General features: G+C 39.5%; 42 protein-coding genes. 20 read left to right on the forward strand and 22 right to left on the reverse strand.

The annotated features are described in order from the left end of the window. Positions 1 to 35 precede the first annotated feature (35 nt). Positions 36 to 1511: a S8 family peptidase gene (locus tag N477_RS09245; protein WP_063363783.1), complete on the forward strand. Its 1476-nt coding sequence runs from the start codon at positions 36 to 38 to the stop codon at positions 1509 to 1511. A 249-nt stretch (positions 1512 to 1760) separates the two neighbouring features. After that, positions 1761 to 2678: an ABC transporter substrate-binding protein gene (locus tag N477_RS09250; protein ID WP_269200035.1), complete on the forward strand. Its 918-nt coding sequence runs from the start codon at positions 1761 to 1763 to the stop codon at positions 2676 to 2678. Between the two features lie 67 nt (positions 2679 to 2745). Here N477_RS09250 and N477_RS09255 read toward each other — a convergent pair whose 3' ends face one another. Further along, positions 2746 to 2952: a hypothetical protein gene (locus N477_RS09255; RefSeq protein WP_063363785.1), complete on the reverse strand. Its 207-nt coding sequence runs from the start codon at positions 2950 to 2952 to the stop codon at positions 2746 to 2748. Positions 2953 to 3181: 229 nt separating this feature from the next. Then, a complete protein-coding gene (locus N477_RS09260) occupies positions 3182 to 3994 on the reverse strand; it encodes a sulfite exporter TauE/SafE family protein (RefSeq protein WP_063363786.1) in 813 nt (270 codons plus the stop codon). 404 nt (positions 3995 to 4398) lie between these two features. Between N477_RS09260 and N477_RS09265 the strand changes: the two genes are divergently transcribed. After that, entirely contained in the window at positions 4399 to 5373 is a 975-nt protein-coding gene (locus tag N477_RS09265) for a DUF1852 domain-containing protein (protein WP_063363787.1), read from the forward strand. A 377-nt stretch (positions 5374 to 5750) separates the two neighbouring features. Beyond that, on the forward strand, positions 5751 to 7280 hold the full coding sequence (locus tag N477_RS09270) for a serine hydrolase domain-containing protein (RefSeq protein ID WP_063363788.1): 1530 nt from the start codon (positions 5751 to 5753) through the stop codon (positions 7278 to 7280). Positions 7281 to 7328: 48 nt separating this feature from the next. Here the strand turns inward: N477_RS09270 and N477_RS09275 are convergent, their stop codons facing one another. The 8 genes from N477_RS09275 to N477_RS09310 all read right to left on the reverse strand — a co-directional run bounded on the left by N477_RS09275 (position 7329) and on the right by N477_RS09310 (position 15495). Beyond that, positions 7329 to 7802: a peroxiredoxin gene (locus tag N477_RS09275; RefSeq protein ID WP_063363789.1), complete on the reverse strand. Its 474-nt coding sequence runs from the start codon at positions 7800 to 7802 to the stop codon at positions 7329 to 7331. 141 nt (positions 7803 to 7943) lie between these two features. Beyond that, on the reverse strand, positions 7944 to 9617 hold the full coding sequence (asnB, locus tag N477_RS09280) for an asparagine synthase B (protein WP_063363790.1): 1674 nt from the start codon (positions 9615 to 9617) through the stop codon (positions 7944 to 7946). A gap of 202 nt (positions 9618 to 9819) precedes the next feature. Next, positions 9820 to 10482, reverse strand: a complete 663-nt coding sequence (gene pcp, locus N477_RS09285; RefSeq protein ID WP_063363791.1) for a pyroglutamyl-peptidase I — start codon at positions 10480 to 10482, stop codon at positions 9820 to 9822. Then, complete coding sequence (locus tag N477_RS09290) at positions 10475 to 11497, reverse strand: DUF979 domain-containing protein (protein WP_063363792.1); 1023 nt, start codon at positions 11495 to 11497, stop codon at positions 10475 to 10477. Before N477_RS09290 ends, pcp begins: the two co-directional genes overlap by 8 nt. Further along, a complete protein-coding gene (locus tag N477_RS09295; protein ID WP_046355092.1) occupies positions 11494 to 12231 on the reverse strand; it encodes a DUF969 domain-containing protein in 738 nt (245 codons plus the stop codon). Before N477_RS09295 ends, N477_RS09290 begins: the two co-directional genes overlap by 4 nt. Continuing rightward, on the reverse strand, positions 12228 to 13166 hold the full coding sequence (locus N477_RS09300) for a biotin-dependent carboxyltransferase family protein (RefSeq protein ID WP_063363793.1): 939 nt from the start codon (positions 13164 to 13166) through the stop codon (positions 12228 to 12230). The genes N477_RS09295 and N477_RS09300 overlap by 4 nt, the downstream gene beginning before the upstream one ends. Further along, positions 13160 to 13816: a 5-oxoprolinase subunit PxpB gene (gene pxpB / locus N477_RS09305; protein ID WP_063363794.1), complete on the reverse strand. Its 657-nt coding sequence runs from the start codon at positions 13814 to 13816 to the stop codon at positions 13160 to 13162. Before pxpB ends, N477_RS09300 begins: the two co-directional genes overlap by 7 nt. 164 nt (positions 13817 to 13980) lie before the next feature. Then, positions 13981 to 15495 (reverse strand): leucyl aminopeptidase, encoded by a 1515-nt coding sequence (locus tag N477_RS09310; protein WP_063363795.1) that lies wholly within the window; start codon positions 15493 to 15495, stop codon positions 13981 to 13983. Positions 15496 to 15894: 399 nt separating this feature from the next. Here N477_RS09310 and msrA point away from each other — a divergent pair, with 399 nt between their 5' ends. Continuing rightward, the gene (gene msrA / locus N477_RS09315) at positions 15895 to 17106 is read left to right on the forward strand and encodes a peptide-methionine (S)-S-oxide reductase MsrA (protein ID WP_196760605.1); all 1212 of its coding nucleotides are present in this window, start codon (positions 15895 to 15897) and stop codon (positions 17104 to 17106) included. A 104-nt stretch (positions 17107 to 17210) separates the two neighbouring features. On the opposite strand, the gene N477_RS09320 is transcribed toward msrA, so the two are convergent. From N477_RS09320 to N477_RS25995, 8 genes are all read right to left on the reverse strand, one after another. Then, entirely contained in the window at positions 17211 to 17567 is a 357-nt protein-coding gene (locus tag N477_RS09320) for a DUF6559 family protein (RefSeq protein WP_155731853.1), read from the reverse strand. Positions 17568 to 17779: 212 nt separating this feature from the next. Beyond that, the gene (locus N477_RS09325; RefSeq protein WP_063363797.1) at positions 17780 to 18220 is read right to left on the reverse strand and encodes an NUDIX domain-containing protein; all 441 of its coding nucleotides are present in this window, start codon (positions 18218 to 18220) and stop codon (positions 17780 to 17782) included. 171 nt (positions 18221 to 18391) lie between these two features. Then, positions 18392 to 18784, reverse strand: a complete 393-nt coding sequence (locus N477_RS09330; protein WP_063363798.1) for a hypothetical protein — start codon at positions 18782 to 18784, stop codon at positions 18392 to 18394. 79 nt (positions 18785 to 18863) lie between these two features. Next, positions 18864 to 19697, reverse strand: coding sequence for an acyl-CoA thioester hydrolase/BAAT C-terminal domain-containing protein (locus tag N477_RS09335; protein ID WP_063363799.1), 834 nt, complete (start codon positions 19695 to 19697; stop codon positions 18864 to 18866). Between the two features lie 36 nt (positions 19698 to 19733). Beyond that, on the reverse strand, positions 19734 to 20504 hold the full coding sequence (locus N477_RS09340) for an alpha/beta fold hydrolase (RefSeq protein WP_063363800.1): 771 nt from the start codon (positions 20502 to 20504) through the stop codon (positions 19734 to 19736). Positions 20505 to 20512: 8 nt separating this feature from the next. After that, complete coding sequence (locus N477_RS09345) at positions 20513 to 20851, reverse strand: hypothetical protein (protein ID WP_063363801.1); 339 nt, start codon at positions 20849 to 20851, stop codon at positions 20513 to 20515. Positions 20852 to 20862: 11 nt separating this feature from the next. Next, complete coding sequence (locus N477_RS09350) at positions 20863 to 22317, reverse strand: M1 family aminopeptidase (protein ID WP_063363802.1); 1455 nt, start codon at positions 22315 to 22317, stop codon at positions 20863 to 20865. A gap of 328 nt (positions 22318 to 22645) precedes the next feature. After that, positions 22646 to 22819 carry a hypothetical protein gene (locus N477_RS25995; RefSeq protein ID WP_155731854.1) on the reverse strand — a complete coding sequence of 58 codons (174 nt, stop codon included), beginning with the start codon at positions 22817 to 22819 and terminating at the stop codon, positions 22646 to 22648. 602 nt (positions 22820 to 23421) lie between these two features. Between N477_RS25995 and N477_RS09360 the strand changes: the two genes are divergently transcribed. Together N477_RS09360 and N477_RS09365 are read left to right on the forward strand one after the other, a co-directional pair. Next, positions 23422 to 23733 carry a hypothetical protein gene (locus N477_RS09360; RefSeq protein ID WP_063363804.1) on the forward strand — a complete coding sequence of 104 codons (312 nt, stop codon included), beginning with the start codon at positions 23422 to 23424 and terminating at the stop codon, positions 23731 to 23733. Further along, entirely contained in the window at positions 23730 to 25349 is a 1620-nt protein-coding gene (locus N477_RS09365; RefSeq protein ID WP_063363805.1) for a PepSY-associated TM helix domain-containing protein, read from the forward strand. The genes N477_RS09360 and N477_RS09365 overlap by 4 nt, the downstream gene beginning before the upstream one ends. Positions 25350 to 25380: 31 nt before the next feature. Here the strand turns inward: N477_RS09365 and N477_RS09370 are convergent, their stop codons facing one another. Together N477_RS09370 and N477_RS09375 are read right to left on the reverse strand one after the other, a co-directional pair. Continuing rightward, positions 25381 to 27168 carry a sensor domain-containing diguanylate cyclase gene (locus N477_RS09370; RefSeq protein ID WP_063363806.1) on the reverse strand — a complete coding sequence of 596 codons (1788 nt, stop codon included), beginning with the start codon at positions 27166 to 27168 and terminating at the stop codon, positions 25381 to 25383. An 89-nt stretch (positions 27169 to 27257) separates the two neighbouring features. After that, positions 27258 to 27782, reverse strand: a complete 525-nt coding sequence (locus N477_RS09375; RefSeq protein ID WP_063363807.1) for a TetR/AcrR family transcriptional regulator — start codon at positions 27780 to 27782, stop codon at positions 27258 to 27260. Positions 27783 to 27917: 135 nt separating this feature from the next. Here N477_RS09375 and N477_RS09380 point away from each other — a divergent pair, with 135 nt between their 5' ends. From N477_RS09380 to N477_RS09400, 5 genes are all read left to right on the forward strand, one after another. Further along, on the forward strand, positions 27918 to 28133 hold the full coding sequence (locus tag N477_RS09380) for a hypothetical protein (RefSeq protein ID WP_063363808.1): 216 nt from the start codon (positions 27918 to 27920) through the stop codon (positions 28131 to 28133). A gap of 179 nt (positions 28134 to 28312) precedes the next feature. Then, positions 28313 to 28795 carry a 5-(carboxyamino)imidazole ribonucleotide mutase gene (purE, locus tag N477_RS09385; protein ID WP_039610090.1) on the forward strand — a complete coding sequence of 161 codons (483 nt, stop codon included), beginning with the start codon at positions 28313 to 28315 and terminating at the stop codon, positions 28793 to 28795. Position 28796: 1 nt separating this feature from the next. Further along, positions 28797 to 29945, forward strand: a complete 1149-nt coding sequence (locus N477_RS09390) for a 5-(carboxyamino)imidazole ribonucleotide synthase (RefSeq protein WP_063363809.1) — start codon at positions 28797 to 28799, stop codon at positions 29943 to 29945. Positions 29946 to 30002: 57 nt separating this feature from the next. Next, positions 30003 to 30941 carry a YeiH family protein gene (locus N477_RS09395; RefSeq protein ID WP_063363810.1) on the forward strand — a complete coding sequence of 313 codons (939 nt, stop codon included), beginning with the start codon at positions 30003 to 30005 and terminating at the stop codon, positions 30939 to 30941. Positions 30942 to 31220: 279 nt separating this feature from the next. Beyond that, positions 31221 to 33704: a prolyl oligopeptidase family serine peptidase gene (locus N477_RS09400; RefSeq protein WP_063363811.1), complete on the forward strand. Its 2484-nt coding sequence runs from the start codon at positions 31221 to 31223 to the stop codon at positions 33702 to 33704. A gap of 55 nt (positions 33705 to 33759) precedes the next feature. Here N477_RS09400 and rrtA read toward each other — a convergent pair whose 3' ends face one another. Continuing rightward, positions 33760 to 34362 carry a rhombosortase gene (gene rrtA / locus N477_RS09405; RefSeq protein WP_063363812.1) on the reverse strand — a complete coding sequence of 201 codons (603 nt, stop codon included), beginning with the start codon at positions 34360 to 34362 and terminating at the stop codon, positions 33760 to 33762. An 81-nt stretch (positions 34363 to 34443) separates the two neighbouring features. Here rrtA and ggt point away from each other — a divergent pair, with 81 nt between their 5' ends. The 4 genes from ggt to N477_RS09425 all read left to right on the forward strand — a co-directional run bounded on the left by ggt (position 34444) and on the right by N477_RS09425 (position 40355). Beyond that, on the forward strand, positions 34444 to 36216 hold the full coding sequence (gene ggt, locus N477_RS09410) for a gamma-glutamyltransferase (RefSeq protein WP_063363813.1): 1773 nt from the start codon (positions 34444 to 34446) through the stop codon (positions 36214 to 36216). A 171-nt stretch (positions 36217 to 36387) separates the two neighbouring features. Then, entirely contained in the window at positions 36388 to 38082 is a 1695-nt protein-coding gene (locus tag N477_RS09415; RefSeq protein WP_063363814.1) for an NAD-dependent malic enzyme, read from the forward strand. 124 nt (positions 38083 to 38206) lie between these two features. Then, the gene (locus N477_RS09420) at positions 38207 to 39025 is read left to right on the forward strand and encodes a hypothetical protein (protein WP_063363815.1); all 819 of its coding nucleotides are present in this window, start codon (positions 38207 to 38209) and stop codon (positions 39023 to 39025) included. Between the two features lie 523 nt (positions 39026 to 39548). After that, positions 39549 to 40355, forward strand: coding sequence for a hypothetical protein (locus N477_RS09425; RefSeq protein ID WP_063363816.1), 807 nt, complete (start codon positions 39549 to 39551; stop codon positions 40353 to 40355). 46 nt (positions 40356 to 40401) lie between these two features. Here N477_RS09425 and N477_RS09430 read toward each other — a convergent pair whose 3' ends face one another. Next, positions 40402 to 44490, reverse strand: a complete 4089-nt coding sequence (locus N477_RS09430; protein WP_063363822.1) for a hybrid sensor histidine kinase/response regulator — start codon at positions 44488 to 44490, stop codon at positions 40402 to 40404. 319 nt (positions 44491 to 44809) lie between these two features. On the opposite strand from N477_RS09430, the gene N477_RS09435 reads away from it, so the two are divergent. The 4 genes from N477_RS09435 (at position 44810) to N477_RS09450 (ending at position 47222) form a co-directional block, all read left to right on the forward strand. After that, positions 44810 to 45508: an SIMPL domain-containing protein gene (locus N477_RS09435; RefSeq protein ID WP_063363817.1), complete on the forward strand. Its 699-nt coding sequence runs from the start codon at positions 44810 to 44812 to the stop codon at positions 45506 to 45508. A gap of 70 nt (positions 45509 to 45578) precedes the next feature. Then, a complete protein-coding gene (locus tag N477_RS09440) occupies positions 45579 to 45953 on the forward strand; it encodes an MAPEG family protein (protein ID WP_063363818.1) in 375 nt (124 codons plus the stop codon). Then, positions 45893 to 46579, forward strand: coding sequence for a sulfotransferase (locus tag N477_RS09445; protein ID WP_231102115.1), 687 nt, complete (start codon positions 45893 to 45895; stop codon positions 46577 to 46579). Before N477_RS09440 ends, N477_RS09445 begins: the two co-directional genes overlap by 61 nt. 70 nt (positions 46580 to 46649) lie before the next feature. Next, positions 46650 to 47222, forward strand: coding sequence for a tRNA-(ms[2]io[6]A)-hydroxylase (locus tag N477_RS09450; RefSeq protein WP_063363820.1), 573 nt, complete (start codon positions 46650 to 46652; stop codon positions 47220 to 47222). Positions 47223 to 47539 lie beyond the last annotated feature (317 nt).

The raw sequence follows: 47539 nt of genomic DNA on the forward strand, positions 1-47539 counted from the left end.
CTATTTGATCAACAAGGCCCCCTAGATATGAAAATTTGAAATATACCGAGGTCACACCTTATGGTGTGACATTAACAAAGTCTGATTTGGTACCAGAGCCGGAAAATTCAGTTATTGAAGTTTGTATTATAGATTCAGGCATAGCCGGCGAACACAATGAGTTTTCAAAAACAACCTTAGACGGCACCCACAGCAGTTATGCTGGATTTTGGTATAACGATGGTGTAGGTCATGGTACCGCGGTTGCTGGTGTTATTTCTGCAAACAAAAATGAACAAGGTATTGTTGGTGTGGTGCAAAATGGCGCTGTCGACCTTTTTATTCAGAAGCTTTCTTTATCCAGTGATGGTGCAAATCGCGAGATAAGGCGCTCTGACTTAATTCAGTCAATCGAGATTTGTGCCAGTCGAGGGGTAAACATTATCAATCTCTCAATGGCTGACCATTTATATTCTAACGCACTACGAGGTGTGATTGATAGGGTAACTAGTAAAGGTATATTAATTATAGCAGCGGCAGGCAATAATGGCTCAACAAGAAAACCAGGTATTGATTCTCCTCGTTACCCGGCTGCTTATAGAAGTGTGATGTCGGTCGGAGCAGTTGATCAAAATAAGTTACAAATGGGGTTCTCTCCTGTTAATCCTTCTCTTGAAATAACAGCTCCGGGCGGTCAGATTTTGTCCGCCATTGATAGCAATTATAAGAAAATAAACGATTTTTATTATCAAACAAACGACGGTGTTTTTAAACAAGCAAATAGCTCTCGTATTACTAAAGTAAATATTGGGAAGAGCCCTATGCCATATGAAGTTAGACTTACACCAGAGTGTTTTCAAAGCTTGAGCTCGGACACTTTAAGTACGAACTTTGTTAGCGGACTTTCTATGCCTGTAGAGGATGTAGCTAAGCTAGATGCTGCAACAAAAGCTTGTATAGAATCTGGTGGTAATGCGCTTGTCACATATTTCAGTATACCTGAATTTCCGTTTACGGAGGACATATCATTTGGGTACCCTTATCGTACAGAGTTTCCAACGATAAGTGTTGCTGGTAAATTGGCGAAGGAAATGGATAGAGAAGGGAAGTCTTATATTCTGACAAATCAATATGAATACAAATACCATACTGGTACGTCATTTTCTGCACCGTATGTTACTGGAATAGCAGCAAAAATTTGGAGTCACTTCCCCCAATGTAACAGTGAGCAAATCCGGAGCGTATTAACCTTCACAGCAGAAGATTTAGGTGAGCATGGGCGCGATGATGAGTTCGGTTATGGCTTGATTAATGCGAAATCAGCATACGATTATATTAGGGACAATGGCTGTGACATACCTGAGTCTGTTTGTCCAAAGGCATGGTATGATAATTACGCTTATAACAAAGGCGACTTGGTAACTTTTGAAGGACAAACTTACATGGCCAATTTCTGGAGTAAAAATACACCACCGACAACTTCCTCTGGTCAATATGATGCATGGAAATTAGTGGGTGATTGCTCTAAATAATGGTCTATTAGGTAGGCTATATAAATTTGTGGCCTACCTGCTTTACTTTTCTTGAACAATTGACGTAGTTATTAAAGTATTTCACTGCACTGGGCTTTGCTGAGTAAACAATTTTCCCACATAAACATCTAATTAGTCCAAAAATTAAAACTTTAGCTATACTTTACTATTAGTTTTTTTCTAAATCACTTGTGTGAAAGTGTTGGCAACATGTGTATGAGATATATGAAAGTAACACTTTACTTCTGTATGTGTTGGTTGTTTTTGTCAAACTCATACGCTTCAAGTAAATCAAATGTCATCTCTATCCCTCTAAATAATTGGATGAGTCAACGAGTTCTTTCGCATGTAGTTGGCAACATGATAGAGCGATACGGTTTCACAGTGATATATCATGATATGCCTGCCAGCGATCAGTGGGGCGCGATGCAAAAAGGGTTGGTTCATTTTCAACTAGAAATTTGGCAGCAATCCATGTCAGGCCAGTTTAACAGAATGGTTGCGAATAATATGATTGCAGATTTAGGTGTACATAGCGTCGTTGTGCGTGAAGAGTGGTGGTACCCTGAATACGTAGAAGAGTTATGCCCGGGTTTACCTGACTGGCAGGCGCTTAATCAATGTGCAAAATTATTTGCTAAAAAAGAAAATCCTGAAAAAGGAGTTTTTTATACTATTGATTGGGATTATCAAGACGCGGATTTGATAAGAGCACTAAATTTAAATTTCACAATCGAAAGGCTAGAAAATGAAGAAGTGCTTTGGCAAAAGCTGGAAAAGGCATGGTTAAGTAAAGTCCCAATTGTATTGATTAATTGGACTCCGAACTGGACTGATCTGCATATTCCGGGGCGATTTGTTGAGTTTCCTGAGTACACTATGGCATGTGAAACCGACGCGAGTTGGGGGATAAACCCAAACTTAGTTAATGACTGCGGCAATCCAAGAAAAGGATGGTTAAGAAAAGCAGGTTGGCCAAAACTGGAAAAGTCATACCCTTGTGTTTATGAGTTGGTCAAGAAAATTGATTTTACACAAAAGATGATAACGGATGCAGCTTCATTTGCTGTTTTTGATGGAAATAGTGAAGTCAAAGCTGCCAAAAGATGGTCCATAAAGTATCGTAATGAGATAGCCAAGTGGTTTGATACTTCATGTTTACCTTGAACAACTTTGATTTTTGTCTTTTTGAGCAGTAGCGGTATTTAAGAGAGGAAAAGCCGCACCAGAGTTATTAATTCATTACTAGCTGTGGCGTGCCGCCATCACTTACGCATTTGTAATATGCTGATTGCACAGAACGCGGGTTATAATGTTCTTCACTCCATGCTACTTTGTTTTGCTTATAACACAGCACATAAGTTGCAGAACGCGCTTCTGCGTATTTATGGACGGCACTTAGTGTTAAAACGAAGAGCACTAAAAAAATTGACTTTATCATTCTTGTTATCGCTATTTTTATAGTTCTTGTTATTGCTCCGCATTTTATATGTATTTTTCGAATTGTAAATCTTTTGTTTTTAAAATGCGTATTTTAATTTAATTTTTCATAATTGCCTGTGAGTCGTATCTAAAACGGTGTTGTGTATATTTGTGACTAGTGCGAGGTTTGAAACGCCAAAACCCCAGCATGACAGGGGTAACGGAAATAACTTGAAGGCTATGAAGGTTTAACTAAGCGCCATGTTTCCAGCCATGATCACCAGTAACGCAGCAAATATTTTCTTAACAGTTGATACAGGTAGGTAGTTAGTCGCTTTTGCGCCTAATGGTGCGGTAAACCAAGATGTACATACGATACCAAGTAATGCTGGCAGATAGATAAACCCTAAAAAGCCATCTTCAACACGAAAGTGAGTCAGCCCTGAGCTGATATAACCAACAGAACCAAACAAAGCGATTACTATGCCACACGCAGCAGAGCAACCTATTGCTTTTTTCATGTTAACAGAAAAATATGTAAGTAAAGGCACAAGTAAAGCACCTCCGCCAATCCCAATCATGGCAGATAAACCGCCTGTGATGGTTGTTAAAAAGGTTAAGATGCCTTTATTTGGCATTGAGCGCTCTTCGTTTTCTTCGCGTTTGTTACTACTGTAAAGCATTTTAAGAGCAATCAGCGCAACACATAAAGCAAATACCCCTTTCACTATTTCCTCTGGCAGTAGGGAGGCCATAAAGCCACTGAGCAATGCACCAAATGCGACACCAGTCATGATCCAAGGTGCTAATTCCCATGGCACATTTCCATTTTTATGATGCGCAAGTGCTGAGGAAGTTGATGTGAATAATATCGATGCAAGTGAAGTTGCTATGGCCGCTATAACAACTTGGTTTGGTGGCAGTATTTCAAATTGAAGTAAAATAATACTCAAAATTGGTACTATCACTAATCCGCCCCCGATACCAAGCAAGCCTGCGAGGAAGCCAACACCACTGCCAAGCAATGCGCAGTATAGGATCAACAAAAGCAATTCACTCATTCAACTTACCTCTTCTTATCATTGAGGTTGCAATAGTACAGCATTGAAATGGGGTTAGCATCTCGTATTTTTGAAGGTATAAATACGTATTTTGAAATCGAAAATTTTAGAATGTGACTTCTAGAGCTCATTTTAATCATGCATTTATATGGCGAAAGGTATTGGCTTTTATGATGTATTAATTTTTCTCATGTCTAATTTGAATTAATAACATTTTTAATTTTTTAGCTTTAAGAGTATAAATTGCTTATCGCACAGCTCTAGACGTCTAAAAGTCCAAACTATTAATCTTAAATTCACCGTTGGGTCGTATTTAAGGAGGATGAGTCGCAACCTGGAATAAAAGCCCGATAGAGCGAGACATAAATTTAGGGCCACCTAACCAATTTGGATGTAACAACACTATGAGCAATGAATTCACATTTACAATCAAAAGTCTTCGTTTAGATGAAAACTATCACCCTGCAAATAGCACACGTATTACGACTAACTTCGCAAATTTAGCACGAGGTGAAAGCCGCCAAGCTAACTTGCGTAACGCATTAAAGATGATTGATAACAGTTTTAACGCGCTGGCACATTGGGACAATGCGCAAGGCGACCGTTATTCAGTAGAGCTTGAAATTGTCTCTGTCGATATTGATGTTGATGGTGGCGGAGAAACGTTTCCTTCTATCGAGGTATTAAAAACGTATATCCTAGATAATAAGACTGGCGAGCGTATAGAGGGAATTGTCGGTAACAACTTTTCATCCTATGTACGAGATTACGATTTCAGCGTTAGACTGCTTGCTCACAATAAAGATAAGCCACAGTTCAGTATTCCTGAAGATTTCGGTGATTTGCACGGCAAGCTGTTTCAGTATTTCGTAAATTCTGAGGCGTACAAGCAAAACTTTAAAAAGCCACCTGTGATTTGTTTAAGTGTTTCAGATAATAAAACGTATCACAGAACTGAAAATCAACATCCAGTGTTGGGTTTTGAGTACTTGCCAAATGAGTCGTCATTAACTGAGCAGTACTTCAAAAAAATGGGCTTACAAGTGCGTTATTTCATGCCGCCAAACAGCGCCGCACCATTTGCATTTTACTTCTTCGGCGACTTGCTAAATGACTACTCAAACTTAGAGCTTATCAGCACAATCAGTACGATGGGTACATTCCAAAGAATTTATCGCCCAGAAATTTATAATGCCAATGCAATCGCAGGTGCAGTTTATAAGCCAAACTTGAAAAACTTAGATCACTCGATCACACAGATTGTGTATGACCGGGAAGAGCGCAGTCGCCTTGCGATTGAGCAGGGTAAATTTGCTGAAGAGCACTTTATTAAACCGTACCAAGCTATCCTTGAGCAGTGGTCAGCGAGTTACGCTTAGTATTTTATAGCAGTGAGCGTGAGCAACTTTGTTAATCATTGTGCTTACGCACACAAATAAGTGTTATGCAAAAAACTAAATGTGGTTTAGCACCTTTATCACTTGCAGTTGCTATAGGAAAGCTAAGTAGATTAAGTGCGAGGTTGCAGTTATTGCCAAAAATTAACGGCACAAGCTTAGTTTATATCAGTATTTAAACGCACTGTTGTTGGTACAGCATAGCGTTTAAAACTTGTAATACATAACCCATTTAAAATAGTTCATCATAACAACTATTTATCGTTTACCTACAGTTTTTTGTTTCAGCTTTTTGGTATTATTTTTGAACAAAAATAATAGGGTCAGAACCTTTCGACCTGATAACTAAAAGGAGCTTTATGAAACTGGTAAATTTTCAAATGGGTACGCTGGCGCTCATTTTGGTTGCTAGCTATCCAGGTTATGCAACACATACAACTAATTTAAACACACATGATTTAAAAAGAATAAACGCTTTTGAGAATGGCCTAAGGCCGTCTGTTTTGAACAGAGCTCAACCACAAAACTGGTCTTTAGTTGAGCGGATGACCCATTATAACGTACCTGGTGTATCCATTGCTGTGATAAAAGACTATGAGGTGGTTTTTGCAAAAGGTTATGGTGTAAAAGAAGCGGGTTTAAATAATCCAATAAATACGGACACGGTGTTTTCAGTTGGGTCATTGAGTAAGGTAGCGACAGCGGCAACCGCGCTTAATTTGGTTTCAAAGGGAAAACTAGCCCTCGATACTGATGTGAATCAGTACCTTAAAAGGTGGCAGGTGCCGACAAGCAAATATACTCAAAGCCATAAAGTGACATTAAGAGGGATCCTCTCTCATACTGCGGGCTTAACTTTATGGGGGTTTCCGGACTTTAACCCCAATGAACCCTTACCTACGGTGATAAATACGCTCAACGGGACTGGCGCGGCCAAAACAGACGCGGTTCGCAGCTTTTATGAACCCGGTTCAAGTTGGCGTTATTCTGGTGGTGGCACGACAGTTGTCCAATTAATGATAGAGGATGTATTAAATAACTCGTTTGAGTCTGCAACGAATCAGCTGTTATTTAAACCACTTGCTATGTCTCGGTCTACTTTTGAAAACCCATTACCGGTAAGCTTTGGTAATATCGCTAAAGCACATGACAGAGTAGGTAAATTAGAGGCCAAACCAAGGGGATGGCATACTTTTCCTGAAAAAGCTGCATCGGGACTTTGGAGTTCCCCCAGTGATTATGCCAATCTAGCCATTACATTGATGCAAAGTTACCACACAGAGCAAGGTTACTTAGAGCAAAATATTGCACAGCAAATGATGACCAAAGTCGGTTATGGCAATTATGGGTTAGGGCCAGAATTATCAGGTGTAGGGGAACTTAGGCGCTTTCGCCACGGTGGTTCAAATCAATCATATAAAGCTTGGGTCGAAGGGCATCTGAATTTGGGGTCTGGTTTGGTGATTTTCACCAATGGCAGTAATGGCGATAAGTTAATTAGAGAAATAAGGCGTGCCGTTGCTGATGCATTCGACTGGCCTTTTTATAGACCATATTATCAATATCAAGCCTCATTGGATAAATCCTGGTTAACTCAGTTTACTGGAACATACAAAATCCCAAAAGACGTTAACTCATTTTTGGAAAGGGGGTTTGTGAATGCCAATGATAAAAAACCAAAATCAAGACAGGTTAAGTTAAAAGAAAATAAGCTTTATTATAATGACACTGAGCTTTTTGCAATCGGCCCAAACCGGTTTGTGTTTGAAGGAGACGACGAGTTAAATCAAACTTATTTTGAATTTGTACAAAATACGCAAGGTCGTTTTGATACTTTAATTATTCGCGAAGGTGAAAACAGCATGGTCGCATTTAAAGACAAAAAATAAAAATAGGTCAAACGAAAGAATAGCTCTTTCGTTTGACGATATCAGTGATTAAAGTGCTTCTAAAATAACTTCTGCTTTACTGACTTCAAATGTTTTTGGTGCTTCAACATTCAGTTGGGTTACAACACCGTTCTCGACTATCATGGCATAGCGCTGTGAGCGCACGCCGCCAAAAGTCTCAGTATCCATTTCAAGGCCTAATGCTTTGGTAAAGCTTGCATCGCCATCGCCTAACATTGATAACGTTTCAGCATTGTGTGCTTCGCCCCAAGCCTTCATAACAAAAGCATCGTTAACTGATACACAAATAATGCTATCAACGCCCTTTGCTTTAATTTTATCAGCGAGAGCGACAAACCCCGGTAAATGCGCAGCAGAACAGGTTGGTGTGAAAGCACCAGGTACAGCAAAAACAACCACTTTTTTATCTGCAAAAAGCGCATCTGATGTATGGTTTTGCATACCATCAGCAGTAAGTTCTGTTAATACCGACTCAGGAATGCGTTGTCCTTGTTCAATCATTGTTTTTTCTCTATTAGATTAAGATGTTTGCAAGTGTAGTATGTAAAAGCAAAGATAAAAACCGATAATGTGAAGGGTTATTTAAGCAGCCTAGAAATTCATTTTATAGGCTGCTTGAATAGTCAACAAATAGGATAGGGATTACTGCTTTTGCTTATATGCGTCGTTGTGCACGTTTGCGGCACGACCCGACGGATCCGCATTGTTCTCAAAGCTTGCATCCCAAGCAAGTGCTTCAGGCGTAGAACACGCAACAGATTTGCCATGAGGCACACATTTAGCTGCGGCATCTCCCGGGAAATGCTCTTCGAAGATGGTTCTATAGAAGTACGCTTCTTTACTGTCGGGCGTATTAATTGGGAAACGATAATGTGCATTCGCTATATCTTGATCAGACACTTGTGCCTCAGCGTAATCACGTAACGAGTCAATCCAAGAGTACCCAACACCATCTGAGAATTGCTCTTTTTGACGCCAAAGTACATCATCAGGGATATAACCGTCAAAGCCTTCGCGGATCACATGTTTTTCAATACGGCCATCTTTACACATCTTATATTCAGGGTTGGTACGCATGGCGATATCTACAAACTCTTTATCCAAAAATGGCACCCTTGCTTCAACGCCCCAAGCCGCCATAGATTTGTTCGCACGCAGGCAATCAAACATGTGTAATTTTGATACTTTACGATTAAGCTCTTCGTGGAATTCTTTACTGTTTGGGGCTTTATGGAAATATAAATAGCCACCAAATAGCTCGTCCGCACCTTCGCCTGATAACACCATTTTGATCCCCATGGCTTTAATATATCTTGCCATTAAGTACATGGGTGTGGACGCACGAATAGTCGTTACATCGTAGGTTTCTAGATGATATACAACTTCTTTAAGCGCATCTAAACCTTGTTGTACTGTAAAGTGAATAGGATGATGGACGGTACCAATTTGGTCTGCAACTTTTTGTGCTGCCGCTAAATCTGGCGACCCTTCAAGGCCAATGGAGAAAGAGTGCAATTTGGGCCACCAAGCATCACTGGCATCATTGTCTTCTATTCGTTTAGCGGCATATTGTTGAGTAATTGCAGAAATCACAGATGAGTCTAAACCGCCAGATAAAAGCACGCCATAAGGCACATCACACATCAGTTGTCTTTTAACGGCTGCTTCTAAGCCATTTTTAACATCGAGCGCACTGGCTGGGTTATCTTTGACGGCATCATAGTTTTGCCAATCGCGTTGGTAATATTTGTGATACGTGCCTTCTTTTGAATATAAGTAATGGCCAGGAGGAAATTCTTCTATTTGAGTACAAATTGGCGTTAGGGCTTTCATTTCACTGGCAACATAAAAGTTACCGTGTTGGTCGCGGCCGGTATACAGTGGAATTATGCCAATATGATCTCGACCAATAAGGTAAGCATCTTGCTCTTCGTCATACAAACAAAAAGCAAAAATACCGTTCAAGTCATCTAAAAACTCTGGCCCTTTCTGTTTGTACAGTGCCAGAATAACTTCACAGTCAGACTTTGTTTGAAATTCGAATGGGGCTTCTAATTGCTCAGCCAGTGATTTGTGGTTATAGATTTCACCATTGACTGCTAAAACATGGGTTTTCTGTGGGTTGTATAGAGGTTGTGCGCCACTGGCGACACCGACGATAGCAAGTCGTTCGTGTACTAAAATAGCTTTTTCACTTGAATATACTCCTGACCAGTCTGGTCCACGGTGTCTAAGTTTTTTAGACATTTCTATTGCTTGTGCTCTGAGCTTATCAGCCGAGCTTTGGATTTCTAATACACCAAATATTGAACACATATTACCCTCATTCCTGTTATGACACCCAGTCGTTGTACACTGACTTGGTGGCTTATCACTGCGATATATATTGTTATTTTTTATAAAGCTTAAACTATAACTAACAGAAAACTTTGCCTAAGTCACACAGAAAATTTTAAACATAAGAGAAGAAAATAGAGGGAAGTTTTGGTGCATTTCTGCACCAAAATAAGGCAAGGGCTTAGTGGGTTGTGCCCGCAGCAATGGCTAAGTCTTGATCGTGAGTCAAAGCAGACGCAATCATGGCTTTTAGTGCTGCAATGACTGTAGACTCCGCCATACTTGGTGCACCACTGTGGTGCACTGCTTGTTCAGGCAAATATGGGATATGGATAAACCCACCTTTCAAATTTGCCTTGTGTGTTTCGATATAGTGACATAAACCATACATCACATGATTACACACATAGGTGCCAGCAGTATTTGAAATACTTGCAGGAATGTGCGCTTCATGTAAATCCCAGAGCATCTGTTTTATCGGCAGCTTGGCAAATACTGCCGCTGGGCCGTCTTTAATCACAGGTGTATCGATTGGCTGGTGGCCTGCATTGTCTTTGATCCTTGCATCGTTGATATTGATGGCAATACGCTCGATGGTGATGTCACTTCTGCCGCCAGCTTGACCGACACATAAGACGAGACTTGGCTCGTGCAGCGCGATGCTGTTGTAAAGAGACTCAAGGGATGTATCAAATTCACAAGGCAGTTCACGTGTCACCACCATGTGGCCTTCGATGATTAACCCTTCTAGTTTTTGCACGGCTTGCCATGATGGGTTGATCTCTTCGCCACCAAAAGGCTCAAAACCAGTAATTAATACCGTAGGGTGATTCGGTTTAGTCATTAAATATTACCCCGTACATTAAGAAAATATTGATGATGAGTAGGGCGATCGCAGTCGGAATTTGTACTTTGATCACTTGATATTTATCTTTTAAATCAAGAAGTGCTGCAGGCACGATATTAAAATTTGCGGCCATTGGCGTCATAAGCGTACCGCAGTATCCCGAGTACATGCCAATTGCTACCAGCGGTGCTGGGCTTGCATCATGTCCTTGAATTAAAAATGGTACGGCGATACCAGCGGTCATTACCGGAAATGCAGCAAATGCGTTACCCATAACCATGGTAAACAGTGCCATACCAACACAATAAAGCACAACCAGCATAAAGCGATTATCTGGCGAAATAAACATAGTGACAATATCTTGAATCGCGGTGCCGGTGTTCGCCACAATAAATACGCCACCAAGCATGGCAAGCATTTGCGGCAAAATAGCAGCCCAACCGATGGAGTCCACAAGGCGTCTAGACTCGCCAATTGCTTGAATTGGACTGCCAGAGGTGAACTTCCATGCGACTAACAAAGCGCCACCACAAGCGAGTGTTAATGACGCCAAAGTTAGGTGATTTTGGTCAAATAAGTAGGTACCACCTAGGTTAATGCCGCCTAAGAATAAGGTACAAATTACCGTAATGATTGGAATGAGTACTGCTGGAATAAATAACTTGTTGCCGATTGATTTTGCACTTTGGTCGAGTTCTTCATCGCTTGGGGTGTAATAAGTGCCCATAGAGACTTTGCCCATGCCTGCGAGTAGGGCGATGATGATGACACTCACACCAACCCATTGGTATGTTAGTGTTTCGCCAATGAGGGCAATTGACAGATCGCCAAATAAAAAAACGTTACCAAACAACATCCAAAATAGGGCGGTGGTGTAGCGTTTTGGGTGCCCTTTATCTTGAAGTGTTTTGACAACGAGGAATAAAACTAAAAAGCCGATCAGCAAATAAATATTTTCAATGGAAAGTAATGCCGGTGCCTCAGCTTGTGATGAATGATTTACTGCGCTCATGCTGGTTCCTCTGACGTTGCTGATTTGTTTTGTGCTTCTTGTTGTCTGATTTCAGCAATTTTGTTGCAAATCTTGGCTTCAAGTCGAGCAAGGCGGAATAAATGCACGATAAGCGCGAAAATAGCAGTCGGGATCGCCCACAAGCCGATGTGCAGAGGCTCAATACCCGCAATACCATTCTCTTTCAAAAACGCATCCATCAGTAATACTGCGCCAAAGGCGATAAATATATCTTCGCCAAAAAATACCGCGATGTTATCGCAAGCAGCAGAGTGTGCACTGATCATATCTTTCACTTCTTTTGGCAGTTCGCCATGCTGATTTGCAGCTGCACCAAGCGCCATGGGAGCTAGCAGTGGACGTACAGTTTGTGCTTGACCTGCAAGGCTTAATAGCCCAAGCGCTGCGGACGATTCACGTACAACAAAGTACATACCTAATATTCTGGCAGTGGTTGCGCCTTTAATGTTAGCAATCCAATTTTTAGCACGGTTTTGCAAACCATAGCGCTCTAAAATGGCAATCACGGGTAAGATGAGTAGGAAGCTGGCAAGTTGCCTTGAATTCATAAACTTTTCGCCAAAGGTGGCAAGTAATTCAGAAAAATTGAGGTCTACTGCCCACCCTGTAATGAGACCGGCTGCGGTGACCACCAATAATGGGTTGAATCTCAGGGCAAAGCCCAGTACGACAACCAATATCCCCGTTAATGGGAGTAAGTTTAGTTCTGTCATGTGTTTTTCTTATTGTGATGTTGTACAGCAATTTCTAGCTGTGCTAAGTGTTGTAATTGTTGTGTTGTCGCTTCTAAGGCCTTTGCTCTATCCACGACGACAAAATTGCAAGTTTGACCTGCGCTAAGCTGACTTAACAGTCTAAGGTCCGCCTCAATGACTTGGCCAATGATTGGGTAACCTCCGGTCGTTTGACAGTCATTTAAAAGCACAATGGGTTCACCGTTTGGCGGCAATTGTATTGTGCCAGGGCAAACCCCTTGGCTTGCAATACTCAGGTCATGAGCCAGGTCTATTTCGCTTGATAATCTAACCCCCATACGATTGCTTTGCGGTAATACTTGCCAACTCTTTTCGAACACGCTTTGTTGCTTGTCTTTTGCCAGTAGGTCTATGTGCGGTCCAGCAATAACACGTATTGTATCGGTATATTCAGGTAAAGCTGCGCCAATAGAGCTAAGTACAGAGTTGGCTGCATAATCCAGCTCGTCACCATCGCTTAATGCTTTACCGCTTAAACCACCAAATCCTGCTTGTACGTCTGTGGAGCAGGAATTCATGACACAGGCCAGTGAAGAGAAGCCATTTTGAATCGCAAAATATGCTCTTAGCCCTGTTTTGCTCGTCGCAAATGTTAAAATATCGCCTTCATTTGCATGATAGCGCCAGCCAGTGGTTAATGGTTGTCCAGATAGCTTTGCGCAAAGATCTGCACCTGTGATTGCAAAGTTTGTTGGCTTACTAAATTTAAACTGACACAAACCCACAGTTATCTCGATAACAGGAGTGTCTTTTGGGTTACTTAGAAGTATATTGGCACTTTTAGCTGCTAATTGATCTAATACACCGGACTGGGAAACACCTAAGTGTCTAAAGCCCATTCTTCCTAAATCTTGTACACATGTTTGAATACCAGATTTTAAGATTGTTAGCATATGCCCTCCGTGCTTGGTAAAAATTTCACCTCATCTCCAGGTTGTAAAATACTGGGTGAATCTAAATTATGATTGAATAATACGGCGTCTGTGTGACCAATCAATCTCCATCCTCCTGGAGATTCGCTCGGGTACACAGCTGTTAAGTCTTGTGCGATGGCCACAGAGCCTTTCGGTACATGGGTTCTTGGTGACTCTAGCCTTGGCAAGTGCAATTTAGGGTGTAAATCTCCAAGGTAGGCGAAGCCGGGCAAAAACCCCAAAAATTTCACTTGATAGCTGCACTGGCTATGCAGTTCAACAACTTGTGATTGTGACAAACCAGTCAAAGAGGCAACTGATTGGAGATCCGGTCCGTAATGCTTACCATAATGTGTCAAAATTGTATGGACAGTTGGCTCAAATGATTCTGGCTCTATGTTTTCCCAAGCATCTTGCATTTTATCTAACCAGTATTCTGGATCTTGAGAATGCATTAAATAGCCTGTGATTGTGGTTTTTGCTGGGACTATATCAATAAAGACTTTTTGTTCGCGCATCCACGCGTGTAGCGCGAAAAGCTTGTTTTGTTGATATTGAGATAGGTTACTTTGCGTGATCTCTAAAACGAGTGCACGCTCGCCTAGGATGTAGATCTTGTTGTTAGTCATTACGTTGTCTTTATTATATTTTGCAACACGGTTTTCTTATTATTTTAGCGTTGTCATATCAGGTGAATATGCATGTTTAATATACATATTTATGGTGTACGAGGCTACACAATTAGAAAGAACAAAAAAGGCCATGCAATTGCATGGCCTTTTCTCAAAGTCGATTAGTTACCGCTTAATAGCCATTCACTCAGAATTCGAACGCCATAACCTGTACCACCTGCTGGTACTTCATCTTTGGTTTTCTTAGAAATTGCATTACCTGCAATATCAAGGTGTACCCAACGTGTATCGCCAACAAACTGCTGTAGGAAAGTTGCAGCAGTTGTTGCACCTGGACCATATGAGCCAACATTTGTCATATCTGCAATGTCAGACTTAAGCGCGTCTTTATAGCCTAACGGTAAACGCCATACTTGCTCGTTTACCGTTTGACCAGCGATGGTGAACTCTTTTACTAGTTCATCGTCTTCTGAGAAGATAGCTGAGTAGTCATTGCCAACTGCACGGATTTTTGAACCTGTTAATGTCGCTAGGTCAACCATGATTTCTGGCTTATAAAACTCACGTGCGTACCATAAAGCGTCACTTAGAATTAAACGACCTTCAGCGTCTGTGTTCAGTACTTCAACACTTAGGCCTTCAGCTGTGCGAAGTACATCACCTGGAGCGAAAGAGTTTTCTGATACCATGTTTGCAGCCATAGGCATAACAGCAACTACGTTTACGTCTGCTTTTGCTTTAGCCATCGCTTGAACGGTACCAAGCACGGCAGCAGCACCCGCCATGTCTACTTTCATTAGTGCGATAGACTTGCCAGTTTTAACATTATATCCGCCAGAATCAAACGTTATGCCTTTACCAACTAATGCGATAGGGGTGTCGTTGTTACCTTTATAGTGTGCGATAACAAGGCGTGAACCTTGTGCACTACCACGACCGACTGCTTCTAGTGCGCCCATGCCGAGTTCTTTAATTTCAGCAGGCTCTAGTACTTTTACTTCTACCCCATATTGCTCTAGCTCTTTCGCAGCGTTTGCAAAATCAACAGGCGTCATTTCAGACGCAATTTCTGATGTTAAGTCACGCGCTAAGAATACACCTGATTGAATGTGCTCTAGGGTAATGTATTCTTTAGCTGCTTTACGCTTGCTGTCTACATCAATGTTGTAACTTACATTAAAAGTTTTCGGCTCTTTTTTGTACACTTCAAAAGTGTGGTCACGAAGGTTGATACCATGTGCCAATTGAGCTGCAAGTTGTGAATTATTGATTTCACCGTCAAAGTCTTCAAAAGCAACTGCAACACTGGCTGATTTCTTGTTTTCTAACTTGGCATGTAAGTTACCGCCAAGTTTTGTCATTTTGCTTGCGTTTAGTTCGTCTTCTTTACCAAGACCAACCACAATAATGCGTTTATAGTCAGAGGAAACAGGCGCTAGTACTTCAACTGTTTTTCCAAATTTACCTTGGAAGTCTTCACTTTCTAGTGCTCTGTTTAATTGCGCTCTAGTCGGTTTGTCTAGAAATTTGAAAGCAGCTTTTTTGTCTTCAGCTTTGAATACAACTAAAGAATCTGCGTTATCAAGCGTAGAAGTGAATTGGATATCTGCAGCGTTTGCTGAAACTGATGCACCAAGTGCGACTGCGATCGCTGAAAGGCGAGAGATAAAAGACATTTTTATAATCCTCTGGATATTGCGTGGCAACGTTTTACCTTATTTTACAATACATATTAATCTAATGTCGTTGAACCGCTCGTATTGTAGGTTGAGTTGCAATTGCAAAGAACAGATAGTGAGTGTGAAACGGGTGTGGCAATCAGTTTTCACATGTACGCACAGACTTAAAAGTGAGTTAAAAAATATGTTGTTTATTTACAAAATTACTAGATAAGTCAGTTATAGCGCAGTTTTTAGACCCAAGGCTTTATCAATACTATCCAAAAATTTGAAATTGTTTTATTCAAAGCACGGTCTCAATGATCAGACGATTATGATAGGAGCATGTAAGTGAAAAGGCAGATTACCTTTACTTTGTTACTGGGTTTATGTTCGGCATTTAGCTATGGCGCTGATATGCCAAAGCCTGAAATAGAAAATGCGAGTGTGAATATTCAAACGCTTGTTCTTGGCTCTGGGTGCTTTTGGGGACCAGAGAAACGCTATGAAGCCATGAAAGGTGTGATTGATGCAGAGTCAGGTTATGCCGATGGCCGAGGTTTTAAAGCGACTTACAAAAATATTATCAGTCCTCGTAGACGTTTTGATGAGAACAATTATGCAGAAGTGGTGAAAGTTACTTACAACGCTAATTTGATTTCTACGGAGTCATTGATCAAATCATATTTTGAAAGCCATGATCCTACGCAAAAAAACCGTCAAGGGAATGACGTAGGCACGCAATACCGTTCTGTTATTTTGTTTGATACCGATGAACAAGCCAAGCAAGCACACGATTTAAAAGCGCGTTATCAATTGTTATTACAAACAGCGGGTTATGGTGATATTCAGACTAAAATAAAGCCTCTTGAGCGATTTTATTCAGCAGAAGAGTATCATCAAAATTATCTCGCGAAAAACCCCAATGGATACTGTCCAGATCATAGTACGGGGGTAACGTTTGACAAAAAAGAAGCAAAACTTGTTGATAACGATGCTTTAAAAAGTGGTAAACACATTATAGTGTTAGATTCTCGCAGTTATTGTCCGTATTGTGAAAAGTTGAAAAGCACTGTATTAAATGACTATCAAGGGTCAATTCCACTTCACTACAGGTATGCAGATCAGTTACTGGGCATAGATATTATGTCGGCTACGTGGGCAACACCGACTATTTTACTTATTGAAAATGGCAAAGAGGTTGCTGGCTATCAAGGCTTTATGAATAGAGAAACCTTTTACAAAGTGCTCGGCGCTTTTAAGCTAGGTGATACAGAGGCCTATAAAATTGCCTTTCAAAAAGGCACTGAGAGACCATTTTGCAAGCAATATGATATTTTTAAAAATACAGGGGAGGGTGTGTTTGTCGATAAGCTCAGTGGTGCGCCTTTGTTTGATACAAAAGATAGATTTAATTCAGGTACTGGGTGGTTATCATTTAAATATCCGGTAAAAGACAGTGTGACATATCATCAAGATTTAAGTTACGGCATGGTCAGAACTGAAATACGCTCTAAATCTACCGGTATCCATTTAGGTCACGTATTTGAAAAAGAAGGGCCTAATGGTACGGATAGATACTGTATTAATGCAAATGTTTTGGACTTTATTCCAAGTAATAAGAGCTAGAAGTATTGCACCTTAGTCTTGATTAGACTTTTGTTAAAGTAAAAATACGATATAAGCAGTCAAAGCACATTGCTAACGCTTTGACTGCTTATACTTTGTTTATCTTAATCTGAACCACCATCACCAGAGGAGCCGCCTGCACTTCCTTCCATAAAACTACCTGAGTCGATGGGTGATATATCCCCGCCAAAAAATGAATCAGATATTTCTTCTCGCAAGCTGTTATAGTCACATACTTCACCACGATCACTGTGCCATTTATCGAACTGTTTCATGCTGGTATATAAAGCATGAGCGTAGCAAATATGTCTCCAGTTATAACCTTCATCATGAATGGTCTTTTCTACTTGTCCAGTAGTATAGGTTTTACTCTTACCGTATCTGCGAGCAAGATCTTTACCCAGAGTAGATATGTAACTGTTTATTGCTTTTTTCTTTTTATATTTCGCGAAAAACATCATCTTTCCTTTAAAACGATAGAGAATGTAGATTATTTTATGTTACAGGAATACGAGCACATAACCTATTCAGTTCTTAACTCTAATATGGCTTAGAATGCACGGCTTGGAATGACTCGGAGTGAGCAAGTACACTTGAAATTTATGCTTATTGTCTTTAAAGCTGAAAAACAGTGACGTAAAGACTACCAACACACTCTTATGAATACCTCTGACTATAAAAGGTTTTGGCTTGTCTGTGGTTTGCTCTTGATAAAGTTATCTTCTATATGCTTGATATATACATGCGTGTAATGGGGTAAAAACGTGTATGCTTTTTCTACCGCCATCCATTTAAAATCATTATGTTCATAGTTCAACCGAACTGTTTGCTTAGCACTGATAAACGCAACATAACCGATTAGTTTAGAGATGTTATCGATGTGAGATATCTTTTTGCCAAGTGGATAGATTGCGAATGCATTTAAGTTTGTTTCTTCTTTTAGTTCCCTGATTGCACAGTCTAATGGAGACTCTGTTGGATTACAGGTGCCTCCTACTGGCCACCAGTGGCCTTTATATTTACCGCCAGACCTTTTTAGATATAAATATTCGTATGTGTGCTCAGTCTCACGGAGGACATTAACGATGACGCCTTGTACTTGTTCTTTTACCACTGCACATTCCCTTTAGTGTATTGATAAGTTGTTGTTGCGTAATATTATTGCTTTACGATTAATATTTTATAAAATTAAAGGAAGATATAGACCTTGGTTAAACTCTTGTTTACTAGATTTTCTTCAGTCTTAATCTAAAAAACTGTTAAATATCAACTGTATAAAGTTCTTTTATGTATTGTTTTGAGTTGATAGTAGACCTTTATTACGCCACTCAAAATAGGCAAGAAAAGTGACAAAAATCCCTTCTAAACTGATAAATACTAACCCTATCATACTCGCAGTTTGCATGTAATACACAACAAGTGTGCAACATAATGCAGCCCATATAATGTTTGCAAGTATGAGTAAGGTAATTAATCGAATTTGTCTATTCTTAGAAAAAGCGAGCGACAATGCATAAACGCCGTAACAGGCATTCATTGTAGCTAAAAACAGTATCATGGAAGTAGATAAGCTATATAGATGGCTAACCCAATCGTTCAAAAGTAGTAAAAGAATGCCTACAACTAAACCAGCGCTGCCATCCAAGTGTAGAATATTTTCCATTTTAAAATGACTCATCCGTGAAGCATTTCCTTAATATAAGTCGATGTGCGAAGTGCTCAGTAATTAATCAGTTTTTTGCTTGTAAATTTTCCAACTATAATGTACCCAGAAAATGGTTAATTATCGACTTTTTAATTCTAGGTGCTGTTTCTTGGCTAAACCCATGACCAGTTTTATATGAGTTATGCACTACTTTATGTTGGAACTGCCTATTTTTTAAGTACAACTCAATGTCCTTTGCCATTTGGTAGGAAGGCCAGATTTGATCTTTTTCAGCTGAAATCATTAAAATTGGACCGTTGATATTCTCAAACTTAAATAAAGATTTTTTCACTAGATTTTGGTCATCTAACGCTGCGTTAAACCTGTTTAATAATGTTGCATTTGAATCCAAGCCCAGAGCTAATGCCGGGATGTCTTTATCATCCATTGTCCATGCAGACTTAGGCATAGTTAAACCATTCCAAGCAACTTTACTTGGTGTAGTCACGACGACAGATTTAATTCTTGAGTCTAAGGTAGCAAGTAAAAATGCAGCTTCAGAGCCTCTAGAACCGCCAACCACCCCAATTTTTGAGCTATCTATTGATGGGTGAGTGTCTAAATAATTTATTGCATCGATAAAATACTCCATTGGGATCTGATCTAACGTTTGCGGAATGCCTTTGTCTTTAAAATAGGCTAAACCAAGCACCGCTATACCATGGGGGGCAATCATTTCACCATTTGCATTGCCAGTACCTAAGCCACCTTCAGAACCTCCAAAAGCAATCACAGCAGGTACTTTACCTTTGACCTTTGGTAGATATAAATTAGCGACCAAGCCATTATGATCTACCTTATTTATGTCATATTGATGGTCTTGTGCTTTTGATAAAGCGGGTATGAGAGATAATATGAAATATAAAGGGAGTAGTAGTTTGTGCATATTGTTTCCTTGTTATTTTAGACCCTGTAGTACATTTTAATTAGTATGTTTTCGTAAAAACTGCCTTAACATTTCACCAACTAGTTTTGGTGATTCTTGATGAGAGGAATGAGCTGTCAGCGGTATATTGGCAAAACTACAATTTGTTATGCTTGCTTTGAGTGCGACCGCTTCATCTAATGAAAATAAAAAGTCGTTGTCTCCGCGCATGACCAGAGTAGGGCACTTGATTGTTTTGACGGCAATATCTGGGTAACCCGATGCAGTTGTATCAAGCCATACACCTTTCACTGTATGTAAAAGTTTTGAAAAATTCGGTTCTGGATTGTTCTCTTCGTAATATGTAACTTCATCAGCAAATTGCGATAGCCAATCTTCTTCATTTAAACCGCTTAATAACTCTATGGAAGGGTCATTTGGCTTAAGTCGCCATTGTGCTCCAAGTGTCACTAGGCAATTTACCCTTTCAGGTTGGCTTGCTGCCAGCCGATAAGCCACAATACCTCCGTCACTAAAACCAAAAATTGAATACTGACCGACGTCTAGATGATTAAGTAGTGCTTGAATATCTTTTTGATATTGCAGATAGCTAAGAGGCTGTTCACCTAAAAGTGATTTACCATGCCCTCGAAAGTCTACACGGATAACTTGATAGTTAGTTGCGACATAGGGGGAAATACTGTTTAGTTCATCCATTGAACCTAGGCCGCCATGTAACATCACTAATGGTGTACCTTTTGGATTGCCCGACACATCAAAATACAAGTTTGTTCCATTTATGTTTATGTAATCTTTTTTATTTTCCATGAGATGTCTCAATCTGTTTGTTTAATGTTGGGATCATTTTGATACTCAATAATAGAGAATATTTTGATAGAGCTGCATTCATGCTCGTTAGAGGAGTTTTTATTAGCGCAGTATGATGATTCAACCCCTATGACATAGTCTGCAGATAATAGCTTAGGACAAACATCACTTGCTTCACCTTTTACGAAATAGGTTTGACGGTTACTAGGCTGTACTACAGAGAATACGACTCCAAAGTTATCTCTTGCCAATGGACCACACTCATAGGGCTTGAGCCTAACCGTTTGCGTCAAGCTACAAGATGGTAAAAGCAGTGTGACTGCAAGTAAGGTGACTCTTCTTATCATTTTTTTATCTCTTATTTCAATTTCACGATAGAAGCCGATTGTGTTTGATTATTTACTTTGTAAAACTGATATAGCTCCTTGTATGACTCAAATTCGTTTAGGCGCTTTGCGAATACTGGAGAATAGGCCCACTCATCGAAGAAATGGGCCAAGTCTTTTCTTGAATTGCGTTTAACAAATTGAATAAATTGCTCTGTGGTTGACCCAGTTGCATAAAATGTTCGATAAAAGCTACCTATAATGTGATTGAACTCATTTTCGCCAACAAGATCATAGAGTAAGTGGAAAAATATCATTCCTACTGTGTAGGAATTTAACCCTTCTTTTCCGTATTCAATGAATGCGGTTTGATCATATTGTTGGTTGTGTTTAATTGTGTCTTTTACTTTATTTAGGGTTTTTGCTGTTTGTTGGCTTAGGTGTCCGGGTGAGTCTAGCTTATTTAAAGTAAGGGCTTCTAAAAAGGTGGCCAAGCCTTCATTCCATCGAGGAGAGTGAACATCTAGACTTTTTACATTCCATTGATGACTGATCTCATGATAAACCCTGTCGAGCTCTTTAAACCCTTTTGCATCTTGAATGACTGACGTGACGTCTGCTTGCGCACCATAGTTTTCAGGAACTTCGATAAATGTATAGCCCAGTTCTTGTTCTAATGGCCCGAACCATTTGGCATATAAATCAAAAGTATTTGCAATCTTTTCAAGTAAGGCTTGCGAATTTTGCGATGACTCCCAACTAAATATGGAGTACTTTCCTTTGACGTAATACGCATAACGCGCTATCGCAAAGTCCATTCTCCATGCGGGTAATTTGTTTGTATATCGATAAGTATGTTTCGTAGCATGTTCGTTACGTGACATGAGTTGGCCACCATTGGCAACAACGTATTCGTTTGGGACTGTTATGGTGATATCGTAATCATATCGATTGAGCCAAAATTTGGCTTTTCGATTGACTAAATCGTTGGGGTAGGTGACTAGCGGATATGCAAATGCATCCATTCTAATAATGGAGAAATTTTCAGAGATTGTATCTTTGACATAGTTCATGCCGGTTTCTGTATACCCAAGTAAAGTCCCTTTATACTTAATTTCAAATGTGAAAATTTCGTTTGGTTTTATTGCCTTATCTAATTTCAATTCAACATAATTAGTTTGTAAAACCGGCCAGTCTTCGTTGCTTAAAACTTGCTGAGTAAAAGGAATAGACAGGCCTTCGCTATTTGTCACGGAAGTGACTTGTAATAAACGGTATACACGCAACGGAATATGATCAGCGCTGTTTTGAGAGGTATTAATGACGGTAATTTTGCCTGAGGCAGATAAGTTGCGCTGTTTTATATCAATATCGTAATTGAGCTGGTATTTTTTAGCTGCTAATTGCAGCGTACGCTTTGAAAACGCTTTTTCGGCACTGACACAGTTGGCAAAAAACGCGAATAGAACAATGAATATTTTTGGCACAGTTAGTCCTTTATTGTGATTTTATTTGAGGAAATGATGCAAAACATCTGCTCTCATATCATGAGAGCGGGCAATCTAATAACTGATTTTAAAATGTACAATAATTTTATGAATTAAACAGTGATGTGAATCATGTATTTATATCGAGTCGGTCTGTTCTACTTTCTACGATTGAGATAATTTATTGGATAGTGTTGTTTTTGATACGAGATAAAGATTAATGATTATAGATCACGCATAAAGACTATTTGAGGCCAGCAAAGAAATGAGGGCCGGATAAAAATAAGATGCTAAGTTGGTTTGTGTGCCATTTGTATTAAAGCAAATATTAAGAATTTGGTTTTTTACTCAAGCTAATTATCATGCCAGCTACTGCACCAAGAATTAGTCCAAGCCCTACGTTATCAGTAAACTCTCCAAAAATTATCCCTAAACCTGCACCTAAAGCGATGCACAAACCCATATTGTTATTTTTAGTCGTCATTTTTCTTTTGTTTGCCAATATTGTTTACCTTGAGGGCAGTGTTTAAGTTTTAGTTGATACTAAAGCGTAAGTATAGAATATCAACAGGAAACTAAATATAGGGACGGTTGTCAACCTCGCCGATACAAGAAGCGCTATTTTCTGTTTTGGAAGAGGAATGAGCAATGAAGCAAGATCTCTACTTTATTTAACATAATGCTATAGCAACTTGTTCTATATGAACAAATTCATTTATTAGAAAATCTCATATTATTATTGTAATAAAAACCATTCTCATTACATTTAAGCTGTGCAATGATGTTCCTATTATGTTTATAATCTCGCATCCCAAATACTCTTATTACTAAGGACAGGAGCATAGGTTTGTACGCGTTTCTGATGGTGCTATTGATAAGCACTGGTGCAATTTTTTCATATTTGTCTAATAGACATCAAAGGCTCTTAAAAAAGCCACTCTCTAAAACATATCAAAAAATGGGCTATGGATTGTTTGCCATGGCAATTTTGGTAGGGGTATTTAATTTTGTTGGTTCGGCAGGTGTATTCATATGGATCCTCATTCTAATGGCAGCTTTATTTTGCTTTCCGTTTATTGCGCTGTTTATTAAAAGGAATTAAGTATGTCTCACACAGATAAAATCCAACCACATTGGTGGAGTAAAACTTTAGCAGGGGTGTTTGCAGGTTTTTTCTTAGCACTTGGCCTTGTAGGAATTTTTGCGTGGGTTGGCCCGACTGGTCTTACAGAGCATATTACGCCAGAGCAAAGATCCTGGAAAACACAATTTAATATGTGGATGATCACACCTTTGTGGTGTTTGATCTTGAGCTTTGTTTATATGTTTAAAACCGGTAAGCAAGCTTGGTTGTATCTTGGCAGTGGTGCTGTTTTATCAATTGCAATTGTCTATGCATTAAGGAGTTACCTATGAAAATTAGGTCTGATATTTTAAGGACATACCAAAGCTTGCATACTTGGACTGGGATCACAGCCGGTCTATTATTATTCATCGGCTTTTTTGCCGGTGCGCTTACTATGTTTAGCTCTGCAATTAACGACTGGGCAACACCGCCAGAGTATCAATTATCGCAGGTAAAGGCGGGCGATCATGATGTTCTACTACAACAAGTTTTGTCTTCAAGCCCTGAGGCACTCAAAGGAGTCACAATCAGTTTTGAAGAAGGCAGTTCTCCAATTTCATGGTACGGTCACGGTTCAGCACGTGGCTTTTCGATGGATGATCAAGTATGGCATGCAACCCTTAATGAACAGGGCGACATGATCACTGAGCTGCGTCATGTTAACGAACTGTCTATGCTGGTGGACTACTTACATCGTTCAGCAGGTATTATGGGGGAGCTTGGTCATGATCAAGCGGGCGTGTATGTACTTGGCATTGCCGCATTTTTATACTTTATTGCCCTTGTGTCTGGGGTAATTTTTTTACTCCCTAGTTTAGTAAAAAGCTTTTTTGCACTGAGAAAAGAAAAAGGCGCAAACCGATTCTGGTTGGACTCACATAATCTTGTGGGTATTGCGAGCTTACCGTTTCATATTATTATCGCAGTGACTGTCATTGTTTTTTCGTTTCATGACTTGTTTTACGGTGGTTTGAGCCAAGTATATGGTGATAAACCCATGTTTGGTGGCGGTGAAAAACACGAAGAGGTCAGGTATGAACTGAAAGACCTGCCGTCTTTGGATGAAATTAAGCAAGCGACATTAACTTATGCACCAGACTATGAGGTGAAAAGCATTAGTTTAAGCCGATTAACGACCGAGCACCCATCTGCAACTGTGATGATAATCAGTGACCGAACTCTCATGCGCGGTCCACACAATGATTATGTGTTTATGAACCCTTTCACAATGGAGATTAACTCAAGTAGTGTTACGACTGATGCCGGCCAACAAGGTGTTTGGGGTGCCATTGTAACGAGCTTTTTTGGACTTCATTTTGGGAGCTATGGCGGTGAACTCGGTCGCTGGCTTTATTTTGTAATGGGGTTAGGTGGCGCATTTTTATTCTATAGTGGAAACTTAATATGGCTTGAAAAAAGACGTAGAAAGCAAACTGTAGAACAAAGCCGATCAAGTCACTTTATGGCCAATTTAACAATTGGCGTTACGCTTGGCTGTGCGATTGGTCTCGCAGGCGTATTTGCCTCGAGTAAATGGCTGAGTTTAGGTGATTGGAACATTAATATTGCTTACATGTGGGTGTATTACACCTTGTTCCTCAGCACAATGGTGAGTGCGTTTATATTAGGCGCTGCCAGATTTAGTATTCTTGGTTTGAAGTTATTTATAGCTTTATGCGTTGCAGTTCCGCTGAACTCCCTCGTTGCTATTGTAATTCCTTCAATTGGTATTTGGGCGCCTGATTCTATTGCCGATCTAGGTATCGAGTTGGGCTCAATTGGATTTGCATTGGCTGCTTTTTATGCCCTAAGACGTGCTAAGAAACGTGTCTACCAAGGGGAAGAAAACAGTATTTGGTATTGCCCAAACATCAATAAACATCAAAAGACAGTAAGCTTAGCTTAACAAATAATTGGCCGGTATCTTATACCGGCCTTCACATATCAAGTACCGAGCCAAGCGACACCTGGTTCCGACCATGTTGCTTAGCAAAATACAATGCCATGTCGGATTGCTTTACTAGTTGATGTGGCTCTAAATCTACCCCCCAACGCGTTGCTATTCCAATGCTGACCGTTAATTTGATTACTGAGTCTTCAAACCTGACTATAGACGCTTCTGTGTGCTTTCTAACTAGTTCTGCCAGTTCAAATGCATCGCCTTCATTACATTCTGGTAATAAGATACAAAATTCTTCACCGCCATAACGTGCTACAACGTCGCCTGCACGCGTACAGGTCTTTTTTAATACATCCGCAATATGTGCAATGCATTTGTCACCGCATTGATGTCCATAGGTATCATTAACTTTTTTAAAGTGGTCGATATCAATCATTAATAAACTGACTGAGTGGCCAAAGCGTTTTGCTCTTAAACACTCAGTATTTAATGCGTCATTGAGACTACGCCTGTTGAACACTTGAGTCAGCTCATCGATGCGAGAAATATGCTTGAGCTTGTCATAAGCAGTTTGAAGCTCTTTGGTTCTATTCATCACTTCAGTTTCTAGCCTTTGATTCGCTTTGCGAATCTCTGTCATACTGCGAGCCTGTGTGACAAATCGTTTTCTTCGCTCGGAGTTTATTCGTTCGGCCATTGCAAATGATAGACACGCCACTTCTATCGAGGTGCCTATGGTTAACGCATGCTCAGTAAACCAATTATTTGGTAAAAAGTTGAGCTTATTGGCTGCCAAAATAAGGCCACCACATAAAGCGGCGTTCCATGCTAAAGAGTAGTATGTCGAAAAATGCGTACCTTCAAACAATTTAATGGTTCTGGTGATGACGCCCCAAGCACAAGCCACAGACGCGTATAAAATAATAACGCGGATCATTGTGCCATAGTTGAAGTACATAGACGCAAATAATAAGCATATGCCAACAAATGAAATCACTAAGCAACCACGATATAAGATAAGGCTATTTTTTTGTAGCTCTAACAGTTTAATAATAAAGAATGTGCCTGCTAGCACCGCTGCAACTAAGAAAAACAATATAGATTGGTCATTCCACCATAAGCTCCCTTGCCATAAATACCGAAAGGCGAGCCCTGACAGGCTAAAATAGAAGGCAATGATGGCTGAAACATACACAACATAATAAAGAAAAGTTTCATCTTTGAGCGAGATATACATGAAGATGTTATAAACCACCATGATACTCATCAATCCGAAATAAATCCCTAGAAATAGCGTATTTAACTGGTCGTTCTCGTAAAATTCTGGTTGCTCCCAAAGACGAATTGGTAACTGTACTGCACTGGTTGACTCTACTTGGATATAAAGAGTAAGTGGGCCATGGGCCTCTTTTTTTATGGGCAAAATAAAGTTGTGGTGTTTAATAATGCGGTCGTTAAAATGTTGTTTGTCCCCCAGCTTTGCATAGCTCACTACGTCATCTTGCTGCATCAAATAAAGTTTTAGGTTGTCCAATACCGGGTAGGAGATCTCAATGAGGTAGGCCTTGTCATTTTGAGGCAAAACAAAATCTACTCTTATCCAAAAGGTTTGGTCTGTATAACCCAAGTTCAAGTTGTTGACGTGATTAGTTCGCCAGTGATTTTGGGGAAGAGAGAGGACATCGACTATGCCAAAGTTATTATCATTCAAATATTGGCTGCCAACACTTAAATTAAGGTACTTGCCATTTGTGAGCGTAAGATCAGACTCAGCTGCGTTGAGATCTTGTACGTAACAAAACAACAATACAAATAAGATTTTCACAAGCGATAGTTTAATGGTGACTCTAACTAAAGCTTAGAAGCGTATGGCGTATTGAGCAAAGTTACAAAAGAGAACACATCATACAATAATTATGTATGTATCATTTGTAACTTAGCAGTAAGTAATGAGACTAAGTCAACAGGGGATAGGTGCTCATTATTTAATCCATAAATTAGTGTCATAAAATAACAATCCATCATGGCAGTGGCTTTAACCTCATCATACTTATGACCTTCAAAAAGCATGTGCTTAAACTCAGTAAGCTGGTCTTCAAAAAAAGCGCTATGCCACATCAAATCTTGTAAAAGGGCTTTGCTGAAAGGGCGATTTTCACAGTAAAAACGATATAGAAACTTAGCGTAGTGCCTAAGACGTAATCGCGGGCTTGTCTGTTCATTTTCTTGATGAGCCGTTTTCAATACTTCGTCAATGCGTTGGTGCATCGCCAACTTTAATATATCAATTTTGTTTGGAAAGTGGCTAAACACCGTGCCCGTTGCCACAGAGGCATGTGTTGCTATTTGACGAGTTGTCGTTTCCGCGTAGCCATGCTCTTGGAATAAACTCCAGCTGACATCAAGTATTTTTTGAGCTGTGATTTCTCTTTTTTTCATATTAAATCAATATATTGAATGCAAAAGAAAGCATATCATAAATCTCTTAAAATGTAACAAACTTATATTTGCATTGACAAAATTGAGTGCGCTCATTAAATTAATTGAGCGCGCTCAATTATTAGGAGGTGTTTGATGCTAACGCGAATCATTGGTTATATTTTATTTGTCCCATTCATTGCTTTTTATAGCTATATACTTGGTCCAGTACTTAAGTTGGTTCTTATTCCTGGAGGCTTGATGCTGTTTGTGATTATTCTTGGTCCAAAGGAGTTTTCTACATATTGGCATGCTGCCTTTAACACTCAGCCGAACGAGCTAAAGTCAGTTCCAGGCAGCCAGATTGGTTAGTTAGTTTTAAAAACTTATTCTTTGCAATGAGTTATATCGCAATTAAAAAACCGCATACCGCGGTTTTTTAATTATTGGTGCTCGCTTTAACGTATCACTCGGGTATAATACTCACGATTTCGGCGCAACCCCTTTAGCGCTGTAGTAAGTATCGTTTAATTTAGAATTGAGGATTTATTATGACGGTTGGCATTATCATGGGCTCTAAGTCGGATTGGCCTACAATGCAACATGCGGCAGATATGTTAGATAAGTTTGGCATTGAGTATGAAACAAAGGTGGTTTCGGCGCATCGTACTCCTCAATTATTGGCCGATTATGCATCATCGGCAGCTGATCGTGGTATTAAGGTTATCATCGCTGGCGCTGGCGGCGCAGCGCATTTACCGGGTATGGCAGCAGCGTTTACTAGCTTGCCTGTACTTGGTGTTCCAGTTAAATCTAAGACGCTAAACGGCGTTGATTCTTTACTTTCTATCTGTCAGATGCCAAAAGGTGTTGCTGTCGGTACTCTGGCAATTGGTGATGCTGGTGCTGCAAACGCGGGTTTGCTAGCTGCTCAAATTCTAGGTTGTCAACAACCTGAGATTTTTGAAAAAGTAGAAGCGTTCAGAAAAGCACAAACTGAAACAATTTTAGCTAACCCTAATCCTGCTGAGTAACATGAAGGTATTAGTTCTAGGCGCGGGTCAATTGGCCCGCATGATGAGCCTAGCTTCTACACACTTGGGAATCGATGTTTTGGCTTACGATGTAAGTTCAAAGCAGGTGGTTAACCCAGTGACATTTGAAGTAAAACCAACCACGCTCGAACAAGAAGTAGAGCAATCTTACGCTATCACCGCTGAGTTTGAACACATCCCAGAAGATGTTTTGAGTATCTGTCAGCAAAGCGGTAAGTTCTTTCCAGGCGCTGAGTCCATCGCAACAGGTGGTGATCGCAGCAAAGAAAAAGCCTTGCTAGACAACGCACAAGTGCCTTGTGCGCCTTATGCTTTGATAACTGAAAAACAAGCATTTATTGATGCAATCGATGAACTCGGTTTACCGCTTGTGATCAAAACTTGTCAAGCAGGTTATGACGGTAAAGGGCAGTGGCGTTTAAAAACGCCTGATGAAGCTGAGCAAATTTGGTCAGAAATGAAAGGCTTTTTGGACTCGGGCACTGACACAGCACCACATTCTATTATCGCTGAAAAAATGATCCCATTTGATAGAGAAGTCTCTATTATTGGTGTTCGTGCTAGAGACGGCCAGTGCAAGGTTTATCCTTTGACTGAGAATCAGCACACCAATGGCGTCTTAACTCTGTCTATTGCAGGCAAAGAAAAGGCGGCAATACAAGTACAAGCAGAATCGGCCTTCGAGAAGTTAGCTACCGAGCTTGATTATGTTGGTGTATTGGCCATCGAGTTTTTCGATGTAGGCGGTCAACTACTTGTCAATGAGATTGCGCCTCGAGTACATAACTCAGGACATTGGACTCAACAAGGCGCACATACAAGCCAATTTGAAAATCATATGCGTGCAATTACAGGTCTACCAATCGGTTCAACTGAACTTGTTAGGCCAACTGCTATGATTAATGTGCTAGGTCAACCGTCAATACCTCACACTGTGCTCGGTATCGAAGATTGTACAAGCCATTGGTATGGTAAAGAACCTAAGCCAGGTCGAAAAATGGGGCACATTAATGTGTCAGCGGATAATTTGCATAAACTAGGAGAGCGGTTAGCTGAGCTAGCGGAGATACTCCCTGATGACGATTATCCTGGCGTTGGAGCTACAAGCCACGCCTTGATTTTAAACTAAAAAAAGCCGAGCAGTAGCTCGGCTTTTTATTATATTAAGTATTTATTAAGCTCTATGATGGCCCAAATCAGTCCTAACTACTTCAAAGCCATATACGTGATTTGTTTTTTAGCGTGTATCAGCCCAGTTTTTGGTTCCGCTACCGCATTATTTATGGGCATAACTTTTGCGCTTGTGCTTGGTAACCCGTTTGAGATACAAAGTGCGAATTTATCCAAGTTACTGCTCAAAATTTCAGTTATTGGATTAGGTTTTAATGTTGATATTATGCAAGTACTTGAAGTAGGGCGTAGTTCACTTGTTTTAACTATTGTTAGCATTACCGCAATTATTGGGTTGGGTGAAATTCTCACTCAACTTTTTCGATTGAATAAAAATACCGGCACACTTATTTCATTTGGTACCGCGATTTGTGGTGGCAGCGCGATAGCAGCGATGGCACCCGTCATTAAAGCAAAACAAGACGAAATTGCAGTTGCATTGGCAATTGTATTTTCATTGAACGCAGCAGGTTTACTGATATTTCCATGGCTTGGCCATTATTTTGAATTGAGCCAGAGCCAGTTTGCAATCTGGAGCGCACTCGCAATACACGATACAAGCAGTGTTGTAGGGGCTGCTGCGGCTTATGGTCCAGTTGCACTCGCTATGGCAACTACGATTAAGCTGACACGTGCTATGTGGATAGTGCCCTATACTGCACTAGCCGGTGTATTTTGGCGCTCTGAAGAAAGAACAAGTATCCCTCTATTTATTGTTGGCTTCTTATTGGCGGCGGCAATTAACACTTGGCTTCCAGAGTTCAAGTCTTTATGGCAATTGGGCTATGAGGGAGCAAAAGCACTTTTAGTTGGCACTTTGTTTTTGATTGGTTCAGGGATCTCGAAAAAAGTATTACAGCAGTGCGGCTGGCAGCCATTCATTATGGCCTTGATTTTATGGATAATTGTTAGCTCAGTCATACTTGTGTTAATCCTTGATGGATTTATTAAATAAATTTACTAAATTTTTTTGAACCTTTTAAAATTGCGCTAGTCTGAATATGTGAGGCTTGGATATGCCTCATTTCATATTCGTTGTCTATCAACGACTATGTGAGCGCAGAGAGTATTTGGCCAGTAGCTTTACTGGCCTTTTTTTATCCTTCATTGTTGCTGTTTTGTGAACACACCTGCAAACAAGCTAAAAACTTTGTTTGTTGGTCTTAAACCTGTCGAATAATGTTCTATCTTTTGTTTAAATTGCGCCGATTTAAATCTTAAAAGAAGAGCTCTAATGAAAAAATCCCTATTGAGCATTGCCGTTGCAGGTTTACTGCTAACGGGCTGTCAAACAACAAGCCAACAATCTGACCTTGAAGGTGCTAGCAGCACAGCAAAAACAGTCGTTGAAAACGTACAAACACCACTTGATTTTGGTAGTGAAAACATCACGCTTGAGCAAGCTATGGCAGATCCAGATTGGATTAGTCGCTCTCCAGAAGATGCTTATTGGGGCGCTGATAGCAATACTATTTACTTTAATCAAAAACAGGTTGGAAATCAGCTTAGGGATACTTTTTCGATAGATAGCAAAGGTACTCAGCCTGTTACTTTGTCAAACTTACATAATATTGGCAGCGACGAAGCGATATACTCTTCAGACGGTAAGCTACAAGCTTATACATTCCAAAATAATATTTTTGTTAGAAATGTAACAACACAAGAAGTTAAGCAACTAACGCGTACAAGTGCAAAAGAAAAAATTCTGCAGTTTATGGTGTCTGGTGAACTAGCTTTTAAAGTAGGAAAAACAATCTTTTCAGTTGATGTAAAAACAGGTTTGACTAAAGAGTTAGTTAAAATCAACAAAGGTAATAAGCCTGTTGGCACACAAGAGCCAAATACCTACATTGCAAAAGAGCAACACAAACTTATCGATTATGTTGCGCTTACACACAAGAACGCATTAGACAAAGAAGCACGCCAAGCAACTATTGAGTCTGAAAATAACTCTATTGCTAGTCAGCAAATTTATATCGGTGAAGGTTACGAACTGGTAGATTCAAGCATTTCGCCAAAAGGTGACAAGCTAATTGTTGCTGTCAGCAAATCGCACATGATCTCTCAAGAAACAAAAAAAGACATCATGCCAAATTATATTGGCCAAGATGGTAATATCGATCCAGTTCAAGCGCGCAGCCGTGTAGCGGACAACAAACCAGTTGAAGTTGAAGTGAGGTACTTTGACTTGAAAACAGGTGAGCAAAAGAACATCGGTTTTGAGACCTTACCTGGCTTTGACGAAGATGTTTTAGCGGATGTGAAAAGAGAAAATGCACAAGCAAAAGGTGAGACATATAAGTCTGAGAAATCACCACGTGCAATTAAGCTAATGCGTGATTGGTACTGGTCACAATCTCCTATTCAGTGGAATAGCAAAGGTGATCAAGTCGCATTGATGTTCAAAGCTTGGGATAACAAAGACCGCTGGATCGCGACGCTGGACTTTGATAAAGGCGAACTTGAGCCGCAGCATAGGCTACATGACAAAGCTTGGGTAAACTATGCGTATAATGACTTTGGCTGGTTGAATAACGAAGATACGTTATTTTTCTTATCTGAAGAGTCAGGGTATAGCCATTTATACGTTAAACCGATCGATGGCAAGGCCAAGCAACTTACATCTGGTAAGTTTGTAGTATCAGAGCCAAAGCTAACACGTGACAACAGCAAGTTTTTCTTCAAAGCAAACGTTGATCACCCTGGTATTTATGAGATTTACACCGTCGATGTAAAGACAAAAGAAAAATCAGCAATTACTGACTTAAATGGCTTAACTGATTACTCCCTAAGCCCAGACGAGTCAAAGGTTTTACTTAAGCATTCAAAAATCATGATGCCTACAGAGCTTTATGTTGCTGATGCTAAGCCTAATGCTCAACCAAAGCGCCTAACCAATACGGTTTCTGACGAATTCTTAAACAAGAAATTGATTGCACCTAAGATTGTTGCGGTGCCATCTAGCCATACTGACGCGCCAATTTATGCAAAAGTCTATTACCCAGCTGACTACAAGCCGGGCGAAACTGGTAAAAAGCGCAAAGCTGTTATTTTTAACCATGGTGCAGGTTACCTTCAAAACTCGCATATGGGTTGGTCAGTCTACTTCCGCGAGTTTATGTTTCATTCACTACTAGCAAGTGAAGGCTATGTGGTAATGGATATGGATTATCGTGCATCGAAAGGCTATGGTCGTGACTGGAGAACAGCCATTTATCGTCAAATGGGTACTCCAGAGATCCAAGATTTGGCCGATGGTGTTAAGTGGATGAGCGAGCATGCAAACGTAGATGTTGATTCTGTCGGTACATACGGCGGTTCATATGGCGGATTCATGACGTTTATGGCACTGTTCACACAGCCTGAGTTGTTCCAAGCAGGTGCGGCGCTTCGTCCAGTTACTGATTGGGCATACTACAATGACCCATACACGTCTAATATTTTGAACAGACCTGATGTAGATCCAATTGCATATAAGCGAAGCTCACCAATCTATTTTGCAGAAGGTTTAAATAAACCTCTTTTAATCAATGCGCCAATGATTGATGACAATGTGTTTTTCCAAGATGTTGTTAGATTAGTGCAGCGTTTCATTGAACTTGAAAAAGAAAACTTTGAAACTGCTATCTACCCAGTAGAGCCACATGGTTTCGTTCAGCCGTCAAGCTGGTTAGATGAATACCGTCGTATATATAAGTTATTCAAAGAAAACCTTTAATAACGACGAAAAAGGCCAGCATTATGCTGGCCTTTCCATTTAATAGTGCGTGCTGTTAATTATTTTCAGATTTATTACGACCTAAATTTTGTGTAAATAAAGGGATGGCTAAAACAAGCCCACCTAACGCACCAATAAGGTGTGATTCAATTGCCACGCGAGAGTCAATTAAGTTACCTACGTCAGCACTCGGTCCTGCATATTGTTCCCAAGCTAATTTACCCACAATACCCAAGAATAAAAGAATACCAGTAGGTTCTTTTACGTGAATATCTTTTAGCGCACCCCAAACAATAATTCCATGTAGTAATCCGCTTAATCCAGTGTATACTCTGATGTCTGGACAAAATAGCCAAATGCCTAATCCAGTCCAAAGCCCTAGTAATAATATATGAACAAAATAACGCCTTATTGATGTGTGTTCTGCGTGCAGTACCCAAATAAACAAAATACCAACTAGGTTCAAACCTAAATGTGTCCAATTGGTATGAATATATTGGCTACTCCAAATCCGCCATATTTGACCTTCAGTGATCAATTGGCGGTGGAATTCAAGTGTATCTCGCATATCAAAAGCCATTAATAGAGTAGCGATTATCGCTAGTGTCAATGGCGGTAAGATATACTGAGGGCTTACTGGAAGGTTGAAACCAAGCATGCTATGTCTACAATAATAAAGGTATTTTTACATATTGTGCCTGTTAACTTTTATGATGCCAACGAAGATCGAAAATAAATAATGACTACATTCAAATTTAAGCACTCATTGCTAGCATTGATGCTCGCATCTAGTTTACCCGCTGTAGCGGACCAAGCTGACCCCAAAAAGCGAGAAGCAAGAGAGCCTGAAGCCGCAACCGGACTGACGTTAAAAAAAGAAAAAATTGCTGAAAAGTATATGGTTGTCGCGGCTAACCCGCATGCAAGTAAAGCAGGGCAGTTAATGCTTCAACAGGGTGGCAGCGCCATCGATGCAGCTATTGCTGCTCAGTTAGTTTTAACGCTTGTTGAGCCACAATCATCAGGTATTGGCGGTGGCGCGTTTATTCTTCATTATGACAAGCGTAATGATTACCTCACCTCGTTTGATGGCCGTGAGACCGCACCAAAAAAAGCAGATCATACGCTATTTTTAGATAAAGAGGGTAAACCTGTTAGGTGGATTGAGGCGGTTGTTGGCGGCCGTTCTGTCGGTGTACCGGGTATTATTCATTCTATGAAGCAAGCACATGATAAGTACGGTGTTTTAAAGTGGAAACAGCTATTCAAACCAGCTATTGAACTTGCTAACAATGGCTTTAAAGTATCCCCCAGACTTCATATGTTGCTTAAAAAAGAGTTTAATCCTGGCTTAACCAAACTTTCCCCTGCGAAAGAGTATTTCTACCCAAATGGAGAAGCGCTCGAAATAGGTACTCTAGTAAAGAATCCGGCATTAGCGAAAATCTATAAAGAGATCGCAGAATACGGCCCTAAAGCCTTTTATGAAGGGAAATATGCAGAAGATATGGTCAAAGCAGTGCAAAAATCTGAAATTGCACCGGGCCATTTATCAATGACCGATCTTGCTAATTATCAAAGTAAAGAGCGTCATCCAGTTTGCACCTCATATCATGATTATAAAGTGTGCTCGATGGCACCACCGAGTAGCGGCGGGCTAACGGTGCTGCAAATATTGAAGTTATTAGAAGGCAAAAAGCTAGCGCAATACAAACCAAATGCTCCCCAAGCCGTTCATTTATTTACTCAAGCATCAAGATTGGCATTCGCTGATCGTAATTTTTATATCGCTGATCCTGATTTTGTAGATGTTCCGACCCAAGGGCTTTTAAACCCAGTTTACTTAAACTCCAGAGCAAAATTAATCGGTGAAAGAGATAATCAAGACGTGCCTGTGGGCGACCCATCAATGGGTAAATTATCTTACGCTCAAGACGACAGCTATGAACTACCATCAACTACGCACTTGTCAATAGTCGACAGTAAAGGTAATGCTGTTTCTATGACGAGCTCTATTGAGATGGGCTTTGGCTCAACTGTGATGGTGAACGGATATTTATTGAACAACCAACTGACTGATTTCTCTCTTTCACCTAAAGTTGGTGGGAAGTGGGTCGCTAACCGTGTAGAACCAAATAAGCGTCCAAGAAGCTCTATGGCGCCTGTGATGGTATTTAATAAAGATGGCAGCTTAAAACTGGTTGTTGGCTCTCCTGGTGGAAGTCGAATTATTAACTACGTAGCGCAAACGGTGATTGGCGTGCTTGATTGGGGCTTAACGCCACAACAGGCAATTAACCTACCGCGTGTTACAAACCGGAATAAATATACAACTTTAGAGAAAGGAACAGATTTAAAAACCATGAAGCCTTGGTTGGAGTCGAAGGGCCATAAAGTGCGTATCTCTGATTTAAATTCAGGCATACACGCGATCGAAATAAAAGAAGGCCTTTTGTTTGGCGGTGCAGATCCGCGCAGAGAAGGGGTTGCACTTGGAGAATCTAGCGAGTAAGCATAGGATATTATAGATTATTCAGTTATACTGTATGACCCTGTTTACGGATCTCTCATTCGTTTACAGGGCCGTTTTATTGGTCTGATGTGCACTAAAGTGATTGAAAATTTGTGTACTTAGACAATAATGATCCCTTATATTAAAAATTAAGAGTCACAGCTTGTAAATATGACTAAACAAACCGACCCTAACTACCTCTACATCCCATATTCTGGCCCAACTTTATTGGAAACTCCGCTTCTTAATAAAGGCAGTGCATTTAGCCAGCATGAGCGTGAAAACTTCAACTTAGCAGGTTTAGTTCCTCCTCGTTATGAAACAATTGAGGAGCAGGTAGAGCGTTGTTATCAACAATTTTCAAGTTTCAAAGATAACCTAAACAAACATATTTATTTACGAGCTATTCAAGACAACAACGAGACGCTTTACTACCGCCTAGTCAGAGATCATCTTGAAGAGATGATGCCTATCATCTATACACCAACGGTAGGTGATGCGTGTGAAAAGTTTTCTGATATTTATCGTAGTTCTCGTGGATTATTTATTTCATATGAAGATCGCCACAACATCGATGATATTCTTCGCAATGCGACTAAAGGCAAAGTAAAGGTAATTGTAGTAACTGATGGTGAGCGAATTCTTGGTCTGGGCGACCAAGGTATCGGTGGTATGGGTATTCCAATTGGTAAGCTGGCTCTTTACACAGTATGTGGCGGGATCAGTCCTGCGTATACATTACCTGTGATGTTAGATGTGGGCACAAATAACGAGAAGTTATTAAACGACCCAATGTATATGGGTGCAAGACATAAGCGCATCAGTCAAGAAGAATACGACGAGTTCTTAGACCTATTTATTAAAGCAGTGAAGCGCCGCTGGCCAAATGTGTTACTTCAGTTTGAAGATTTTGCACAACCAAATGCAATGCCTCTTTTAAAACGCTACCGTGATGAAATTTGCTGCTTTAACGACGATATTCAAGGTACAGCTTCTGTAACAGTTGGCTCTTTACTTGCTGCTTGTCGAGTTAAAGGCGCAAAATTATCAGAGCAAAAAGTTGTTTTTGTTGGTGCAGGTTCAGCAGGTTGTGGTATCGCTGAGCAAATCATTGCCCAAATGGTATCTGAAGGTATCTCAGATGAGCAAGCGCGCAGCCAAGTGTTTATGGTTGACAGGTTTGGTCTATTAACTGAAGGAATGGAAGGCTTGAGAGACTTCCAAGCAGCACTTGTTCAGACAACTGCAAACCTAGAGAGCTGGAACTATAGTGGTGAGTTTGCATCTTTACTAGACGTGATGCACTGTGCACAACCAGATATTTTAATTGGTGTATCAGGGCAACCTGGCTTATTTACTGAGCAAGTGATCAAAGCGATGCATGCAGGTTGTGAACAACCAATCATCTTCCCGCTTAGCAATCCATCTCGCCAAGTTGAAGCACATCCAAAAGATGTGATTGAGTGGACAGAAGGTAATGCGATTGTTGCTACTGGTAGTCCGTTTGAGCCAGTTGAATTTGGTGGTAAAACACACGTAATCCCTCAATGTAATAACAGCTACATTTTCCCAGGTATTGGTCTAGGTGTATTGGCTGCTAAAGCGTCAAGAATCACAGAGTCAATGCTAATGGTAGCGAGTGAAACATTAGCAGAATCTTCTCCGTGGGCAAACACAGGTAAAGGAAGCCTTCTGCCTTCACTGGTAGAAATCGAGCAATTAAGTAAGCGAATTGCATTTGCTGTTGCCAAAAAAGCGATGGAAGAAGGGGTGTCTTTAGATATGCCTGATGACCTCATTTGGTCTGCAATTGATAAAAACTACTGGATGCCAGAGTATAGAAACTACAAACGCTGTAGCATCTAATGTAAATTGTTTTAAGGCCCTCAATTGAGGGCCTTTTTATTGCGCTAATAAATAGCAAACAATTGGTTTGTAGCTATACTTAATTAATAATTTACAGCACGGACTGCATGCAGTAGGAGTATCTATGCCGTCTAGATTTGTGCTTTTAATTTGTGTTTTCCTTTCTTTCTTTAGTTTTTCCAAACCTTTAAAAATTGAAATTGTTTCTGACTACAACCCATCTTACGGAGAATCACCTGGGGATTTGGCCACACAGCTGTTATTGATAATTGCCCGAAACTTAAATAATGAAATGGCGATTGAGTTTGTGCCAGCGAGTCGAGAACGCGAGTGGCGAGAGCTTAAGCATCATGAAAACGTTTGCTTGTATAACAAGGTTAGAACGCCTGAACGTGAAACAATGGCTTTGTTTGTGTCACTGCCATTGATGGCCTTTCCCTCTAATCGACTTATTTTGCGTAATAAAAAGTTTGTGTCTATCGAAGTGACTTTAAAAACAGCACTGTCAATGGGGCTAAGAATAGGTGTCACCAAAGGGCGTTCGTATGGACTAGAAATCGATGATTTTATAACTGCAAATACAGATAGGCTATTTATTGGTGAGGGCAATGATAGTGCATTTAGGCTTAGGCAAATGTTGGTTCAAGGTCGCTTGGATGGGATCATTGAATATAGCTCAGTATTTGTTACGGATTTTCCTTCTGAAGAAGTGCTCAAAGACATCTCTTTTCATGCTATAGGGGATACCAAGGCCACTATTTTTGGCTACATTGCTTGTTCAGATTCTAAAGTTGGCAGAAGAGCGGTTGACTTGTTTGAAAGAACACTTCAAAAACGTAAAATTCAGGACCTAATTATAGAAGCACATGCAAATCTATTTCTTCCCCAAGAAGAAGTGTTCATTAGCAATTCTCTAAAGTCAGCTTTTAGCATAAATGAATAAAATTTGGATTACTTTTTTTGTTAAATGGCTCTTAAATTTATTTAGGTAAGTTATCAAAGCACTATGTATTGTTATAAATTAAATTTTTTGATGAAATTCTTGGTTTCATAGAATTTATCCTTTTTCTCAGCTTTGCTCATGCTTCAATACTGATTAATGATTTTTCAATCATTAATTTCATATCAAAACAAAATATTATTGAATACAAATAACACAATCAAGCTATTGATAAATATAGATATAATCACATTCCATATAGAAGACTCAATCACAACCATCACTTTTTTATTACTAAAAAATTTCTATTTTTGATTAAAAAACCCCCCTGTTTTTGAACTGAATGCTAGAGGTTTCGTCCATTTACAAGGCATTTTTTAACACCTAACTTAGATAGCGAAACAGGCAGTGAGGTATATCAACATACTAGACAACGTTGAGTGTAACCGCTGCAAAAAATCGACATCATGCCTTCTTTAAAAGGCTTTTTAATAAATTAAACTAATCTAATAAAAGGGATTAAAAAATGAAAATCAAACTTCTCACAGCAGCTTTATCTTTACTTGTAATCAATAGTGCTGCAGCAAGCGTAATCGTAGACGATTTAGATGGATATGACCGTGAGTCTAATTATGCTGGTGAGTTAATGGAGCGCATAGTAACAGACTCTGAAAATTCACGTACTTTCGGTGCTTGGGTATTCCGTGCAGACAAATATGGTACATGTTCTTCAGGCGCTGTATATGACGAAGTTTCTGGCCAATTCATTGCTAATGTAGGTATTAGCCCAGCGGGTCATAACACACACCACATTGACCGTGTAAGCTTACAAGGCTATTTCACTGATGAGCAATTACAACGTACTCGCGTTTTAACTCTAAACTGTGAATCTGAAACTGGTGTTAGCTATGTTGCAAAGCATAAAATCCCAGCTTTGCCAAAGATTACATGGAATGCTAGCTTAACAGGTGTTGGCCCTTGGCAGACTCCGGATTGTGGTGGTCAATCTCAGCATTGTGGTGGCGCAGGTTGGTATGACCAAGTTAGTTATACCTCTTCAATTCTAGTAAACAATGGTACTGAAGACGGTTACTGTACATCACAAATTAACGATGGTTTGGTTTCAAAAGTATTTAATGGCGAAGGCTCTACACCGCTTTTCCACACAAATCACTTTGCACTAAATGAGCAAGTGTATTCACAAATCGGCCGAGTTTTCAGACAAACAGTAGCTTGTCATAACCCTGCTGGTACAACTGAACACACAACTGTTTGGGAAGTAACTGGTGAAAACGATATCAACCTAGTTGTTGATAACGTAAGTTATAAGTAATTGCTACTTTTACTTTGTAGAATGGGCCATTAGGCCCATTTTTGTTCTAATTGCCGGGTTTATTTTTTTTACTGTACCAATACTCGAGCTTCTCAAAGACTTTATTCGCTTCGATAGGTTTAGTTATATAATCATCCATGCCTGCATCCAAGCACTTTTGCTTATCACCCTGCATGGCGTTTGCTGTCATCGCAATAATGGGTATGTTTGAATTCTGTGGGCCAGCATTTGATTCGCGAATGTTTTTAGTTGTTTCATATCCATCCATTATTGGCATTTGGCAGTCCATTAATATAATTGAATATTCTGACCCTGCCGCTACTTCTTTGAGCTTCTCTAGTGCTTCTAAGCCATTTTCAGCAACATCTACTATTAGGTTTAAACTATCTAAGGTTCGTAGAGCAACAATCTGGTTTACCTTATTATCTTCAACCAATAAGATCCGCGTATCTTTAGAAAATGTATTTATAAATTTGTCTGTATTGTTATGAACAGTTGCTTTGGACACATGTGCCGCTGAGTCCAGAGTTTCCGTGACTGTAGAAAGGGCTTTGAGTAAGTCTTTTTTTGTCGTAGGTTTAGTGAAATATCCATCCAGTTTTACAGAGCTATTATGTATTGCTTCAAAGTGTTCAGCTAAATGCGTCATCATAATTAACTTAATATGTTTGAAAGAGGCCTTACTTTTTATTTCTTTAGCCATTAGCTCACCACTTAAACCGGTAAGCGTTTTATTGAACAGAATTAAATCAATAGAGTCTTTATTTAAAATTCGTAAAGCCTGATCAGCATTTAAAGCCTCAAGCACGCTAACTCCCCAGAATTCAAGCTGCTTTTTTATCGCGTTATTACTTGAGGTATTAGGATCAACAAGCAACATCGTGATGTTTAGTTTACTAAAGTCTGGGTTAATGACGTTTTCAATATGACTTTTTTTAACTGAGCACTGAATACTAAAACAGCTGCCAATGCCGACTTGGCTGGTGACATCTACATCGCCTCCAAGCAGCTGGCATAGCCTTTTTGTAATACTAAGGCCTAAACCGGTTCCCCCATATTTACGCGTGGTTGAGGCATCAACTTGAATGAAAGAGTCAAATAATGTCGCGAGCTTTTCCTCAGGGATCCCAATACCTGTATCGCTTACATTACATGAAAAAATACAATTGCCGGTGTTATTATCTTCATCTAATGATGCAGATAGAACAATTTCTCCACTTTCAGTAAATTTAATGGCATTGCTTAATATATTTGTTACTACTTGTCTTATTCTGCCAGGGTCAGACTGAATCATGGGTTCTTTGATGTCTGAAAAGTCTAAAACAATACTGACGCCTTTTTCTTGCGCAGCAAGGGCCATTGATTCTGAGAGGCTTTCAAGGTGCTCACGAAGATCAAAATCGACAAACTCAAGCTCAAGTTTGTCAGCTTCAATTTTAGAAAAGTCTAAAATATCGTTTATTAAGCTTAGTAATGAGTGCGCACTTGTACTTGCAATATTGACTGAATGCGATTGTTCTTGAGTTAACCCACTGCATTTTAATAAGTCCAACATGCCAATAACGCCGTTCATAGGGGTGCGTATTTCGTGGCTCATATTAGCTAAAAACTCAGATTTCAATCTGGTCGCTTCTTCCGCTTTTTTAAGCGCACCCTCTAGTTTTCTCGCTTGCGTTTCAAGTGAAGCTGTCTTCTCCGATACTTGTTGCTCAAGTGCGACAACAAATTGCTTTTGCCGTCTAATTTCGGCTTTTTGTAGTTTCGTTCGCAAGTAAATGACCATAACGACACCACTTACAACAAATAAAGCATAGAGCGAATAAGCCCACCAAGTTTTCCAAGGTGGGGGGGAGACATACACATTTATTGATAACACTTTCTCTCCCCATTCACCGCTGCTGTTGGTAGCTTTAACCTTAAATTGATAACTACCACCATCCAAATTAGTAAACGATGCCGTATTCCTATTACCAATTTCAATCCAGTTATCATCATACCCCTCTAGTTTGTAGGCGTAGATATTTTTGTTGGGGGATAAATAGTCGAGTACTGAAAACTCAAAAGAAAAGATGTAATCAAGATATGATATATTGATATTCTCTACATAAGAGTAGGGCGTATCAAGTTTAACGGGCACTCCCATTTTATTAAATCCAGTTAAAACCAACTCAGGTTCTTCAATTGTCGTCTGTGTGGTCAATGTGCTGAAATATTCAATACCTCTTTGGCTATTAGTGAACAAAGTATTATTTTGCGCTTTCACCAAGCTGCTTGGGTAATAATTAAGTCCAAGTAACCCATTTTGACTGTCAAAGTTAGTGACTTTTCCTGTATTGGGGTTAAGTTTTGTAAGTCCTTTGTTAGTTGTTAGCCATAAATTCCCTTTTTCATCATCTGATATTGACCTGATAAGGCTACTAGGTAGGCCACTTTGAGTATTAAAGTGAGTAAATGTATTAGAATCCTTTTTATAGAGGTTTAAACCTTGTTGGGTCGCTATCCAGATATATCCATTTTGGGTTTCATAGATGTCTTGCACGATACTTCCAAGTAAACTGTTGTCAGAATCTTTAGTGTTAACAAACGATTTAAAACCTTTCGCTTCATCAACCCATAAATTCACACCATTTCCAGTACCGACCCAAATGTTCTGGGACTTATCTTTATATATTGTGAGTACTTCAGGATGAGACAATCCATATTCTTCACCTAAATGTTTAAACTCATTCAATTTGGGGTTGTAAATGTACACTCCGTTTTTGTATGTACCAACCCAGAGATGTCCATCTTTATCTACCGAAAGTGCTCTAATTTCACGAAACTCACTATAGCTTGGATCAGATTTAGGGTAACTAATAAGCGTGCTTTGCATTGTGTTTAGATCAAACCTTACCAATCCCTCATCTTGTGCCATCCAAACAATGTTGTTTTTATCTAATAAAAGCACAGGGCGCTCTAATAACCTGTTCAACTCAAAACCGTTATCTTTGGTGAATACGGGTGGAAATAGAGCTTTTAGGGTTGATTCAGATACATCCCACTTGAATAGCTGTGAAGCAGAGTTAGCGATTAATACATCTCCATGTTTATCAGCGGCAATACCGTTAGGCGCACTTAACTCTGGATTATCTATAGATTTAAACTTTCTATGTGGCACTAATTTTAAAATACCGTGCAACTCATTCGTGACCCAAAGTGTGTTTGCACTATCTTCAAAAATTATACGCATTCCACTATTTTGCTCTAGGTCAAGCTGTACCAGGCGCTCGCTGTTCTCATCTCTTCTAAATACGCCTCTGCTGGTTACAAACCAGATATAGCCTTCATGATCTTCAATTATGGAGTTTACCTGTCCTAGGTGCTGACCATTCACAAAACCAATTCTAGAAAACGAGTAGTCTTGTGAATTAAAAATAAATGGTCCTTTTTGTGTTCCAACGTATACGTTCCCTTGTGATGACTTTAAAACGTGACGAATTTCATTTGCACCTGTAGGCGTTTTGTTATTGGGATCAGGAAAAAAGTATTCAAATGTGCCTTCTACTTTATTGTATAAATTCAAACCATAACTTGTTGCTACCCACAAATTGTCTATGTCACTATTTTCGATATCCCAAACTCGGTTATGAGATAAGCCGTTATTTCCATTTTCTGTTTTTTTGACATGTTCAAAATTGTCAGGCCCAATATATTTATTGAGCCCATTATCATAAGAGCCAAGCCAAATCGTCCCATCCAAATCATGATAGAGAGATTGAATCCTGTTCGCAGAAATAGATCCTGGTACATTTTTATCATGATAATAATTTTCAAATTTACCTGTTTTCGGGTTATAGCGATTTGCGCCACCTCCCCAAGTGCCTATCCAAATGATGCCGTTTCTATCTATCATCAAATTGCCGGCATCATTGTGAGACAGACCATTTACAGATTCACTATCAAATTCGAATAGTGTGACTTTTCGGCCGTCATACCGCATAACACCATTTTCAGCAGTGCCAAACCACAACATACCTTGTTGATCTTGTATTATTGAGTATATTTCAGACGATACAAACCCATCTTCAGCAGTTAATTTTTTCGCAGAATATTGGTTGCTTAAGATGGGTATGCTGGCAAAGCAAAAACTTGGCATTAGCATGACCAATACTACAATTGAAGCAATTATTGAAAGCGGTTTACCCATAAGTGAAATTAATAACCGTATTTTGATGGAAAATCTTGTTATTCATAATATTAGGCTAGTTTATGTTATGAACAATTTCTATTCTTAGGACGGTTTTTATAAAAAATTGATTAACCAAACAATTTGGATGATAACAGTTTCGTATGTCAAGAAAGTTAGATGTAGTGTCTAATACCTATAGACAAAAACTTTGAATATTCAGTACCAATTAATTTAATTGTGTTTCAATTACACTCGTAGATACAGAAATGAATATTTTGGAGAGTTTATGCGTTTATTAACAGCTGCATTTTCGGTGTTGTTAAGCACTTCTGCAATGGCGGGGAGCATCCCTACGACTCCGCATTTATATGTAAAAGGGTACTCAGAAGTATCTGTTCAGCCAGATACAGCTATTATCAATGTTGCAATTAACGAGAAAAGCAAAAGTCTACAGCAAGCAAAATCAGATGTTGACGATGTCGTTGCAAAAGCTTTAAGTATTGCGAAAAGCTTTGGTGTGAAAGGTAATCACATAAATGCCGAACAATTAAATGTTTACAAGCAAACTCGTTACAATCGCAGTACAAATGAGGAAGAATTTACCGGCTTTAAAGTGAGTCGTAACATCACGCTAAAACTGAAAGATATTGATAAATACCCTGAGCTGTTGCAAGCATTTGTAGACAGTGGTATTAATCAATTCAACAACACGCAATTCGTCGTTGAAGATAAATCGGAGATTATGAAAGAGCTTAAACAGAACGCTATTGAACAAGCAAAGCTTGGTGCAAAAGAACTTGCCGATGGTTTTGGTGTTAAAGTAGGTGACTTGTATTCTGTGTCTTTCGCGCCGATGAATGTTCCGATTCAGCCATATGCCAGAGGTAAAGTGATGGCTGCGGAATCTATGAGTCTTCAAGATGCATACAGCACGGGTGATACGAAATTGACAGCAGAAGTGTACGCGGTTTACTACATAGATTAATTTGGATCTTTTAAAGTCCTCTTAAAACAACGTATACTAAAGATATACAAGGAATAGGGGACTTTTCATCATGTTTAGTGGACTGTTTGCTGCAATTTGCACACTTTTATATATCAAACTCAGTTTTAATGTAATTAAGCTAAGAAAATTACACAAAGTGGGGATTGGTGATGCAGGCCATAAAGACTTGCAAGCCAGTATCCGCGCTCATGCAAACTTTATCGAATATACCCCCCTGGCTGTTATTCTAGTTTTTATACTTGAATATCAACTGATTAGTAACAGCATGCTCATACCCATTGCTTGTCTTTTTTTAGCTGGCCGATTATTGCATGCCAAGGCCTTGTATAATGCAAACTTAAAAATGCGCGTTATAGGTATGGGTTGTACATTTTTATCACTCATAATCATGGCGCTAATAAACGCTTATTTATACTTTTTATGACCAAAAAATACTTTGTTCTAGGCCTACCTAGAACTGGGACAACGAGCTTGTGTGTCTCAAGTCTTGATATCGGACTTAAAACTGCACACACTGCGTACACGCAACACACGCTAAAAACAGCGGAGTTTATTGCAGATACACCAGTATTTAATGATTTTCAGAAACTTTATCAACATTTCCCGCAAGCTAAGTTTATCTACTTAGAGCGTGATCATAATGTTTGGATACCATCGATTCGACGTTTACTTATACGTATGTTACCAAAATTGATTGTACAAGGTGGCGGTTTTAATGAGACCTTAAAACGTTGTTATTTCGATGTTTTTAATGGTCTTGATGAAAAAAATATCAACGATGATGACTATTTAATTGAGTGTTATAATAGACACAAACAAAGAGTTGTTGATTTTTTTGAATCAACCAATGTAGAACATGTGACAATCAATTTATCTGAAATAGATAGCACACCTAAATTTGCCCAGTTTATGTCTGTTCCTAAAGTTTCTATACCACATGTAAATAAGCATGGGAAAGTAACAGCCTGGAATGACATTAAACACCCTTTAAAAGTAGAATCAACAAGAATTGGCAAAGTAGATAAAGACAGTATTTTATATGACTTATAGTACTAAAATGTCCGATATTAATTTAAGTCATAAATTTTAAATGCACGTAGTAAGTGAGACTGAATAGCTAATGTTTGAACTAAAATATCACACACCGTTTGAGTGGACGCACAAAGTTATGGACGATTTTGTGACCTTTTTACAAGACCATGCCGCAGCAGAAAAAAAGGCATCAGGCATGGCGATGTCTATGTTAGGACATTACCCAGATAGAACTAAGCTGGTCAAAGCTATGGCTGATCTTGCTATCGAAGAAATGATTCATTTTAAGCAGGTATTAAAGCTCATTAATGAAAGAGGCTTGGTACTCGGAAATGATAAGCAAGATCCATATATTAAAAAGATGCGTGCTTTGTTTCGACAAGGTAGTGATGAGTTTTTAATTGACCGATTACTCGTTGCGGCAGTGATCGAGGCGAGGGGACATGAGCGTTTCTCTCTCGTTGCGGAAGCATTACCTGAAGGTAAAGATAAAGATTTCTACGTTGCGATTGCGAAATCTGAAGAAAAACATAAAAACTTATTCGTTGAATTAGGCTATGAGTATTTTGATAAAGCGATTATTGATGCCAGACTTGAAGAGATATTAATAGCTGAAGCTCAAATCTGTGAAAGTATTCCATTTACAGCAGCATTGCACTAAATTTTCCAAGACAAGCACTCTTAACTAGAGTGCTTGTCATTATGTTAAATCACGTTTTTGTTGTTTTCTTCGTAACTGAGTAGGACTTTATTATTTACTACTTAAATCATCTAGCTGATATCGCAGATGATCCAAGCTATTTAGCATCAATAAATATAAATTAAATTTTTGGATCTTACTCATTCAAACTCAAACATTTCCTAATTGTGTTAAATGACACATTCATGCATAGCCAGTCACATACCAGTAAAAAACCCTCCAAAGCATATTTAACCTAAGAAGCTAGGACGCGTAATTTTCGAAGATGAAGTTCGAAG

The sequence above is a fragment of the Pseudoalteromonas luteoviolacea H33-S genome (genome assembly GCF_001625695.1).
Classification (GTDB): Bacteria; Pseudomonadota; Gammaproteobacteria; order Enterobacterales; family Alteromonadaceae; genus Pseudoalteromonas; species Pseudoalteromonas luteoviolacea_B.

Excerpts from the sequence above, each read along its gene's own strand:
- N477_RS09250 (WP_269200035.1), top strand. The coding sequence starts at position 1,761 with ATGTGTTGGTTGTTTTTGTCAAACTCATACGCTTCAAGTAAATCAAAT.
- N477_RS09255 (WP_063363785.1), bottom strand. The coding sequence starts at position 2,952 with ATGATAAAGTCAATTTTTTTAGTGCTCTTCGTTTTAACACTAAGTGCC.
- N477_RS09260 (WP_063363786.1), bottom strand. The coding sequence starts at position 3,994 with ATGAGTGAATTGCTTTTGTTGATCCTATACTGCGCATTGCTTGGCAGT.
- N477_RS09265 (WP_063363787.1), top strand. The coding sequence starts at position 4,399 with ATGAGCAATGAATTCACATTTACAATCAAAAGTCTTCGTTTAGATGAA.
- N477_RS09270 (WP_063363788.1), top strand. The coding sequence starts at position 5,751 with ATGAAACTGGTAAATTTTCAAATGGGTACGCTGGCGCTCATTTTGGTT.
- N477_RS09275 (WP_063363789.1), bottom strand. The coding sequence starts at position 7,802 with ATGATTGAACAAGGACAACGCATTCCTGAGTCGGTATTAACAGAACTT.
- asnB (WP_063363790.1), bottom strand. The coding sequence starts at position 9,617 with ATGTGTTCAATATTTGGTGTATTAGAAATCCAAAGCTCGGCTGATAAG.
- pcp (WP_063363791.1), bottom strand. The coding sequence starts at position 10,482 with ATGACTAAACCGAATCACCCTACGGTATTAATTACTGGTTTTGAGCCT.
- N477_RS09290 (WP_063363792.1), bottom strand. The coding sequence starts at position 11,497 with ATGAGCGCAGTAAATCATTCATCACAAGCTGAGGCACCGGCATTACTT.
- N477_RS09295 (WP_046355092.1), bottom strand. The coding sequence starts at position 12,231 with ATGACAGAACTAAACTTACTCCCATTAACGGGGATATTGGTTGTCGTA.
- N477_RS09300 (WP_063363793.1), bottom strand. The coding sequence starts at position 13,166 with ATGCTAACAATCTTAAAATCTGGTATTCAAACATGTGTACAAGATTTA.
- pxpB (WP_063363794.1), bottom strand. The coding sequence starts at position 13,816 with ATGACTAACAACAAGATCTACATCCTAGGCGAGCGTGCACTCGTTTTA.
- N477_RS09310 (WP_063363795.1), bottom strand. The coding sequence starts at position 15,495 with ATGTCTTTTATCTCTCGCCTTTCAGCGATCGCAGTCGCACTTGGTGCA.
- msrA (WP_196760605.1), top strand. The coding sequence starts at position 15,895 with ATGCCAAAGCCTGAAATAGAAAATGCGAGTGTGAATATTCAAACGCTT.
- N477_RS09320 (WP_155731853.1), bottom strand. The coding sequence starts at position 17,567 with ATGATGTTTTTCGCGAAATATAAAAAGAAAAAAGCAATAAACAGTTAC.
- N477_RS09330 (WP_063363798.1), bottom strand. The coding sequence starts at position 18,784 with ATGAGTCATTTTAAAATGGAAAATATTCTACACTTGGATGGCAGCGCT.
- N477_RS09335 (WP_063363799.1), bottom strand. The coding sequence starts at position 19,697 with ATGCACAAACTACTACTCCCTTTATATTTCATATTATCTCTCATACCC.
- N477_RS09340 (WP_063363800.1), bottom strand. The coding sequence starts at position 20,504 with ATGGAAAATAAAAAAGATTACATAAACATAAATGGAACAAACTTGTAT.
- N477_RS09345 (WP_063363801.1), bottom strand. The coding sequence starts at position 20,851 with ATGATAAGAAGAGTCACCTTACTTGCAGTCACACTGCTTTTACCATCT.
- N477_RS09360 (WP_063363804.1), top strand. The coding sequence starts at position 23,422 with ATGTCTCACACAGATAAAATCCAACCACATTGGTGGAGTAAAACTTTA.
- N477_RS09365 (WP_063363805.1), top strand. The coding sequence starts at position 23,730 with ATGAAAATTAGGTCTGATATTTTAAGGACATACCAAAGCTTGCATACT.
- N477_RS09375 (WP_063363807.1), bottom strand. The coding sequence starts at position 27,782 with ATGAAAAAAAGAGAAATCACAGCTCAAAAAATACTTGATGTCAGCTGG.
- N477_RS09380 (WP_063363808.1), top strand. The coding sequence starts at position 27,918 with ATGCTAACGCGAATCATTGGTTATATTTTATTTGTCCCATTCATTGCT.
- purE (WP_039610090.1), top strand. The coding sequence starts at position 28,313 with ATGACGGTTGGCATTATCATGGGCTCTAAGTCGGATTGGCCTACAATG.
- N477_RS09390 (WP_063363809.1), top strand. The coding sequence starts at position 28,797 with ATGAAGGTATTAGTTCTAGGCGCGGGTCAATTGGCCCGCATGATGAGC.
- N477_RS09395 (WP_063363810.1), top strand. The coding sequence starts at position 30,003 with ATGGCCCAAATCAGTCCTAACTACTTCAAAGCCATATACGTGATTTGT.
- N477_RS09400 (WP_063363811.1), top strand. The coding sequence starts at position 31,221 with ATGAAAAAATCCCTATTGAGCATTGCCGTTGCAGGTTTACTGCTAACG.
- rrtA (WP_063363812.1), bottom strand. The coding sequence starts at position 34,362 with ATGCTTGGTTTCAACCTTCCAGTAAGCCCTCAGTATATCTTACCGCCA.
- ggt (WP_063363813.1), top strand. The coding sequence starts at position 34,444 with ATGACTACATTCAAATTTAAGCACTCATTGCTAGCATTGATGCTCGCA.
- N477_RS09415 (WP_063363814.1), top strand. The coding sequence starts at position 36,388 with ATGACTAAACAAACCGACCCTAACTACCTCTACATCCCATATTCTGGC.
- N477_RS09420 (WP_063363815.1), top strand. The coding sequence starts at position 38,207 with ATGCCGTCTAGATTTGTGCTTTTAATTTGTGTTTTCCTTTCTTTCTTT.
- N477_RS09425 (WP_063363816.1), top strand. The coding sequence starts at position 39,549 with ATGAAAATCAAACTTCTCACAGCAGCTTTATCTTTACTTGTAATCAAT.
- N477_RS09430 (WP_063363822.1), bottom strand. The coding sequence starts at position 44,490 with ATGCCAAGTTTTTGCTTTGCCAGCATACCCATCTTAAGCAACCAATAT.
- N477_RS09435 (WP_063363817.1), top strand. The coding sequence starts at position 44,810 with ATGCGTTTATTAACAGCTGCATTTTCGGTGTTGTTAAGCACTTCTGCA.
- N477_RS09440 (WP_063363818.1), top strand. The coding sequence starts at position 45,579 with ATGTTTAGTGGACTGTTTGCTGCAATTTGCACACTTTTATATATCAAA.
- N477_RS09450 (WP_063363820.1), top strand. The coding sequence starts at position 46,650 with ATGTTTGAACTAAAATATCACACACCGTTTGAGTGGACGCACAAAGTT.